We start from the raw sequence: 57,671 nt of genomic DNA, 5'->3' as shown, positions 1-57,671 counted from the left end.
TAAATGGTTCTATTCAGAAAAAGCCTGTTATTCACTGTGTTCTCATTATTTTTTAGAAAAAAATAAATAAATAGAGCTATGACTGAGATAAAAGCGTTTGTTTACGTAAGAGATAGAAAGAGCGTGGGACAAAAATCACTTTGGATTTTTGCGCCACGCTCAAAAACTGATAAACGGCGGGAACAGAAGCAACTCCTCCTTATTTCTCGGAGTTAAACACTTCTGTCCCGACCTCGTTCTATCTCTATTAAATCAGCGGAACGTTGTTTAACGTTTTTCCGCAGTGATACCCACCGTTGCCCATGGATTATCTTTCGTATCAACTGCCCAAGTAAAGTCAACTACACGGTCGTTGACAGGCAAGACTTCATTTCTGTAAAGCGTTGGGATTACAAACGCTTCATCAATGGCATACTCTTGCCAATCGTAGAAGGCTTTTTTACGTTTTTCTTCATCAAATGATGCTTTTGAATCAATCGCATCAAGTAATTTAGTATTTTCTTCTGACTCAAAACGTGTATAGTTAAAGGCTGAGTTTGGACCATATAAGCCGGTTGGTGAAGGATCTGAACCTGTGCCCCACGCGCCTTGATAGATATCTACTTCTGGGTCATCATTTTTCAATTTATCATAGAAGGCTTGGAAATCAATTAAGCGTCCTGTTGTATACGTTACGTTTAAGCCAATTTCTTTCCATTGTTGGACATAGTAATCAGCAAGTGGTTGTGCAGTTTCGCCGCCTGACATTGAAGCAAACTTGATTTCTAGTGGTTTGCCTTCTTTGTCTTCGCGAATGCCATCGCCGTCTACGTCTTTATAACCAGCATCGTCTAATAATTTTTTCGCTTTGTCTAAATCAAGCGTATAGCCTTTCGCTTCGCTATCATGCAAGCTCTTGAAGACTGGTGGGATTAACGTTGTTGCCCCTGTTCGTAAGCCGTTGTAGAATTTTTGGCCGACTGCATCATTGTCAATTGCATAGCCCATGGCTTGACGTAAGCTTTTATCTGCCATTTTAGCTTTTGGATTGTATTTCACTGTATTGGTTTCTTTGTCAAACGTACCCATTTTAAAGCCAATATACGTGTAGGCTTGTTCGGGACGTCCTAAGATTTGATACCCTTCAGTATCTTTGTATGTTGGATACGTATCTGTTGGCATTGATAATGCAATATCGTATTGTTTCGCTTTCATCGCTTCTACAATGCTCGCAGAAGGAACAGATTTGAACACTAATTTATCTAATTTAGGTTTGCCACCGTAGTAATACTCATTTGGTAGGTATTCAACAGATTCACCTGTCACAATATTACTCATGTAGTATGGTCCAATAGTCACAGGGTTTTTACGAACTGCATCGCTTGACTCCATGTCTTTGACAGCAATTCCTTCAAAGGCATGTTTTGGTAAAACTGAACCCCAAACACCGCCACCTAATTGTTGCATTCCTGGGTGAACTTCTTTATAAGTGATTTTAACTTCTTTATCATTGACTTTTTCTATGCCAGAAATGGTTGGCGATTTACCAGCATGGTAGTCTTCCATACCAACAATATTCGTAAAGTTATCATCATAACGAATCCCTGTATAGTCTTTATGACCAATGACTTCATAAGAGAAAATCACGTCATCTGCCGTCACATCTTTACCGTCAGACCATTTCAAATTGTCACGTAATTTAATGGTTGCTGTATTGGCATCTTCATCTAATTTCAGATCCGCAGGACCCCCATCGACAATCTTAAAGTCTGCATCATTGTTAAATAATGGCTGTACCGTTGGAAGCATGTATTGTGCATCATAGTTGTCTTGATAAAATTCTTGCTGGAAAAGTCCTTGGAATTGTGTATCCATAACTACAGCGACATCTAATGTCCCGCCATCAATTGCTTTTTTATCATTTTTAACAGCGATTGGCATTTTTGAAATGTCTTCTGTTTCCGTTGCTTTATTGCCCCCGCCTTTATTGCCGCCACCACATGCAGCTAACCCGAATACTAACACAGAAGCTAACGTGATTGCACCTAAAATCCGTTTCTTGTTCATCTCTTTTCCTCCCTCATTTTTTGGCTAATTAGCCTAATCGTTGTCGTGCATCTGCTGAGCGCTTAAATGCTTGTCCAACATAGTTTATACTTAACATCAAGACTAAAATTAGAATTGATGCAGGTAACCAAACCCATTGTTTATTGACTAATACATCCCCACTGCTGGCGTAGCCAATTAAGGTTCCTAAACTTGGGACACTTTGTGGTAACCCGAAGCCTAAGAAAGTTAACGTTGTTTCGATCCCGATATTGGCCGCGAAATTAATCGTTAAGTTCGTAATAATTAATGAACTTAAATTCGGCATAATTTCTCGAAACATAATTTTAAAATCGCTTGTTCCCATTGTCTTAGAGGCACTAACGTAATCTCGGCGCCCTTCAGATAACGTTTTACTGCGGAACAACCGCGCTTTTCCAACCCAATAAAACGCACACATAATCCAAATAAAGGACCAGATACTATATTTAGGAATCACGGAAACGAACACAATAATAATTAACATAATTGGCAAAATCATAATAAAATCCACGATACGCATCAAAATATTATCAATCATGCCTCCATAATAACCGGAAATAATCCCTAAACCGACCCCGATAATAGACGTAATAATCGTAATGGCAAAACCGATTAAAATCGAGTTCCTAGCCCCGATAATCAATTGTCCTAAAACATCACGACCCCCTTCATCGGCACCTAAAATGAACTTGGTGCCATTCATTGTAACGGTACCTGGTTCCGCATACTTATCTAAAATACTTACATGCATAACGGCACTTTGGTCTAACACTAACGAACCGATAAAAACGGCTAATAAGATAATGACCAAAAGGATTAAAGAAAACATCGCCATTTTTTCTTTGACGAATTCTCGCGCAATCATCCGAAAGCCCATTGGTGGAATACTTTCTTGTAAGACTTCTTCTCTTTTTTCTTCTGTCAATTCCATTTTTATCACCCTTTCTTCGTGTTTTTTCTACTGAATTCGAATTCTTGGATCAACAATACTCATTACAATATCAGAAATTAAGGTTCCGATAAGGGTTGCCAATCCCAAAATCAACACGAGAGCGGTAATAACGGAATAGTCACGTTGAATGATACTATCAATAAATAATTTTCCAATTCCTGGGAAAGCAAAAATCTTTTCAATAACGACTGATCCGGCAATCAAAGCAGTAATTTCATAACCTAATTGAGAGGCAATTGGTAATGCTGCATTTCTAAAAATGTGTCGATTAAAAATTTTATTCGTTGGCACTCCTTTTGAACGAGCAGTACGAACAAAGTCCATGTTTTTAACATCAATCACTTCACTGCGCAAATATTGAATAGTGACCGCTGTCCCTAGCAACGCTTGAGTGACCCCTGGTAAAATTAAATGCTTCAGTTTATCTAAATAATACGGCCACGTTCCCTCAGCCAAACCAACAGTCACGGTTCCACTCGTTGGGAACCAGTCTAAGCGATACCCAAAAATAAAGAGCATAATCAAGGCAAAGATGAATAATGGCACGGCAAAACTGAAGAAGTTGTAGATAACCACCATTTTGTCAAACCATGAATTTTGGTAACGGCCAGCAATTAAACCGAAAGGAATGGCGATTAAATACGTGATTATAACTGACACAGCGGCCAATGCAATCGTATTCCCCACCCGACCAGCAATGAGCGTGGACACAGGTAACTTAAAGATAAAACTATGCCCAAAATCTCCATGTAAGGCATTGCCAATCCAACGGAAATATTGTTCGTACCAAGGATCATTTAACCCGGCAGCTTCGCGCATGGCTTCAATCACTTTCGGGTCTTGGTTCGGATTAATCAATCCTGTAAACGGATCACCTGGCATCATTTTAGCCAACAGGAAAATCAAGACACTTAAAATAATCACTTGCGGAATCATCAATAACAAACGGCGTAAAATTGTTTTCCACATTATTCAGCACCTCCATTTTTTAACGCTACTTGGTGGGTTGGACTAATCGCATGTAAGTTATAAACCCGCCCATTTTCATCATAATAGTCTTTATGATTTTCCCGATACTCTTGCTCAACTCTTCTTCGTTCTTCTTTGTGAGCTTCTCGGTTCGCTACGTCAATTTTAGGAATTGCTGAAAGTAAGCGTTTGGTATAAATGTGTTGTGGATTAGTGTAAATATCTTGGCGTGTACCGATTTCTACAAAACGGCCTTTGTACATAATGGCAATGTTGTCACACATATGTTTAACTACGCCCAAATCATGGGAAATAAATAAGTAACTTAACCCATATTCCTGTTGAATGTTCTTCATAAAATTCAATACCTGTGCTTGCACAGATAAGTCCAGTGCTGAAACAGGTTCATCTGCAATAATTAATTTGGGGCTGGTAGCCACCGCTCGGGCGACGCCTAAACGTTGGCGTTGTCCACCAGAAAATTCATGAGGATATTTGTACAACGCATCTTCTGGCATCCCCACAATGTCCAACAAACTTTTGACTTTTTTCTTTTCTTCTTGGTCACTTAACCGTTCAAAATTTCGAATTGGTTCGGCGATAATATCTAGTACTCGTTTTTTAGGGTTTAAACTTGACATCGAATCTTGGAAAATCATTTGGACATCTTTGTTGTATCCAATCGCTTTTCGACTTCGCGGCTTGGTTACATCTTGTCCTTGATAAATAATTTCACCATTTGTAATTTTTTCTAAACCAATAATTGCTTTTCCTGTCGTTGATTTTCCAGAACCCGATTCACCAACTAACCCATACGTTTTACCTTGTTCAATCATGAAATCCACACCATCAACCGCCAAAACATGATCAGTGATTCGATTGAAGAAGCCGCTGCGAATTGGATAATGAACTTTTAAATCTTTAATTTGAATAATTTCTGTCATTACGCTTCCCCTTCCCCGTCTCTAAAATGAAAATGTTTATAACATGTACAACGAACATAATGATTCGGTGCAACTTCATGTAATGTTGGATTTTCTTCATGTTCCGATGCATCAATCCAAGGAATTCGTGGGGCAAACCGACAACCTTTTCTAGGTAATTTGGTTAACGAAGGAACAATCCCTTCAATCACATGAAGTTCTTCTTCATCAGAATTCTCTTGGGGAATGGACTGAAGTAAGGAACGTGTATATGGATGTTTCGGATGACTAAACAATTCTTCAGCAGTGGCTACTTCTACAAACTGACCCGCATACATAACCGCTACACGATCAGCCATTTCCGCAACTACACCTAAGTCATGGGTAATTAAAATAATGCCGCTCCCTGTTTCTTCTTGTAAATCTTTTAACAAATCGAGAATTTGTGCCTGAATGGTAACGTCTAAGGCCGTTGTTGGTTCATCTGCAATTAAAATCGGTGGTTTACACGCGATTGCAATGGCAATAATCACCCGTTGGCGCATGCCGCCAGACAATTCATGAGGATACTGTTTCCCGACACGCTCTGGGTTGGGAATTCCCACTTGATCTAACAGTTCAATGGCCCGTGCTTGTTTTTGTTGTGCGGTCATTTTGGTATGATACGTGAGACTTTCTTTAATTTGGTCTTCAATTCGCATGAGCGGATTCAGTGCAGACAACGGATCTTGGAAAATCATCCCAATATCGTTTCCTCTGACTTTGTTGTACAATGTTTCATTAAACGTAGTTAAGTTTAAATTGTTGTATAAAATTTCCCCAGTAATTTTGGTATGATTGGGATCATGTAAGCCCATAATCGTTGTTGCTAAGGTACTTTTTCCACAACCAGATTCTCCGACGATTGCTAGAATCTCATTTTTCTTCAATTCAAATGAAACATCATCGACGGCATTATAATAATCATCTTTGATTCTAAATGCTGTTTCTAATCCTGAAACCTCTAGTAATTGTTCATTTCCTTGCATCCATACGCACCCCTTACGTCCTTTCAAAAACATTATATAAATTAACTAATATTTAATGATAGCACTTTCTAATTTTTATCAATGTTAATTTACAGCTCATTGTTTTTTCATAATTTTATAGAATTATTCCATAAAAAGCAAGATAAAATAACTTTTTTCGCAGTTATTTTTTTACATGTATGATTTTTTTTACAAAAATATGTGTAAAAATAGCCTTATTGCTTAATAAAATAACCATTATGTACGCAAAAAAAGTCGATTAACAGGAATGTTAATCGACTTTGTCTTATTATTTTTTATGAATTACTCACAATATAATCTACAGCGGCACCAACTGTTTCAATTTTTTCTGCATCTTCATCTGAAATCTCTGTTCCAAATTCATCTTCAAGTTCTAAAACAAACTCCATTACGCTAATTGAGTCAGCGTTCAAATCATCTTTAATGTTTAATTGATCTGTTACTTGATCCGCTTCAATATCAAAGTGGTTTGAGATAATCTTCGCTACTTTTTGAAGTACTTCTTCACGAGTCAACTGTATTCACCTCCACTGCTTTTGAAAAAAGGTTCTTTCTTTTACTAAAACGCTAAGATACATTGTACTCACAATTTGGGTATTTGTCCATCTTTTTTTCATTTGAGTAACAAACTGATGTCAAGACAATTGCAAATTACTCTGCTTTGCCTTCATAATATTCCACTAATTGTGGGACAACTTGGGTTTCTAACATTGTATGAATTTGACGAATGGTGTAGCGGACGGCATCAGGACCCGTGGCCCCATGCGTTTTAATGACTGGCGCTTTTAAGCCAAATAAAACCGCTCCCCCATGTTTTGAGTAGTCCATTTCGTCTTTCATGCCACGCAACGCATTCTTTAATAATAAGGCGCCCATTTTTCCTTTGACACCTTCAGAAAGAATCGCTGTTTTCAGCAAGCTCATCATGTTCATAGCTGTGCCTTCGATGGATTTTAAAACGGCATTCCCTGTGAAGCCATCTGTCACCACCACGTCAGCTACGCCATTTAATAATTCTCGTGCTTCAACGTTTCCGACAAAATTAATCGTTTCATCTGCTGCTAACAATTCGAAGGCTTTTTTCGTTAATTCACTGCCCTTTGTTTCCTCAGTTCCGTTATTTAATAGACCGACACGAGGATTCTGAACGTTCCGAACTTTTTCAGCATAGAATGAACCTAAAACGGCATACTGAACCAAATGTTCTGGTTTATTGTCTGCATTGGCTCCTAAATCTAACATGTCAAACCCTTTGTCTGGTTCTCCCATGACAGGTAAAGTTGACATCAAACCGGGACGTTCCACATTTTTGATGCGGCCGACAATGAACAGACCCGCTGCTAATAGCGCTCCGGTGTTGCCTGCAGAAAAAATCGCATCGGCTTCCCCATTTTTAACTGCTTGCGCTGCTAAAACCATGGAGGCAGTTTTCTTACGACGGATTGCCTTCACTGGCTCATCGTCACTAGCAATTTTTTCATCGGTATGAATAATCGTAATGTTTTTTTCATCGGTGATGTATTTTTTTATTTCGGCTTCTTTTCCATATAATTGAAATTCAATGTCTGGGAAGTCTTGTTTGGCTAGCATAACCCCTTCAACAATTGCTTGTGGGGCGTTATCTCCACCCATTGCATCTACAGCAATTTTCATGAGTGATTCCCTCCTACTTTTTTGTTTCCTAACAAGTATAACATATTTTTTTCAAAGAAATACGCATTGGCTTTTACTTTCTGGCTTCAAAAATTACCTCTTCTAATCGAAAAATTGGGCCGCCTCATCTTGGGGTTTCACTCGATTGGCTAAGCCTTGATAAGCAGGATATTGCCACCATTCTTTCACTTGCCATAGGGCACTTGCTTCTTGGCGCGCAACTTCTAAAATGTTAAAGTCCGTCACGATATCTCCTACCGCAAATTGAGGCACCCCTGATTGCCGTGCACCGAACACTTCCCCAGGTCCGCGAAGTTCCAAATCACGCTCACTCAAGACAAAACCATTGGTGGTTTCTGTCATGATTTTCATACGCTCAACGCCCATTTCATTTTTCGGATTGGCCACTAAAATACAATAAGATGCACTGGAGCCACGCCCCACACGGCCCCGTAACTGATGTAACTGTGCTAACCCAAACCGGTCCGCATCCATAATTAACATCACCGTGGCATTTGGTACATTCACGCCAACTTCAATAACGGTGGTAGAAACCAATAATTGTAGCTGATTGTCTTTGAACTCCTGCATAATGTCATCTTTTTCTTGATTTTTCATTTTACCATGTAGTAATCCCACTTGATATCTTGGGGAATAAAAGCTTTGCATATGTTCAAAAATTTCTGTTGCGTTTTTCACATCTAAGGCTTCTGATTCTTCAATCAAGGGACAAATAATATAGGCTTGATGTCCTCGAGCCAGTTCTTTTTCCATCCATTCTAAAACAGTATCTAACTGCGGCGGCCGAATCCAACGTGTTTCGATTGGAATCCGTCCAGCTGGCATTTCATCAATGATTGATACATCCATTTCGCCATAGGCTGTAATTGCCAGCGTTCGAGGAATCGGAGTGGCCGTCATAAATAGAACATCTGGTTTTAAGCCTTTTTCTCTTAATATTTTTCTCTGATTCACACCAAAACGATGTTGCTCATCGGTGATTACCAAACCTAATTGATGGAAACTGACATCTTGTTGTATCAAAGCATGGGTCCCTACCACAATGTCAATCTCGCCATTGGCCAGTTCTTCGAGAATTAGACGACGTTCTTTCGTTTTGGTGGAACCTGTTAATAAGGCCGTTCGCACTTCTAATGGATCAAACAACTGCTGTAAGCTTTCCATGTGTTGCTGCGCTAAAATTTCAGTCGGAACCATCAACGCTCCTTGAAAGCCAGCGGTCATGGTGGCGTATAGCGCAATCGCAGCCACTACCGTTTTCCCACTCCCCACGTCACCTTGAAGCAATCGTTGCATATGCTTCGGACTTCGCAAGTCTCGACAAATTTCATTGGTCACTTTTTTTTGGGCGCCTGTCAATTCAAAAGGCAGTCCTTGGGTGAACGTTTTTAAGCGATCCACGTCATATTGAATAGCTAAACCATTTTTTTCCGCTTTTTCTTGTTTCTTCAATCCTTGCATTTTAAGTTGGAAAAGGAAAAACTCTTCAAAGACTACTCGCCGTTTGGCTTGATGGCTTTCTTCTGGATTACTGGGAAAATGCATCGCCCACATTGCTTCTTTTCTAGGCATCAAGCGGTACTTTTCTAATAAATCATTCGGTAAAATCTCTTCAACCAGTGAACCATACTCTTCAAAAGCAGTGCGGATTAACTGAACCAACGTGCTTTGGCGGACTTTTTTATTCACATGATAAATGGGGGCGAAATCTTCATTGTCTCCTTTAGAAGCTAAGATTTTCATGCCATTTAATGATTTTCTCTTGGCGTCCCATTTGCCATAAACAGCAATTTCTTCGGAAAGAACTACTTTGTCTTTTAAAAAAGGTTGATTGAAGAAGGAAACATTAATGACCGCATGTTCTTGCATCATTCGAAACGTTAACCGGCTCTTCTTATAACCGTACCGACTAACGACTGCTTCCGAAACCACTAGCCCTTTTAGCGTAACTTTTTCCTGATCCTGAATCTCGCTTAAATCCTTTTCTTGGATATCATCGTAGCGGAAGGGATAATACGTCAATAAGTCTTCAATTGTAGCAATCCCCAGTTCTTGTAAATTTTCAGCACGTTTTGGGCCAACACCGGGCAATACGCTGACTAAATCTGTGATGTCCATAAAATCCCCTCCTCATTAATATACGCAAAAAAATGGATCATTCATTAAATAGGCTGGTTCATTAGCCCTAACTAATGAACCAGCCTATTCGTTTTTATTTTTTCATCACGAAAACCTATTCTGCTGAGAATAAGTATGGATATACAGGTTGTCCACCTTCATGAAGTTCTGTTTCTAGTTCATCGTTTTCAGAAACTAAAATAGCGATTAGCTTTTCAGCTTCTTCAACAGAACCATCTTCGCCGACAATAATTGTCACGATTTCAGTGTCTTCATCAATCATGCGGTTCAACGTGTCTAATGATGCATTAAAACGATCTGCTTCAGAAACGACGATTTTACCATCAATCATTCCTAAGAAGTCATCTTTTTTAATTTCAACGTCATCAATGGTTGTGTCACGAACAGCTGTGGTTACTTGACCACTCACAACGCTGTCTAACATTTCCGTCATACTTGCTTTGTTTTCTTCTAATGATTGTTGATCATTGAAAGCTAACATTGCTGTCATTCCTTGAGAAATGGTTTTAGATGGAACAACCGCTACTGGTACATCGGCAACTTCTGCTGCTTGATCAGCCGCCATAAAGATGTTTTTATTGTTTGGTAAAATAATGACTTGCTCTGCATTCACTTCTTTGACTGCTTTTAAAATATCTTCCGTACTTGGGTTCATTGTTTGGCCACCACTAATAATGTAGCTTGCACCTAAACTTCGGAATAATTCTTGAACGCCTTCACCGGCTGCAATAGCAATCACAGCAAACGGTACGCGAACTTTTTCAGTCAACGCTTCTTGCTGAGCATCGCGTTCAACTAACGTTTCATGTTGTAAACGCATATTGTCTACTTTTATTTTTACTAACGAACCAAATTTTTGGCCGTAGTTCATCACTTCACCTGGATGCTCAGTGTGTACGTGAACTTTGATAATTTCGTCATCGTTAACGACTAATAGAGAATCGCCTAGTTCATTTAAGTAGTTTCTGAATGTTTCATAATCAAAAGCGCTGTCCACGGTTGGGCCTTCGCCGATACGAACCATAATTTCTGTACAATAGCCAAATTTAATGTCTTCTGTCGCAACGTGACCACTAACACCACGATGATGTTCAGCATTAACCATTTCGTCCATTTCGGCAGGACTTGGTTCATACGTTTCAGTTGGTAAAAATTCACCACTAAGCGCTTCTAAAAATCCTTCATAGATAAATAGTAGTCCTTGACCCCCACTATCTACAACGCCGACTTCTTTTAGGACAGGTAATAAATCAGGTGTTTTCGCTAAAGCACGTTTAGCACCTGCTACAACAGCTGTCATAACTTCGATACAGTCATCTGTTTCTTTCGCTTTACGTTCACCAGAACGCGCCGCTTCACGAGAAACAGTTAAGATTGTTCCTTCAACGGGTTTCATCACTGCTTTATACGCTGTTTCTACACCATGTGTAAAGGCAGCGGCCAAGTCTTTGGCATTTAATGTTGTAACCTCAGGAATTTGTTTTGAGAAGCCGCGGAATAATTGAGATAAAATAACCCCAGAATTTCCACGAGCACCCATTAATAACCCTTTGGATAACGCACCTGCTAATTCTCCTACTTTTTCAGAGCGAGAATCGGCCACAGCCTTTGCACCACTGGTCATTGATAAGTTCATATTTGTTCCTGTATCACCATCGGGTACAGGGAAAACGTTTAATGAGTTGACATATTCTGCATTTGTGTGCAGACGAGTCGCACCTGCCTGGACCATTTCCTGGAACTGACCTGCGCTGATTTCTGTTACATTCACCTAAAAAATCCTCCTTCAGATTTACCGCTAACGGCAACACACGACTTCCTTGTGCAATTGCATCGTTGACAGTACACTACCTCTAATCCGGTAATACACGAACTCCTTGAACAAAAACGTTAACTGAATTCGCAGTGACACCTAATAATGTTTCAAGATTATATTTTACTTTTTCTTGGACGTTACGAGAAACTTCAGAAATTTTTGTACCATAACTAACAATCGTGTAGACATCCACTGCGATTCCGTTGTCTTCTTGACGAACAACGACACCACGTGAGTAATTCTCACGACGTAAAATATCGTTTAAGTTATCTTTAATTTGATTTTTGCTTGCCATTCCGACAATTCCGTAAATATCTGTCGCAGCTCCGCCAACTACTGTAGCGATCACATCATTGGTAATCTCAATGGTACCTGCGGGTGTTTGAATTTTTACAGCCATTGATGAAAGCCTCCTTATAAGAGCACATTCGCCCTATTTTCTTCCATAACATTTTATCATATCCAGCCTTTAATTAAAAGGAAGTTCGTCAGATATTTTCATTCTTCCACTTCTAAGTGAACATTCTAGCAAGATTTCAATTTACTCTTTTTGATTGCTAAAGTCAAATCATAGAAAAAAATCTTCTTGCAAATCAGTGCCTAATATGATAAATTAAGTTAGTATGAGCTGAATATTATCGCTCCAAGATCAAGGCAAAGGAGGAAACTTAAAATGGCAAAAGTATGTTACTTCACTGGTCGTAAGACTTCAAGTGGTAATAACCGTTCACATGCGATGAACTCAACAAAACGCACTGTGAAACCTAACTTACAAAAAGTTCGCGTATTAATCGATGGTAAACCTAAAAAAGTTTGGGTGTCAACTCGTGCTTTGAAATCTGGTAAAATCGAACGTGTTTAATAAACTTAAATAAGCAAAGCTGGACGTTCGTTGTTCGGCTTTTTTTATTGCATAAAAAAAGAGGCTGGACCTTCATCGCATTGATGAAGGTCCAACCTCTTTTTACTTGTCTTTACTTTGAATAACCGCAATCATCCCTGCATCGAAGGAAAAAGCAGCGGCTTCTTCGATAAATTCATTACTTGCATACGATGTTGGGTAAGGAACATCTTGATTGGTTAATAAATATTTACTGCGTCGTAGCGTCAAGTTTTCTACAGGCGTCAAACAGCAGTAGGCCAGATATTCTTTATCTGGCTCTTTTGGTACGATATACGAACCAGGGGCGTAATACTGGATGCTATTTTGACGATCGCATAGACGGATTTGGCGAAGTACGCCTTGAAATCGTGGTTCAAAGGGTAACCAAAGATTGGCTAATAAGTGGTCAATTCTGTCCCCTGTCGCACCGATAATCGTCATCTCTGCTTGTGGAAATCGTTGTAAAGCTTCTTGAAGCGCTAATTGTGTATCTGTATCATCTTTTTCAGCAGGTGCTTGGATGAGTGTTTCGGCAGTTTCTTGGACAAAATGGTATTCTTCTCGTGATAATGAATCAAAATCGCCCACCGCTAATTGTAACGGTAAATCGGCCTCTAATAAATGGAGACAGCCGCGATCAATACCTACGAAATAATCATACGTAGCTGGTTCAATGGTTGGCCAATCACTTGGATTGCCCCCAGCTACCAGTAAGACACGACTCATTTGTCTAGCACTGCTCTCAGTGCATCGATTCGTTCTTGAGGATTTTCAGCATTATAAATGTAGGAGCCTGCAACGAACACTTCCGCACCAGCTTCTTTGCAGCGTGCGGCAGTTTCAGGAACAATCCCGCCATCGACTTCAATTTCATAGGTGTATCCTTTTGTTTCTTTCCATTCTTTTAATTGAGCAATTTTTTCTAGTGAGTTTTCAATAAATGATTGTCCGCCAAAGCCTGGATTGACAGTCATTACCAAGACTTGATCTGCCAAATCTAATACATTTTCGATCATCGAAAGTGGTGTCCCAGGATTGATGGTTACGCCAGCTTTCACACCCGCATTTTTAATCATTTGTAAGACACGATGAATATGGGGTGTTGCTTCTTGATGGACAGTAATAATATCCGCACCGGCTTCCGCAAAGGCATTGATATAGTTTTCAGGTTGTACAATCATCAAATGAACATCCAATGGTAGTTTTGTCACTGGACGAATCGCTGAAACGATATTCGGTCCTAAGGTAATGTTGGGCACAAATTGACCGTCCATGACATCAACATGAATATAATCTGCTCCTAATTCTTCTACTAAACGGATATCTCTTTCTAAATTGGCAAAATCGGCACTTAAAATGGATGGTGCTAGTTTCATTTGGCTCGCTCCCTTTATATTTGCTATGATTTTTTCTTATAAACAGGTCGTCGATTCTCGATTTCCATTAAAAACTGTAAATAATTTTCGTAACGACTCGTCGCAATGGTTCCCGCTTCCACTTGACGTTTCACTTCACAACCAGGTTCTTTGTGGTGCATACATTCACGAAACTTACAGTGAGAGGCCGCGGCAACAAATTCAGGAAATTGCTTTGGTAATTCCACTGCTTCCATCTCCAAGAAATCGATGGCACTAAATCCTGGTGTATCAGCGACCAAACCGTCGTATAACGGAATCAATTCCACGTGACGGGTCGTATGTTTGCCCCGTCCTAAAGATTGGGAAATTTCCGCAGTTGCTAGTTGTAATTCTGGTGAAATTTGATTCAACAATGTTGATTTTCCAGCGCCTGATTGTCCCATAAAAACAGTCAACCGTTCTGGGAAAAAGCGTTCTAATTCTTTGGTGGCTTCTACGTCTTCCGAAGCGATTACCGCATAACCTAACGCTTCATAAATCTGTTTAATTTCAGTGACTTCTTGACGTTGCGGCTCATCTAATAGATCAACTTTCGTTAAATAAATAACTGGTTCTATATCCTTATACTCTAAGCTGACTAAGTAACGATCCAACAAATTAAACGAAAAATTTGGCGAAACCATACTCATGACAACCACACCTAGATCCACATTTGCAACAGGCGGGCGCACTAATTCATTTCGTCTTGGTAAAATTTCCAACACATAACCATCTGTTAAATTATCGCTTTCAAAAAGCACTTCATCTCCCACGAGTGGCGTAATTTTTCGATTACGAAAATTCCCTCGCGCTCTTGTTTGATATGTTTCTCCATCTGCGTATACATAATAAAAACCGCTTAACGCTTTTCTGATTTGACCTTTCAGATAAACCACTCCTAACTACTTTCGAATATACAGGATAGTGGCAGAGAAATCAAGGGAGCCTCTCGATTCTATTAATTAAAAAGAGCCTAGGACATAAGTCGAAATGACTTACCTTCCTAGACCTAAATCTTAAGATAAATGGCGAGACAGGAGCAGCTTCTTCTTATTGCTGAGAAACACTATTTGAAAAGCAAATAGATGTTAAACAGTACCTACTTGGTTCTTGAAGCTAAACACTCCTGTCCCAACCTCTTGTCTTAATTACTCGTACTACTTTCACTAGTGGTGCTTTTTGAATCATTTGCTTTTGAATAATAAACTGTAACAGAGTCGCCTTTTTTGACTTTGCTGCCAGCGGATGGGCTAGTTCGTTCAACGACTTGGCCATCGCCAGAGCCAGATAATCCTTGTTCATTGATTTTAAGGCCAGCGTTATTGATGCTGTCTTCTGCAGCTTTTGGCGAATAACCTGAAATATCAGGAACAGTTACTGAGTCACTGCCTTTGCTGACATGTAAAGTAATCGTGTCATTTTTCGGATCAACAGCGGTACCAGAAGCTGGTTCTTGACTAATCACGGTATCTTTTTCAACCTTGTCGCTTTCTTCGTCCACTCGTTTAATTTGAGATTCTGGGATACCTAAAGCAATTAAGCGACTTACCGCATTATCGTAAGAAATTCCGCTATAATCAGAAAGTGTCACTTTGTCGCTACCTTTACTTACATATAATGTCACTTGACCATTTTTAGGTGTCACGGTGCCCCCTGGTGCGGGGTCTTGCGTAATGACTAAACCTGGTTCTACCGTATCGCTTGCTTGGTCGACACGCGTAATTTGAGATTCAGAAATGCCTAACTGTGCCAGTGCATTTACTGCATTTGTGTAAGAATAACCGGCGTAACTAGGCAAAGTAACCGCTTCTGGTCCTTCACTGACCGTTAAAGTGACGTTGTCTTTTTTCGGATCAACTTTTTTACCTGCAGCTGGTTTTTGTTTAATAATGTTATCTGTAGACACAGAATCACTGTATTCTTTTTTCGTTGTAATTTGGTCTTCTGAAAACCCTAGTTTTTTCAAGGCTTCGACAGCAGATTCATACGATTCCTTTGTATAATCGGCCATCTCAATTTTTTCTGTTCCAGAGCTGATATATAAAGTAACAGATCGGCCTTTTTTCACAGATGATTTTGCTTCGGGGTCTGTTTTGACCACCTTGCCTTCTTCAATCTTATCATCGGGAATTTTTTTGGTTTCACTATCGACTTTCAGCCCGGCACTTTGTAGCGCTTGTGAAGCGTCCGCTTTCGTTTCATTTGTAACATCAGGAACTTCAACGTCTTTACCGCCCGACATTGCAAAGGCTAAGCCACCTATTGCTAAAGCAATTAATGCCGCAATTGCTAAGCCAATCCACAATTTTTTGCGGTTTTTCTTCGGTGGTTGTTCAGCTAAAATGTCATCTGCGATATCTTCTGGGACTTCGACAGGCGTTGTCTCTTCCGGTTCAGCGATGTCTTCGGGAATCGGAGTTAATACTTTCGTTTCTCCTAATAAAGCCGTTGGTTCCCACGCAGGTTCGTTTAAACGACTGGCTGACAAGGACGTGTATAAGTCTTCTGCCATCTCATTCGCTGTTTTGTAGCGATCGCTTGGGTCTTTTGCGGTTGCGTGACGAACCACATTTTCCAATGATTGAGGAATCCCTGGATCAAACATTTTGACAGAAGGAATTTCTTCTTGGAAATGTTTTAAGGCAATCGTTACGGCTGATTCACCATCAAAAGGTACATTCCCTGTTAGCATTTCATAGAGAATAATTCCCACAGCGTAAATATCTGATTGGTTGGTCGCCATGCTTCCGCGCGCTTGTTCTGGCGATAAGTAATGCACCGAACCTAACATTGTGTTCGTTTGCGTAATTGACGTTTCTGACAAGGCAATCGCAATCCCAAAGTCAGTAATTTTGACTGTGCCGTGTTCGTCAATCAGAATGTTTTGCGGTTTTAAATCCCGGTGAATAATTCTATGTTCATGTGCCATTGCGACAGCAGATAAAATTTGTTGCGTAATGTCCACAACTGTGGAATAAGGAATTGGGAAATGCGTTTGGATGTACCGTTTTAAGTCCATTCCTTTCACATATTCCATGACTAAATATTGTAGTCCATCTTCTTCGCCTACATCGTACACACTGACGATATTCGGGTGAACCAGCTCAGTTGCGGCTAGTGCTTCACGCTGAAAACGTCGGATGGCGGCTTGATCGTTTTGGAAGTCAAAGCGCAAGACTTTTACTGCAACGTCTCGGTCTAAAATTAAATCGTGTGCTAAATAGACGTTGGCCATGCCGCCGCTTCCGATGCTGCCAATAATGTGATATCGACCATTCAGCTTCTTGCCGATTTCTATCATTGGTTTTCCTCCTTCTGTTCGTCAAAGTGTATCACTAACACGGTAATGTTATCTAAACCACCTGCTTCATTTGCTTGGGCAACGAGTTGGCTTAATTTGGATTCTAAGGGATCTGACGTCTCTAAAATTTCTAAAATTTTTGTCTCAGGAACCATATTGGTTAAACCGTCCGAACATAACAGTAAATAGTCATTAGGCAGCCATTCATGATTGGTTACATCGACTTCGACAGTGCCAGGCATTCCCAAAGAACGTGTTAGGACATTTTTTCGTGGATGATTTGCAGCCATCTCACGAGTAATCTCCCCTGATTTTACTAGTTCATTCACTAAAGAATGATCTTCTGTTAATTGTAACATGTGTTGGTCACGAACTAAATAAGCACGACTGTCCCCCACATTTGCTAAGACAAATGAATCCGGTAAAAGGATGGCACCAACCACGGTTGTCCCCATTCCTAAATACTCTGGTTTCGATTGTCCGCGTTCATAAATTTTTTCATTTTCCTTTTGAATTGCTTGAATTAACCACTGTGCAGATTTTTCAGCTGAGTCGACAGACGCATTGGACCAACTCTCACCTAAATTATTGACTGCCATTTGGCTAGCGACATCACCTGCTTGGTGACCACCCATGCCATCTGCTAAAACAGCAAAGGTTATGTGTTGTTGGTTCTCAAAAACGTTGGCATAATCTTGGTTCGTATTTCTTTTGCGACCGACATCTGATTGAACGTTGATTTCCAAATTATTTCACCTCATTTGAACTAACTTTCCGCATACAGCAAATAAAGAAGCCATCTGTCATGTATTGATGGGGATACAGAACCAGTTCTTGCTCTTTTACTACTGCTTGGACATTTTCATTTGCAACAATTTCAATTTTTTCAAATTCAGGGTGTTTGGCTAAAAAGGCTGCCACTACTTCCTGATTTTCTTCTGGCGTAATAGTACAAGTGCTATAGACCATTATACCCCATTGTTTTAGTGTTGGGGCAACACTTTCTAAGATTTCTAACTGAATTTTAGGTAAATTTTGAAAATCATTGGCCGTTTTATGGTATTTAATGTCTGGTTTACGGCGCATTAGCCCTAAGCCTGAACATGGTGCATCAACTAAAATCCGATCAAAGGTTTCTGCGGGAAATTCTTCGGCCACTTGTCGCGCATCAAGCTTTTCTGCTTGGACGACATCCGCCACATGGAGGCGTTGCGCATTTTCATTAATTAGCTTAATTTTGTGCGCATGAATATCTAAAGAGGTCACACGACCACCTGCTTCAGCCTCTAAAAAAGTTGCGATATGAGTCGTTTTGCCACCAGGAGCCGCACAAGCATCCAAGACACGATGATGCGGTTCAATTTGCATCGCTGGAGCCACGAGCATAGAGCTTTCATCTTGAATGGTTAAACAACCGTTAATAAACAGTTCACTGCCAGCTAAGTAGCCTTTTTCAGCGACAACACCATAAGGGGAAAGTTGACTTTCCTTCGCGGCAATCCCTGTTTCTTGTAATTCTTCCAGCGCTTCTTCTCGTGAAATAAACCGTGTGTTTACTCGGCCACTCGCATGGCTTTTTTCAAATAATGATAAACCTAACTGCCGTGTTTCTTCTTCGCCTAATTGGGCAAGTAATTTTTCTGTTAACCAACGTGGCATGCTAATTTCCGTGGCTAAACGATCAACTGGATCGCTAATTGCGGCCAAACTAGGTGCTCCATTTCGTTGGAACGCCCGCAGCACGCCATTCACGAATTTACCAATCCCAGGATTGCCACGACGTTTGCCAATTTCAACCGCTTCATTAATGACTGCATGATCGGGCACTTTATCTAAATAAAGTAATTGATATAACGATAAAATCAATAAATTTTTCACCCAATTATCGACTCTTTGCGGTTTCTTAACAAATGGTGTTAAGTAGTATTCCAACAATAATTTGCGACTAATTGTGCCGTAGACAAGTTCTGTAAACAAGCGGCCATCTTTCTCGCTTAGTTCTGATTTTGTCATCATTTCATTAAGTAAAAGATTGGAGTACGCCCCACCTTTATCCACACGTTCGATGGTTTCTAAAGCAACGTATCGAACAGAACGTTTTAATTTCTTGGGGATTTTTTCAGCCATTTTTGTTAGTCCACCTTATCTTTTTCTGCGACATTTTGACCGACGCCATTTAAAAATTCTTGAATCGTTAATTGACCTTTACCTGCTGGTTGCAGGCGATCAATTTGAAGGACTGTCCCTTCACCACAAGCAATCCATAGCGCTTTTTTACTACGCTGGATAATCGTTCCTGGGGCGCTGGTTGTTGTTTCAGTCAGTGGTGTCACTGCCCAAATTTTCCAGTTGGTCCCTTGATAGGTTGTGAACGCTGTTGGCCAAGGACGCATACCACGCACTTGGTTATCAATTGCCTCAGCAGTTTTTTGCCAGTCAATTCGTTCTTGTTCCCGGGTAATATTTGGTGAAAAAGTAGCCTCTTCTTCCACTTGTGGAATAGGCGTGATTTCGCCAGCAATTAGCTTGGGTAACGTTTCTAATAAAAGTTCTTTTCCTAGAATGCTTAATTTTTCAAACATGGTGCCTACATCGTCTTGTTTCGTAATCGGAATTGCACGTTGCGCTAAAATCGCGCCAGCATCCATTTTTTTCACCATTTCCATAATCGTGACGCCTGTTTCTTTTTCTCCTTCAATAATCGAGTAATGTACAGGTGCGCCGCCACGATATTTTGGTAAAAGTGAGGCATGGACATTAATCGCACCTAGTTTGGGCGCTTTTAAAATTTTCTCTGGTAAAAATTGTCCAAAGGCTGCTGTCACAATTAAATCTGGTGCTAAGTCAATCACTTTTTCCATTTCAGGAGAACCTGAAATTTTCTCTGGTTGTAAGACTAATAAGTTATGTTTTAAAGCTGCTTCTTTGACAGGCGTTGGGGTAATCACTTTTTTTCGGCCAACTGGTCGATCTGGTTGCGTGACAACCGCTTGAACGTCATAGCCTGCCTCGATTAAACTTTCTAAAATCGGAACAGAAAAGGCTGGTGTGCCCATAAATACAATTTTAGTCATCAAAATGTTCCTCCATATACGCTTCTAAATCTTCTGGTGCAATTTTCTCAATCATTTTGTCGATAAATAACTCGCCGTTCAAATGATCAATTTCGTGTTGAAAAGCTCGAGCTAAATAGCCGTAAGCCGTAACTTCCATTTCTTCACCTTCACGGTCAAAATAACGGACAGTCACTTCATCTGCTCGTTCAACGGTTCCATATGTTTCTGGAATACTTAAACAGCCTTCCACATCAATACTGGTTCCTTTTTTTTCAATAATCACAGGATTAATTAGTTCAAAACGACCAGATTCTTCATCGATTTCAATCACTGCCATTTGCAAATTTTTCCCAATTTGCGGGGCTGCTAAGCCAATCCCATCATGGGCCAGCATTGTTTCATACATATCCTCTAGTAACTGCACAATTTCATCGGTAATAATCGTCACAGGTTGAGCCTTCATTTTTAAGTGTTCGTTCGGGTGAATCACAACTGGATAGCGCATAAGTGCTCCTTTCAAAGCTGTATTTTTTAAATAAAATTCATGGGTTCTGCATCAATGGAAAGCTTTAAACCACGAGCCGTTGCTCGTTGTGTATCGGTCAAAATTTCTTTCAATAATGGTCGAAGCATTGGTTCTTGTTTATACTTGATAATCACTTGATAAAAGTAACGATTGTTGACACGCATGATTGCGTTGGGCGTTGGTCCCAACAAAATAGCTTGCGGCGATAAGCCTTGTTTTAATTTCGTCGCAATTTGAAACATTTGTTTCGCTGCTTCATTCTCTTCAGGATGGCTGGCCGTAATTTGGACCGTAAAATAGTACGGTGGATAATCCCCACGATGACGAATATACATTTCTTTTGTATAAAAATCTTCATAATCTTGGGCTTTTGCCAATTGTATCGCATAATGCTCGGGGTTAAAAGATTGAATGATGACTTCCCCCGGTTTTTCAGCGCGACCAGCGCGACCGCTGACCTGTGTCAATAACTGGAAGGTCCGTTCACTAGAACGAAAATCGGGTAAATTCAAGGCGGTATCAGCATTTAAGACACCGACTAACGTCACATTTGGAAAGTCCAGTCCTTTGGCAATCATTTGTGTGCCTAATAAGATATCCGCTTGTCCTTCACCAAATGTTCGCAAAATCTTTTCATGCGCACCTTTGCGACGGGTCGTATCAACATCCATTCGGAGAATACGACTTTCTGGTAATAACGTTTGTAATTCTTCTTCTACTTTTTGTGTGCCTGTTCCGTAGTAGCGAATTTTATCTTGGCCACAGTTAGGACAGCGATAAGGAATCCGTTCTTCATGCCCACAATAATGACATTTCATTGTTTTACTATCCATATGCAAAGTTAAGGAAATATCACAATTCGGACACGGCAACACATAGCCACAATCGCGACACATCACAAATGACGAATAGCCACGGCGATTAAGTAGGAGAACACTTTGTTCGTTTTTCTCTAAGCGTTCTTGGAGTTTTTCTTGCAACGACATGGAAAAAGAAGAGACATTGCCATTTTCTACTTCTTGCCGCATATCCACTACATCAATCGTAGGCAAGGTTGCCGCTTGATTGGCACGCTGTGTTAATCGTAACCGCTGATAAACATTTTTTTGTGCGCGAGCGCGTGATTCCAAGGACGGCGTGGCACTGCCTAAAACAACAGGGCAATGATGGTACTCCGAACGCCAAATCGCTAAATCTCTCGCGTGGTAGCGCGGGGTTTCTTCTTGTTTATAACTTGCCTCGTGTTCTTCATCAACAATGATCACGCCGATGTTTTCGATTGGCGCAAAAATGGCTGAACGCGCGCCAACCACCACTTCCGCTTCTCCTCGTTCAATCTTCCGCCACTCATCGTATTTTTCACCTTGCGATAAGCCACTGTGCATTACAGCAACATGTTCGCCAAAGCGACTTTTAAAGCGTTGCACCATTTGCGGAGTTAAAGAAATTTCAGGGACAAGCATAATGGCTGTTTTGCCTTGGTTAAGAACTTCTGCAATGACCTGTAGATAAACTTCTGTTTTCCCACTTCCTGTAATACCTTCCAATAAGTAGGTTTGGCTTTGCTGTTCTTGGACAGATTGTAAGATTGTTTCCACAGCCACCTGTTGTTCTGCATTCAAAGATAACGCAGTCGTTTTTTCAAACGTCTGATTAGCAAACGGATCACGATACGCTTCTTTTTCAATGAACGTTAACCAGCCGTTTTTGGCCGCTTCATTTAAAAGCGCGGTACTGAAACCTAATTCTTTCATTTCCTTCACAGCGGTGATTTTTTCAGTGCCCAAGCGTTGTAAATAGTAAAGAAGTTGCTCTTTCTTCTTAGCTCCCTTGCGTAAACCCAAACGAATTTCCTCTAGTTGTTCAAATTCCTTAGCGGCTTGAATGAAGCGGACCATTTTTACTTTATTTCTCGTCGTAACTTCGTAGCGAATATCGACTTTTTGCTGTTTACGCAACGCCATTAGTTGAGGCAAAAGCCCACGTTCTTGCGCTTGGTCCCACGAAATTTCCTCTAAACCATAAAATAACTGATCTTGTAATTCTTCAGAAAGCTCATCCGTTAAATAAATATATTTTTGGTAATCGGCACGCATTACGCTAGGCAACATGGTTTGCAAACAAGTGATTTTAAAAGCAAACGTTTTTTCCTTCATATAATCAGCTAAAGCCAACATTTCTGTATTTAAGACAGGTTTTAAATCCAACACCGCCACTAGTTCTTTCAACTGAACATTGGTTTCGTCAAGAACCGTTGCAGCCATTGGTTCAATGGCTAGAACAAACCCTTGAACATGCCGATTACCGTTACCAAAAGGCACTTCTACACGCATGCCGACAGCCAATTGCTCATTTAAATTTTCAGGAACTAAATAAGTGAATGGTTGATCGGTTTGCATCGTTGGTACATCCACAATAACTTTGGCTACTTTTTGCATGGTGCGTCCTCCTTTTTATGTAAATTCTCTTTGCCTATTGTACTAAAGATTGACTGATTTGTCTTGTGTGTCTCGTTGTTGTTAAGCTTAGTTAATTTCCCCTTAAAATATAAAAAGCTAGCTTTCCTAAACAAATGATCTAAGAAAGTAGCTTTTAGTAATCCTCTTAAAATACTTTGAAACTTACACTGCTAACTAGTGTTAGCACTCTACATTTTTTTATGGTATAATCATTTTGAAAGAGAGATGTTGGTCCATCTCTCTAACTGTAGAATCATGACAGTAACTTAGTTTTTACTTAATTAAAAAGAAATAACCAGTTAACCGTTCAAAGTTTATGACTGGTTATTTCTTTTTGTCTTTTTTTAGCAAAGTGACAACCAAACTAATCAACGCAATGGTATATAAACCAAAGTCGAAAATTAGTCCGATTACATCTAATGCGGACAAATACGGCTTTCCCCTTTCATAGATTTCAGTACTTATGCTCATAAGCACCACCACCTTCCAGAAGTAGCCACCGTCATAACTTATCTACAAAAACAGTATACCACAAAAGTCATCCCACAACATTTGCAATCACAAAAAAACAAGCCTTTACTTGAAGAAAGCTTCAATCATAGACTTGTTTTTCATTCAATTAATTTTTTTCGTCACGTAAACGGTTTTCTAATTCTTTTTGTTCTTGTTCACGTTGGCGTTTGCGTTCTTCACGTTCAATGCGTAGACGTTCGCGTTTTTCTTCAGGATTTGGATCACTGATCACTGTTCCTGCTTCGATTTCTTCTAACGCACGACCTACACTTTTTACAGAATCAAAGGATTCAACGGTTGGTTGAACGCCTTCATCTAATTCATGCGCACGTTTGCTTGCTAAAATAACCAAAGAATATTTTGAAGGGACTTCTTTTAATAATGAGTCAATTGACGGTTTTAACATCATAAGGCTACATCTCCTCTAACATTTTAATATATTTTCCAATTACACGGTCAACACGGAAGTGCTCACTCGCGATAATGTCTTTAATTCGTTGCACGGCTAAAGGAACTTCATCATTCACTACCGCATAATCATACAGCGCCATCATTTCGATTTCTTCTCTGGCCACAGCCATTCGTTCTTCAATCACAGACATTTCGTCTGTTCCGCGGCCAATAATTCTTGATTTTAATTCCGCTAAATCGGGGGGTGTCAAAAAGATAAATACGCCATCAGGCACTTTGTCTTTGACTTGTTTAGCCCCTTGGACTTCGATTTCTAAAAAGACGTCTTTGCCTTCATCTAGCGTCTGGTTAACATACGTTAATGGTGTCCCATAATAGTTACCAACATATTCCGCATATTCCAACATTTCTCCAGCTTCAATCATCGCTTCAAATTCTTCTCTTGAACGGAAATAGTAATCTACTCCATCCACTTCGCCTTCTCGCTGTTTCCGAGTGGTCATTGAGATTGAATATTGAAAATCATTTTCTTCACTGTCGAAAATAGCCTTTCTTACAGTCCCTTTCCCCACTCCTGAAGGACCTGACAATACGATTAATAACCCGCGCTCTGACATAACGACTTCCTTTCAAAACATAATTTCACAGTATTAGTTCTATTTTGCACTTTTTTTCTGCAATTTTCAAGACTTTCTTGGAGATTCACTGAAAAAATAACATTTCTTCTTTAATTTGGCTTTCATAACTTGTTCTTTTTTTAAACAAATTACCTAGAATTCCTATACAGGCAGCCATTTTTTAAGTAAAATGAAGTGATGACTCCTTTAGGATGAAAAAACGTGAATAAGAAAGGACTGAGAAACATCGCACGAATTAAACCATTTACATTGTTTCTGCTAGGCTTAGTCGTCAGTTGTGGGGCCTTTTTTGCCCAACCTACTGTGACTCACGCAGAAGAAGATATTACCGCGATTGCTAAAAAAATGGGGACGACCCTGAAAGAGGATGGCATTCCCAAAGCAGCCATCGTTGTTGATGCTGATTCTGGAGAAATTCTCTGGTCGCAGCAACCAGATTTAGCGTGGAATCCTGCCAGTATTGCCAAAGTGATGACCATGTACTTGGCCTTTGAAGCAATGGAGCAAGGAAAATTTACAATGGATACCACTGTGACTGCTACGCAAAAAGATGTCGATATTTCTAAAATATATGCCATTAGTAATAACAAAATTACGTTAGGTGTTGCTTATCCAGTCCGTGAACTATTAAAAATGATTGCTGTCCCCTCTTCTAATGTGGCGACTCTCATGTTGGCAAATTTAATTTCAGGGGACCAGCCTACTGACTTTGTTCATTTAATGAATCAAAAAGCGGCTGAATTAGGGATGACAAATACTACCTATTACAACTGCAGTGGGGCGCAAGCAAGTGCCTTTAACGGCCTGTATCAAATGCAAGGAATTGACCCAAATGGCGATAACGTCTCTACAGCTAGAGATTTAGCTTCACTAACTTATCATTTTCTGAAAAATTATCCAGAAATTTTAGAAATCACCAATAAACCAGTGGTGAAAACAATGGTCGGCACGCCTTACGAGGAAACGTTTGAAGCATACAATTATTCTTTACCAGGCGCTAAGTATGGTTATCAAGGCGTGGATGGTTTAAAAACAGGCTCTAGTCCAACAGGCGGCTTTAACTATATTGCGACTGTCAAACAAGGAGATTTCCGTTTAATTGAAGTCATTTTAGGCGTTGGTAATTGGCAAAACCAAGATGGTGAATACGAACGGCATGTGGCTGGGAATGCTTTGCTGGACTATGCCTATACGACATACGAACGCAAAAAACTTTTAGACAAAGGACCACAAACCATTGATCACAAAAAAGTCACTTTGGCTAACGATTTATACGGTGTCGTTCCCAAAGGCAGTCAGCCTACTTTTAAATTAGTAGCAGGGCAGGTGCAAGTCGACACGCCCTTGACATTATTAAATAGTACGGTTCAAGCGCCAAAAGTGGCTTACCAAGAAGTTAAGCCAAAACAAACAACAGCGGAAGCTGCGGAAGAATCAAACGAACATTCTGGGGACACCACCGTTGCAGAACCGAATCATTTTATTCCCAAATCGATTGCCACAAGTGTTTTAGTCCTTTTCGGGCTGATTTTCTCAGTAATTACCCGTCAGCTTCAAAAACGTTTAGAACGTCAGAAAAAACACGGCAAAGAAAGCAGTAAAACTGCATCCATGCGGACAATCTTTTTAAGTGCCGCAGTTCTTTCTTTCCTATGCGCCGTTGGCTTGTTTCTTTTATTCTAATTAAAAAAAATACCACCAAGCGTGAAATGCTTGGTGGCATTTTTTATAAGCCCATATTAGAAAGCGTATTGACCACGTTCATCAATTCATCGCGACGACGAACTTGTTTGTCGACAGGGCCGTCAACTTCTTTCACGTCAATGCGAACAACAAAATGACGATTCAAAGTAACAAACGTGTCTTCGTTAATTTGGATATTTAATTCTGTTTCAGAATAGCTTGCACAAGCATCTTGCCAGACGTCAAATGGTTCTCTGTCTGAAGCGACTTCTGTTTTTACCACAGAACGACCACTTAATTCTTGAAAGGTTACATCATAAAATTTAGTCATTGCTTTCACCTCTGTCATTTATTCGTTACTTCTATATTATAGCGTTTTCTGGAAAAACACGAAACCATTTTCTCTATTCGACATTTTGAATTTGTTCACGAATCTTTTCTAAGGTTGTTTTCATTTGAACGACACTATTTTTTATTTCAATTGGACTTGATTTCGAACCAATCGTATTGACTTCACGGTTCATTTCTTGAATTAAGAAATCTAGTTCTCGGCCCACTGGTTCTGTTTCGTCAAGCAACTGATGCAACTTATCAATATGGATATCCAAACGATCTAATTCTTCATGAATATCGCCTTTTTCCAATAAAATGGCCATTTCTGTTAATAAGCGTGTTTCATCCACTTGGCTACCTAACCATTCGTTTAATTTCGCTTCAAAACGTTGACGGTATTCTTGTTCAAAAACGCCCACAAACGCTTGCAGTTCTTGAATTGATTGGGTCAACACTGCTACATAGTCAAGCAGGACTTGTTTAATTTGCGTTCCTTCTTGCACACGGCTTTGGTCAAGACTAGCGATGGCTGCTTCAAATGCTTGAACAAGAAATGGTTCAAATGTCTGATCAACGATTTCTGCTTCCACTATTTCGACAAAATCATTTTGCTTTAATAAATGGTTGACCGTGTCCCCTGCATCAAACGTTGCTTCCGGATAGTTTTCCTTTAAATGTTGATCTACCGAAGTTAATAATTGATCAATTAAGTCCCACTGCACGCGTACTTCTTTTTGATTGTTGCCGATTTTTTGGAGATTTACATAGACTTCCACACGTCCACGTTTTAACGTGCGTTTGATTACTTGCCGAATCACCAGTTCATAGGCATTCAGTTCCTTTGGCATACGCAATAGAATATCTAAAAACCGCTGGTTGACACTTTTGACTTCAACATCCAATTGATAATTTTCATTTTGAATGGTCTTTTTTCCAAATCCAGTCATACTTTTCATTGACAGGGTGCTCCTTTTACATGGATTTAATTGTTTTGCTTAATTCAGCAAATTCTTCGTTAGTTAAGGTGATGCCTTTACCCATTTTTTCGTGATCAGGGGCCCACTCACGCAAATCAAATTTTGGTGGACGACCATTCCAACTAATTAAATTCAATTCTTTACGCCAGCCACGAGCATTCTCAGATAACACAGCGACTTCTTCTAAAATTTCATATGAAAATTCTTCTTTCATAACATTCACTCCTTGTTAGTATTCCTTAGGTTATTGTACCATCTTTTCCTCGACACTTAAAATACACATCTCTTTTCTATCACCCTGTCTATATAAACATACGCAACTTTTTCAAAAAATCAGTAAAAAAAGCGACGACTGCTCGTTTCAATAGTGTCAGTCACCGCTTCTCTGTCTATTCTTTTTCTGTATAAAGATCCACCACTTCAAAACTTTGGCAAACTAACAGCATGTCGGGATAAAATTGTAGCTGATAGGGGGCCAGTTCTTCTTTAAAGAACCGCGCATGCTCTTCATACCAATAATCCAATGTCAAATCTCCTTCACCTTCCGCTTGTGCAAAAGATTCTGAGACCTTGTTCATGGGCATAATTTCAACTTTGGTTGTTCGAATAATAGCCAGCGGTTGAGACTGACCATCTAAAATTATGTCGTATTGACCAGCTTTAGGGAGTTGTTCTTCTTCCATCTTATAAATATCTAAAGAAGAACATGTCGCTGTCTTACGACCAGAAACAACCAATTGACCCAAACGGTTACCCATCTCAGAAGAGCCATCACCAAACATCCACACATCGGGCATCAACATATCTAATTCATGTTTATCTAAAAAGTTTTGCCAGAACACTTCTACATTTTTTAACATCCTTTGCTCTCCTTTTTATTTTTACTTCACGCAACCTTCTTTCACTAATTATACATAACTGATTGCTTTTCTCCTATACTATTTTTACAAAATGAAAACTAAAATAATGACAGTAGTATTTGGACAGAAAAAAAAGAGGACTAAGTAACAAAACTTAGCCCATCTTTTTATTTTGCTTGTCGTTCTTTGATTTTCGTGAGTAAAGATTGAACATGCTGGCGTGCCGAAGCTTCATCTTCTTGAAGCATCTTTTCCGATAAAATAAAGGATCCGCCCACTGCTAATACTTCTTCTGCTTCCACATACTCTATAAAGTTTGTTTCATCAATCCCACCAGTTGGTAAAAATTGAACATCATAAAACGGACCGCTTAAACTTTTAATGGCTTTTAACCCGCCGTAAATATCGGCTGGGAAAAATTTAACCACTCGTAAGCCATACGCCAGCGCTCGCTGAATCTCCCCAGGCGTAGCTGTTCCTGGAAAAATAGGCACCTCATTTGCCAGACAAAAATCAATGACTTCTGGAACAATCGCTGGGGAAACAATGAACTGTGCACCGCTCGCTACTGCCTCTTGGGCTTCTTTCAAGGTTCGAACAGTTCCTGCGCCTACTATTAAATTTCCTGAAGCAGCAAGTTGTTTGATGGCAGGCAAGGCCAGCTGACTCCGAAAAGTGACTTCAATAAACGGTAATTCGTTTTCTACTAAGACTGATTCTACTTGTGGCAAATAGCGTAAATCTGTTGCAGTGTATAGTGGTAAAAGTTTACATGTCGCTAATTGTTGATACAGTTGATTTTTTTCAACTTTTGTTTCCATTCTGTCACTTCCTATTTTGTTTGGCTTTGGTTGCTTCGTACAGTCCTTGAATATAGGTCAACCCCATTGCTCGATCATATAAACCATAACCAGGCATCGCTTTTTCATCCCAAATTGCCCGCCCATGGTCAGGGCGAATAACGCCTTCATACCCTACGTCTACCAGTGCTTGCATTAATTCCGCCATATCTAACGAACCAGCGACACTAGGATGCGCCGTTTCTTCAAAACGATGCTCACCTAAATACTTCACATTGCGGAAATGAACAAAATTAATTCTGTGACCTATTTCACGAATCATAGTAGGCAAATCATTCGTCGGATCCGCACCAAGGGAACCTGTACAAAATGTAATCCCATTTGCTGGTGAGTCCACTAAGGAAAGGATTCGTTTCAAATCCGCTAAATTTTTAGTGATTCTTGGCAAACCAAAAATTTCCCAAGGTGGATCATCGGGGTGAATCCCCATTTTGATATTTTCTTCTTCACAGACAGGAATCACACGTTCTAAAAAGTAGCGCAAATTTTCGACCAAATCTTCTTCTGTTACGCCGGCATACATAGCTTTCAATTCTTGAAATTGTTGCAAACGCTCCTCTTCCCAACCTGGTAACCGGAATCCTTTTGACTGACTGTGAATTAATTGATACATGTCTTCTGGCTGCATGTGCTCTACCACAGCTTGATCAAATAACAACGATAAGCTGCCATCTTCATTCTCATACGCCAAGTCCGTTTTAGCCCAACCAAAAATAGGTTTGAAACTGTAGCACACTAAGGAAATTCCGCATTTCCCCAAGTTACGTAACGTTTGGCGATAATTATCAATATAGTGGTCTCGTTGATCCGTTCCCGCTTTAATGGCATCATGAATAGCGACACTTTCAATTCCTAAAAGTGCTAATCCTTCTTGTTCCACCGATTGTTTAAGTGCCTGAATTTCGGCTACTGTCCAAACATCACCTGGTAGTTTATTTAACAAGGTACCGACAACGCCAGTAATTCCTGGAATCTGTCGAATGTGTTTTAACGGAATGGCATCGCCTGCCGCTCCGTACCATCTAAATCCCCATTTCATTGCTTTCACCCTTTACTACATTCTTAAAAATCATCGTCCTCATCCTCTTCATCCTCAAAGGAAGTCATAGAAATATCCCATGCTTGCACACTTTCTTTGCCTTGCGCAACAATCGCTTGCGCCGCTTCAGCAATCGGTGTGCCCAATAATTGATGGTTTATCGCTTCTAAGACCATTGGTAGGTTGGTACCACTCACCACAAAGATTTTCTTTTGTAGTGCTGGTTCGAGTTCGTTAATCACCAAAACTGCCTGATTGTAAGGACTCGCACTTAATAAGTCAACCATGACCAACACGCCATCCCCTTGTTGGACGTTCTCAATCGCTGTTTTAATTTGCCCGCCTAGTGCTTGGACATCGTCTCCACTATTTAGATTAACGGTTTCGATATTTTCGGTTGCGCCCATAATCACGGTAGCTGCGTCTTTCGCACCGTCACTTAGTGCACCGTGTGTAGCAATCACAATCCCTAACATAAAAGTTCCTCCTTCAATTCAGTGGCTTGAGTCATTATTTCAAACAGTCATGCAATGACTCAAGCGACTGACCTTTTTTATAAATTAAATTTGCCTAAAACCTCTTTTAAACTAGTTTTTGGTGCAGAAGGCGTTGCTTGGAAATAAATATCTTCTACGCCATACACCTCATGTAGCTCTTTTAATTTTTCGGCATCTTCTTTGTTTAAATAAACTGATTTGGTTACTAATAAATCTTTTTCTGGATTCTTCTGTGCAATACCGCCGATGTTTAACTCCTTCATAGGGACTCCGTGTTTTACTAAGTCATAAATTACAGAGACGGTTTTAGCGATTAAAATACAGTTGTACTCTTTGAATTGGTATTCATCCCAATAAAATTTAGCTTTTTCCGGCGTAATGACAATGGTTTTTTGTCCTGTCCGACTGCCTGCACTTTTGTATAAATCACGCATAAATTTATCCTTTGCCACCACTTCATCGACAACGAAAATGGAATTAACGCCACTTTTTTGGGACAAGGTCACCATCACTTGTCCATGAATTAATCGTTCATCTACTCTTGCTAAATTTACTACGCCCATCTGATTCACGTCCTTTTCTTTTTATAAAATACCGACTGTTGCTAAGACAATTAAAATACCTGTTAACCACAATAATGCTTGCGTAACTTTCAAGCCTTTTTTCGTATAGAACCAATACACGCCCATTACGACAGCTAGCGGCAAGAGTCCTGGGACAATCTGATCAAGGATATCTTGGACCACAAACTCACGGCCAGAAAGTTTAAATTGAAGGGTTGAAGAAACTTTGACATAATTACCAGCTAAAATCCCCATCATGAACAACCCTAAAACAGATAACATTTCAATGGCTTTTTGAATCCCAGCACTTTGCATTAAGCCTGTAGCATTCCGCCCCATTTTGAATGATTGTCTCGCAAAGAACACACCTAGCAGTACTTGATAAAGGGCAAACGCGACAAAGGGGAAAATCGCACCTAATGCGCTACCTTGTTGCGCCCACGGCACCGCAATCGCAATAAAAATATATTGAACCGTACCTGAGTCAATCGCATCACCAATCCCCGCTAACGCGCCCATCAAGCCAGCTTTGGTGTTATACATTAAATCATCTTGCATCATGATTTCGCGGCCTTCATGTTCTTCTTTGGCCCGCTCTTGTTCCATGGAAGCCATCAACCCAGTAATGACCCCGCCGCCCCAGCTTAATTGCGTATTGAAAAACAGCAGTTGACGCATATAAGCGGCTTTTAATTGTTCATCGTCTTTATATAATTTCTTTAAAAGTGGCATCATTGCGTACAATAACGAAGGCGCCAAGTAACGTTCAAAGGAATGGGGAATTTCATTGGCAAAATGCCAACGGAGATAGGCTTTTGTAACATCTTTATTGGTAATTTCTTCTGGTGCTAAATTCGTTGTTTTCGGCACGACTTTTTCTGTTGTTTCCGTCATTTCAGTTCCTCCTTTTTCTTTTAAAACCCGTCATCGTAATCGTCATCATCATCAAAATCAGTGGTGGCACTGGCGGAACCAGCACTTTCTGCTACAGGTTTGCCTTTTTGGACTTGCACAAAAATTAACGCAATAATTACGCCAAAGATGGCATACGTTACCATGGTAATTTCCAATGACTTAAAGACGATACTCATGAAGTATGCAAGGAAAAAGAAAACCAAGAAATCTTTTCGACCAATGACATAGACCGTTGTCGCAATCCCAATTGCGGCTAAACCACCACCGACTACTTCTAACACGTGAATCACAACGGTTCCTTCTAATGCTTTAATAATATCGGCAATGACTGGTGCCCCTAGATAAAGAGCAAAAAAGACTAATGGAACGAATAAAATAAATGAGGCAATCGTTGGATACCAGATAATTGAGCGGGCAATTTTTTTAGAATTTAGTTCAGCCACCGCACGATCGGTATACTTCCCTAAAAACGTGTTAATAAAGAAACGGAATTGATATAAATAACTTCCTAAAAGACCGACAGGAACCGCTACGGCGATAGCCGCTTCCGGCTTCAAATTCCCTAGCAACGCAACTGGCACAGCAATCGCTGCCGCAATTGATGGTTCTGCTGGCATAGAGCCACCTGGTGAAAAAACACCCATGTAAATCATTTGTAATGCTGCGGTGACGATCATCGCTTTCGGGACATCGCCCATCACTAAACCTGCTACTAACCCTGTCATTAAGGGCGAGAAACGCAACGTTAACGTTGCTCCTCCTCCAAGCCATCTGGACATAATTGCTGCCACCCAAAGCGCCATTATCAAACTTTGTAAAACACTTAACGTTTCCATAGTTCCTCCTTCTTATCCTTGGTTTTGGATATACTTTTCTAGCTCTTCAATCCCTTGACGTAAACGTTCTTCCGAAATCTCAATAGGAATTAAATGAACCTTTTCTTTTGAATCAATAAATTGAACCATTGCATCGAGTACTGCTTCTTCTTCTGGGTAAAGGCCCATTTGTCGTAACGACATGGGTAAGTTTAGCTCTTGATAAAAGGGGATTAATGCGTCTATGATGGCCCACCTTTTTTCCAATGCTAATTGATAGAAGATGCCGTAAGCTACTTTTTCGCCATGTAAATAGTCATGACTTTTTGGTAAAAATTTACTCATAGCATCATGCATGGCGTGTGCTGCTGCATTGCGGGCGTATTTGTCGCCGAAGCCGCCGACTAATCCAGAAACAGCGAAAACAATTTCTGAAAGATGGACAAATTCAGGCGTGAGTTTGCCCTCGTCCATCGCTGCTAAGGCTGTTTTTGAGTCCCGCATAATCGCTTCTTGCGAAAGCTTGGCGGTCGCTCCCGCTAATTGCAAAAAGGGTTCCCCTTGCAAATGGGCTTGGCGTAAAATGGTCTCTGATTCATACCATTTCGCTAACGTATCAGCTAAACCAGCGACAAAATAATCACGGGGCGCATCCAGAAGCAACTTAGGATCAGTGATTAAAAACGCAGCTTGGCGAAAGAAATGTTCCGTTTTGCCTTCGGCCGCGCCATTTTCTTGATACATCACAGCTAACGGTGTCCACGGCGCACAGTTACTAGCCAAAGTAGGGACTAAGCCAAAATTCAGATTGTTTAAATGGGCGCTGTAGCCCACTAAATCGGCTAACTTACCGCCGCCGACTCCCAGAAGAAAGTCAATCTGGTGTTCCTTTATTTGCTGTGAAATTTGTTCGGCGCCAAAATAACTACATTCTCCTGTGTAAGTGTGATAGAAGAATTGATACTCTGAATCTGCCAAGAAGGGCAAAAATGGCTGAGCTTTTTCAAAGGATACGGTGCCATGCACCACCAAAATTCGTTGGGCGTGATATTCCTTGAAAAGTGACGGCACCGAAGCTAAGGCGCCTTCGTGGTAACGATAAAATTGCGGTCCAACTTTCACTTTTAAATCAGTTAACATGCTCCTCCTCCTTCTTAACTAACGTAACGACTGACTTCTTGCACTGCCCGTTGAGGTAAAATACCTTGCACCACGTCTTCCACATCTTGCACGCATTTTTCTCCCATCGCTTGCAGGCATTCCATGGTATAAGCGGAGGTGTGCGGCGTCATTACTACATTTTCAAACGCAAGATAAGGATGATTTTTCCGACCTGGTTCCTCTTCTAAAACATCTGTCCCAAGCCCAGCAATTTTGCCCGATTGCAAACCGGCAATCATGGCTTCTTCATCAATCAAGGCGCCTCGTGCGCTATTGGAAAGATAGACGCCGTCTTTCATCTTGGCAATTTCCGCCGAGCCAATCATGTGATAACTTTCTTCAGTTAAATTGGCACATAAACAAATGATGTCTGCTGAAGCTAGCAACGTATCTAAGTCTACTTTTTTGGCTCCATAACTTTGCAGATAAGTGGCGGATTTATAGGGATCATACGCTAACACGTCACAGCGAAATCCGTTTCGTAACGTCTCCACGACACAACTTCCTGTGTTCCCAACACCAATGACACCCACAGTTTTGTTAAATAACGTCCGACCGACAAAATTCGCTCGTTTTTCCCATTGATCTGCTTTAACGCTGGCATCTGCAGCCACGGTTTGCCGTAAAACAGCTAGTAAATTTGTGACATTGTTTTCCGCCACGGCATCTCGTTCTACTAAAGCTGGGATGATGGAAACAATTGTGTCATGCTGTTTTGCAGCGTCTAAATCGATGTTGTTATACCCAATGCCGTGGCGAGAAATCAGCAACAATTCATCTTTATGTTCAAAAAATTCTTTCGTGAAAAATGGCGTCACGCTAGCAATAATAATCGTATATCCTTGTAAACGTTCCGCTAACACTTTGCCACCAATTTCACTGTCGACTGTAAAATGCTTCACGGTGCCTATCTTTTCTAAGCGCGTTAAGTGTTCAGGAAAAATTTGACCAAAACTACTGGAATTCACTATGGCAATTTTTTGTTTTTTTAACATGACTAAACTCCTTTACTGACTTTTTACGACTTCATGCCCGCCAAATCCTTGTCGCAAAGAAGCGACCACTTTGTTTGAAAAATGATTTGCTAGCATACTTTCATTTCGAGTAAATAAGGACAACGCCGTAGTTGGGACGGGCATCTCCAAACGCAATGCTTCTTCAATCATCCATTTGGCTTCGCCATTTGCTGCCACTTTCCCTTCTAGATTGGCTAACGTAGGATTTTCCGCAAAAACCTCTTTCGCTAAGCCCATCAAGCGAGCTTCAATAATCGAGCCGTGATTCCACACATCGGCTACTTTCTCCAACGCAAAATCATATTCGGCAGCTTCTAATAAATTGAATCCTTCGCCCATGGCTTGCATCATGACGTACTCAATCCCGTTATGCACCATTTTCAAATAGTGACCAGCTCCTGATTTCCCAGCATAAAGATACCCTTGTTCACAAGCTAAATCTTCAAAAAATGGGGTTAACACTTTGACAGCTTCAGGCGCACCGCCAACCATTAAACACGCTCCTTCCCGCGCTCCTTTGATGCCACCAGAAGTACCACAATCAATAAAATAAATTCCTTTTTCCTTGGCAAGTTGAGCATTCGCGACACTATCATGAAAATTTGAATTGCCACTATCCACAATGATATCCTCTGGTGCTAATTGCTCTACCAATTCTGCCACTAATTGATTGGTAATCTGACCAGCGGGGGTACTTAAAAAAATCACCCTCCTTTTGTTAAGCGCTTTCAACAGTTCCGGCAACGAATCTACAACGGAAAGCCCCTGCTCTCTAGCAGTCGCTCTTGCTTCCTTTGTTACATCAAAGCCAATAATGGGCCAGCCTTGTTCGTGAACATTTAATGCCATGTTCAAACCCATTTTCCCAAGTCCAATAAAGCCAATGTCCATTTTTCTTTCACCTGCCTCTTTTGATACTTCAATCATAAAGGATAAAAAAAATAATGTAAACGATTACACTAATTAAAAAATATTTTTTATTTTTTAGCAAAAATCTTGCCTACTCAAAAGGTAAAACGTTTTTATTTTTAAGGAGCTTTCATACAAAAAACACAAGTAAATCTCTTGGTATCACGTTCTTTTTACTGGCTACTTTCTTTAGTTGAGAGAAGTCTTTTCAAGACCCCTTCATTTTTCAGAAAAAAGATTATTTATTTTTTTTGGCTTTTTTTTAAAGAATTTCTTTTTTGTGGAGAAAAAGAGAAATTGTATTTGTCCTCTTTTTCCACTATAATCAGTCTATACCAACAATGAAAAGGCATTCATTCTATTTTTAAAAAAATAAGATTGGAGGAACGTGTTAATGAAAAACCACTATTTGGATCAACGGATTCGGATTAAAAAACCGAATTTGAGCCTCACAGAAAAGAAAATTTCCGATTACTTTGTTCATTCTGAATCATTATTGACACAAATGACGTTAGAAAGTCTGGCCAACGAAATTGGCGTCTCCCAATCTTCCGTGTATCAATTTGTAAAAAAGATTGGCTATTCTGGGTTCCAAGAATTTAAAATTGATATCGCCAGAAATTCTAATTATCAGCCGACTTTTCAAAACGTCAATAGCGTGAATGGCGCCAATGATATTTCACCAGATGATGATAGTATTACCATTGCTAAAAAAGTCTTACAAGCCAATATTTATTCCCTCAGTAACGCCACACAGTTCTTAACAAAGGAGCTGTTAGATAACGTGTTGGCTTTGATGTACTCTGCCAAAACGCTTCACTTTTTTGGGCAAGGCGGCTCCTCGATTGTGGCTTTTGATAGTTTCCATAAATTCATTCGGACCAACTATCGATGCAACTACATTTTTGATTACCACATGCAGTTAAGCTTTGTCACAAAATTAACCAGTGAAGATTGCGTGTTTATTTTTTCCCATTCAGGCAAAACAAAAGAATCAATCAACCTAGCACGACAAGTAAAAAAAACCAACGCAAAAATGATTACGTTAACCGGTAACAGCGGTTCAGAGTTGGCAGGCTTGTCCGACGAAGCAATTATTGTCGTCACCGAAGAAGGCTTGTTTCGTGCGGAATCCTTGGCTTCACGGATTAGTTACTTAACGGTAATGGATATTTTATATACAAATACGATGTATCACAATTTTGATCAAAATGCCGATTCCTTGAAAAAAATCCGTGATAACATTAGCACGACTAAGACCGATCCGCATTATTTGTCGTAAAGATCTGAATGGTGCTTATTTTTGTAATATCGGTCCTCGCAAATTGGCTTTATACCGTGACTCTACATTTTATGAAGCAAGTGAACTATCATGGAGGTATTTCAAAAGCGACCAATTTTTTGGTCGCTTTTTATCTTGTGGGTAAAAATAAGTTAGAAAAAAGAACTTGGGGGTTATGTCCAAGTTCTTTCTAAATCTTAAGACAATTAGTTAATGCACGTGTTGTCTTAGCTTCATTTTAAATTTGCTTATTTCGTTCATTCCGTTACTTTAAATTGTTCGGACACATATTTAGCGTAAGTTTTATGTTTACTTACTAGCTCATCATGTTTTCCTGAACCAGTTACTTTCCCTTTTTCAACAAAGTAAATGCTATCCGCATCAACAATTGTCGACAATCTATGGGCAATAACCAATGTCGTTCGGCCCTCCATTAAATTGGACAATGCCTCTTGAACCTTCATCTCAGATTCTGAATCTAGGCTAGCAGTAGCTTCATCTAACATTAGAATCTTGGGATTCCGCAAGAATGCACGAGCAATTGCAATACGCTGTCTTTGTCCTCCAGAAATTTTAACGCCACGTTCACCGACTTCCGTATTCAATTTATCTGGCATTTCTTCTACAAATTTTCGCGCATATGCTAGTTCCAAGACATCCCATAGTTGTTCATCTGAGAAGTTTTCTTCTAATCCATACGTTAGATTATCTCTGATTGTCCCTGCCATAATCGCAGAATCCTGTGATACAAAGCCGATTTGACGACGATAATCTGATAATTTGATATCTTTTATGTCAATATCTCCAAATTTAATTTGTCCTTCTGTAGGTTCATAAAACCTTTCAATTAAACTAAAAATCGTCGATTTCCCGCCACCTGATGGGCCAGCAAAAGCAATTACTTGGTTTGGCTGAGCAGTAAAAGAAATGTCTGTTAAGATAGGTTCCTCTGGTGCATCTTCATAAGAAAATTTTACATTTTTAACTGATAAAGTCTTTTCCGATAAATCAATATCTTGTCCACTTTCAAAGTCTTCAGGTTCTCTAGATAACAATTCTTGCACTCGTCGTGTTGATCCTGCTGCTTTAGCTACTTCAGAAAATAACGTCGCAATGATTGGCATGGCACCAATAAGATTAAATAGATACATTAAGAAACTCATCAATGTTCCGATTGTCATCACACCAATGGCAATTCGATGCATCCCATATGCTAATAGCCCAAATACCATACTCATAAAGACCATCATCATAATTGGTTGCATAGATGCATCAAATATTGCTTCTTTTTTCCCTACATTAAATAACCGATCCACTTCATTTGCAGCACGAACCTGCGCCTGAGATTCAGCATTAGAAGTTTTGACTAAACGAATTTCACTCAACGTTTCAGTAGCAAGTCCATTAAATTGACTCATAGCATCTTGGCGAATGTGACTAACTTTTGAACCAAATGCCATTACTGGAATCATACAAAGGATTACAACAGGAACAGCAATTACCATAGCAAGCGACATATGCCAATCCATTTTAATCATCATATATACCGTACCAATAACTGTAATCACACTGGCAACTGTTTGAGGAAAAGTAACGGCTAACAATTGCTTAACTTGATTAGTATCATTTACGACCCGGCTGGATATTTCACCCGCTTTAACAGAGTCAAAATAAGAAACTTTTAGAATAGTTAATTTATTCCATAAGCGTTTACGCATATTTTGGATGACATTTTCACCAAAAATACCTAAAATTGTCCCTCCTAATGCAGAAACGAGTGCTGAAAATATAAATAATCCAACAACTTTACCTAATAAACTATAATCTACTCCCTTTTGAAAATTATTGACTAAACTTGAAGCAAGTTTTGGAACGTACACTTGGATACTAGAAGAAATCACAAGAAATATCATCCCAATGCCAAGCAGTAAATAGTTAGGCTCTGTCATCTTGATTAAGCCTAAAAATTCTTTAAACGAAAATTTTGTTTTATCTGCTCGGATAGAATCATGACTATTTTTGCCGCCTCCACCTACTGCCATTATCTTCTCCGACCTCTCTTCCATCCTTCAAAGCCACCGTATTCACCATTGAATTCACCAAATCTACCAAAGCCATCATGTCCCATCATCTGTTCTCTAGCTCTACCATATCTAGCTGATATTTTTCTGAAATGTTCCCAATTTTTATCGTCGCCAAAAATTGTTTCAATTTTATCTAAAAATTCTTCACTAGAAATATTCTTTTCTATACGTTCTAAATAATTATTTAAAGACTCTAGTTCCTCCTCTGAAAAGCCCTTAAACATTTCTTCATTAAATCCATTAGAAATATTTCCTTGAGTACTTAAACTTTCTCGTCCCTTATCGGTCAATACAACGAATGTGACCCGAGCATCTGATTCATTTTTGACTCGTTTAACTGCTTTAACAGACTCTAATTTTTTTATGATTTGTGTCACACTAGAAGGTTTTATATCTAAATATTCAGCGATTCTTCCAGCTGTTACATTTTCTTCAGAAGCAAGCAATTTTAACGTTTCAAAAGTGTTATCTGGTTTCTCCTCTATGCTAGAAGCAAAGATTAAGTAAGGTTGTTGAGCAATTTTTAATAGTTTATTTAAAATATCTGTTTTTTTCATAATTTCCTCCAAAAAATTTATTTAGTTTATATATAAGCTAACGAACTAAATAGTAATCTATTTAGTTTACTTTGTCAACAACAAACTAATTATTTATATGTAGATATAACCAAAATGAAAAATAGCATACAGAAATTGCCGATTTGTTTTATCGATTCATCTGTTCCTCTACTTAAAAATCTATTTGCCGATTCAATCATGAATACTAAAAAACGCTTGGCACAAGCCAAGCGTTTTGATTCTCTCTTTACATCGAACCTTTAAAAACATCTTTATTCTTAGCAAAATAATCAACACCAGAGTAAATGGTGAAAATCAAGCAGGCATATAGCATGATTTGATCTAGTGGTAGATGGAGTGCTGAAAATGGAATGTTGTTAATGAACAGTAAAATAATTGCAACCATTTGGGTAGCTGTTTTTACTTTTCCCGGCCAAGCTGCTGCCATTACTTCGCCATGTTCGACTAATAACAACCGTAAACCAGTTACTGCCAATTCACGACAAACAATAATTGCTACAATCCAAGCGGGTACTTTGCCTTGACCAACTAAGACGATAAAGGCGGTCATCACTAGCATTTTGTCCGCTAATGGGTCCGCAAATTTTCCGAAGTTCGTCACCAAGCCTTGCGCACGGGCAATTTTGCCATCCAACCAGTCTGTAAAACTAGCAACTGCAAAAATAATCGCGCCCACTAATTGGGTAACGGCTAACGTTGTGTCGCCAAAACTAATCGTTCCCCAGTCCATCGGCACCGACACAATAATAATAAAAATCGGAATCATAAATATTCTTAAAACTGTTAATTTATTTGGTAAATTCACTTCAATTGCCCCTTCCTTCTCCTATTCTATTTTACGTTATCTTGCTGGCAGTGTCACGAAAAAAAGAAAAGAATCTGGAATAATTGCCGTTTGACAGTTTATCCAGATTCTTCTTACACCATTTCTAACGATACGTAATCCCTAATGTAACATCCTTACGAATTAAAACTGGCGTTTTTTCCAGTGTTAAATCGGCGCCATCGACTTGAATGGCGACGTTATTTGAGGCGCCTAGAATCAGTGTTGCATTGGCGGCATTCGCAGGTAAAGCTGTTGTTTGGGTCTCTCCTGCTTGCAGGGTGTGTTGGTACGTATAGTTGCCATCGACCATCACGCCAATCCAGCAAGAGCCTTCAGTCCCTTTAAAGGTAATGTTGATTGGACTATTCGCATCTTTAACCGTTGCAGTTACTTGATTATTGGCATCACTCACCACAGCCACAGCTGTTTTCTTCTCTGGTTCGCTTGAAGAAGACGGCGGTGTACTACTTTGTGTGCTACTTTCTGGGGCTTGACTTGATTCTTTGGGTTTTTCCACACTGGCACTAGTTGCCGGTGTTTGAATAATCGGTTCGGCTTTTTGATCTTGCCACATAATATACAGCACCACGACCGCAATGGCTAAACCAATTAACGAAAAGGCAATGGCTGGTAAGTTCCGCAGTAACCAACTGGATTGCTTTTCTTCGTCATGCAATTGCTTACGTGATCCTTCAAGCTCTTCATACACTGGCTTGGGTTCTTCGACAATTGCTGGTTCTTTGCCATCATAGATATCTACCAATTGATTGCCATCTAAGCCGACCGCACTTGCATATTGGCGGATAAACGCCCGCACATAAAAGGTGCCTGGTAAGGACTCAAAATCGTTTTGTTCAATAATTTCTAAATATCTTTTTTGAATTTTTGTCATTTGTTGCAGTTCATCAATTGAGATGTTCTTCTGCAATCTTGCTTCTTTTAGTGTTTCTCCAATATTTATGCTGGCCACTCGTCCATCTTCTCCAGTCTATTTTGTTAATTTATCGATTGTCTCATCAGTCTTTTTCAATTGCCAAGGAAAACATTCCCGTCCTTTAAGAATACCACAAAAGAAGCCAACTGAGGATAACAAAATTGAAAGATTTCAAAGATTTTTCTTTTTCTTAAACAGTTGGTTTATTGCTCGGTTTCTCCTTTAGGATACATGTAGAAACGGCTCAATCCTTCTTCACGAATCAAGGTCTCTGCTACTTGGCGGACGTCGGCTAATTGAATGCTTTCAATGACTTCAATCTTATCAAACAGCGTGGTTTCCCCAAACAATGATTGTGAAAATTGGTTGGCGATATACTCTAAAGAGTTTAAGGATTGGAAATATTTACCAATCATTTTTTTCTTCAATAAGGACAAATTTTCTTCCGTTAATTCTGGACTTGTTGTGGCAGATAATAAAATAGCTTCAATTCGTTCTGCTAAGACTTCTGGTTGCTCACTATCGCCGCCAATATCCGCAAAATGGAAACTGCGATCTAAATTAAAGTCATAACTAAAACTATCATCTAACAAGCCTTCATCATAAAGAGCCAAATAGTTTTGAGAGGTATTACCAAACAATAATTGTAACAACAAGTTCACGGTGACTTGATATTTCATTAAGTCACGACCCGTTGTTGGCACTTCATCTAAGCCTTTCAAGCCAACAAGCACTTTTGCCCGTGTGACTGCCATTTCAATGGCGCTCTCTTTGACAATGTCAGCAGCTGTTTCTTCAGGAAAATGCCGACGAATAGGTTGGGCGGCAGGAAACTCTTTCGCCGCTTGATTTTCACGAATGAACGCCATTAACGCTTCGGGGTCCATTTTCCCTACCACGAACAAGGTCATATTACTTGGATGATAAAACGTATTGTAACATGTATACAAATCCTCTGCGGTAATCTCCGCAATACTTGCCACTGTGCCGGCTATATCAATATGCAATGGATGTTTCGGATAAAGGTTACCTAAAATACCAAAGAACAAGCGCCAGTTAGGATCATCTAAATACATTTGAATTTCTTGTCCGATGATGCCTTTTTCTTTTTCGACCGTTTCCTTCGTGAAATACGGCGATTGCACAAAATCAAGCAACGTTTCTAGATTTTGTGTCACTTGATCCGTCGTTGAAAACAAATAACTCGTTTTCGTAAAACTGGTAAAGGCATTCGCTGAAGCCCCTTGTTGCCCAAATTTTTGGAAGACATCGCCATCTTCTTTTTCAAACATTTTATGTTCTAAAAAGTGGGCGATTCCGTCAGGCACTTCAATCATTTCCTCTTGACCAATTGGCACGAACGTATTGTCAATTGAACCATAATCAATCGTAAACAAGCCATACGTTTTTTGGAAATCATTTTTCGGTAATAGGTAAACCTTTAAACCATTTTCCAGTGTTTCTGTATACAATGTTTCTTTAATTTGTGCATAGTCTTTTTTAATCATTTTCCGTGTCTCCTTCCAAAAAGAAGATTGCTTGAAGTTCCAAGCGCTTGGCTATTTCTTGGATTTCTGGAATAGTCACGGCATTAATCCGCGCAATCCATTCCTCCGCCGTCAGCATCGTCTGTGGCATTAATTCGTTCAAGTATTCTTTTTCCAGCCACGCGCCTGCATTATCTAACGCTAAGATATACTGATTTTTTAGCATTGCTTTCGTTTGTTCAATTTCTAATTCGCTAATCTTACCTAAGCGAATATTTTCCAATTCTGTCGAAATCAAACGCAAGACCTGATTCCGATTTTTGCCATCGATCCCTGTTTGAACCGTCATGAAGCCACGGAAAGTGTCGATACTACTAGAAGCATAATACGCTAAATGCTCTTTTTCACGGACATTCATAAATAATTTAGAATGCGGGAAACCGCCAAAAATCCCATTAAACACTTGCAACGCAAAATAATAGCTATCGCCATAATAAATATCCGTGTTGTAAGCCAAGTTTAATTTCGATTGGGCTAACACCTCACGCTCGGTCCGCTCTTCAATCACGTTGCGAATTGGTTGATTGTAGAAAATCGCGGCTTTGCCTTCTTCACGAGGCGTAAACGGTAATTGCTTGAATAATGGCACTAACTCCGCCTCATTGACATCACCTAAAACAAAAATATCCACTTGATCTTCCGCCAGCATTTTTTGATAATATGCCGCTAATGACGCCGCTGTTTCCTCAGCTAACGCCGCAACAGTCCCGAAACTAGGGATTTTTTGATCCTCCGATTGATTAAAATAGACACTTTGAAGCACCAAAGAGGCATAGGTTTGCTTATCCTCCACAATACTTTCCAAGTACGCTTTCAAGTTCTCTTTTTCCCGTTGGAAGGTTTCCGCCTCAAATTGGCCCGCTTGAATATTGGGGGCAAAAATAATTTCCTTCAAAAAGTCCACCGCTTCGGCGAGAACCTGACTATCCTGTAAATAATGATCATTGACAATGTTCATAGAAATATTAAACCAATGTTGATTGCCTTTTTTGGAAACGCCAATCCCAAAGCTGGCGCCGTAAAGTTCCGCCAAACGCTCACTTAACTTGACTTGATTCGGGTAATTCAAGCTGTTGGTTTCCATCAAACTGGACAACAGCGTTCTTTTTGTAATGGTTTCATGATTTAATCGTGTATTAAAGCGGACTAAAAGACGCACCGTTTTATATTTTTCTGTAGGAATGACGTGTAAATTCACGCCTTTAACTAATTGAACAGACATTGCCGCATCGCTCCTTCATTTGCTTCATCTTACCTAAAGAATGCTGTGAAATATATGTATCGCGTAAATTCTAAAGCATTTTTTAATGTTTTTTCCAATAGCTCCATTATAACACAGCTTCAGGTGCTTTCTGAATGATAAGAGTTTTTCAGTTCAAATTTTCAAGAAGATTCGGTATACTGTTTTTAAAGTGAGGAGGGAAAAAAGAATGATTAAAGAATTTAAAGAGTTTATCATGCGCGGGAGTGTCTTAGACCTAGCCGTTGGTGTTGTCATTGGTAGTGCGTTTACAGCGATTGTGACACAAGTGGTGGAAGGCTTGATTACCCCGTTAATTAGTCTGATTTTTGTCTTGACGACTGGGAAAAAGAGTGCCGACGATGCATTGGGAGCCCTTGTCTATAAAGTCGAAGGCGTTGAATTCAATATTGGTAGCGTGATTAGTGCACTTATTACATTTTTAATTACGGCCTTCGTCCTCTTCTTAATTGTCAAAGCGGCCAACAAAATGAAAAACCGCGGCAAAAAAGAAGAAGCGGCAGAAGAAGAAGTGGTACCAACGAGCGAAGATTACTTAAAAGAAATTCGCGACTTGCTAGCGGCGCAAACACCGCCTGCTGAAACTGTCAAAACAGACAGCACTTTCACAGAGAAATAAGCAAAAAGTCATCCTAAGGGGATGACTTTTTTGTTTGGACTTACACAGATGGTCCTGCGACGAGGTTCCATGTGATACTGCCTGTGTAGGCCCCTGCTTTAATATTGTTGGCTGGTGTTGTGATGTTTAAAGCTGTATTAAACAGTGAAAATTGCCATAATCCTTGGCCTTGACCAGCTGCTGCGTTAGCCATTAATTGGGCTTCCCCGCCTAAATCAAGGGTCCAATTTTGCGGAGCAGCCAGTTGTGGTCTGACTTCTGGCGCAGAGACTGCTGTCGTCAGAGCTACATAACTATTGCTTGTTGCCTCGTATTCCAAATCAAGTTGAGTAATCAGCGCCACTTTAATGTTGCCTTGTAAGCTTTCAGTGCCTAATTTTAGGCCATTAGATTGGGCCGTTAAATGCCAACCTTCTTTGCCGCCGCGTACGTCACCAACACCAATCATTTCTGTATGGCCGTTGATGGCTTCTGGGTCTCTTTGGTTAAGAATTGGTTTCGTTAAATCATCAGAAATTGATAATTTCCCAAAATTAAATTCGCGAGGAATAAACAGTAAATCGAAGTTACTGTTTGAGCCATTCGGGTCTGGATCAACGGTATTGGCATCGCCGTTGCCGTCTGGCAACGTGCCGCCTTCAAATTCTGCTGTGACTGGTGTATTCCCTGTCGTAGTCGCCTGTACCGAAAGTGGTGCTAAACTTGCGCCAACAACTGCGCTACCAACTAATAAACTTGTCATCATTTTCTTTTTCATTTGTGTTCTTCTCCTTTACGATTGAATGATTATTAGAGGGCAGACCAGCAGCAGTTACCAGCTGATGGTCCGTCCTCTGTTTTTCGTTGCTTGTGCTTAGATTGATGGTCCCGCGACGAGGTTCCATGTGATGTTGCCTGTGTAGGCGCCTTTTTTCAGTTGTTGCATTGGAGTTGTGACGTTTAATGTCATATCATCAAAACGCCCTGCCCAAGTACCTTGACCTTTTCCAACAGTAGCATTCATTAATAAAGTAGCACCACCACCAATTTTTATGCTTGTTCCACTGAAATCAGGCGCCGTTGGGTCATTAGCAATATTTATTCCATTTTGGACAATTGCGGCTACATAATATCCTTTTTCAGTTTCAGGAGTGAGATATTGTGCATAACTAGCAGTTAAAGCTATGTCGATAGTCCCAGCTAATTGCTCTGTGCCGTTAGTCAATCCAGCTATTTCACTGGTCACATGCCAACCTTCTTTCGTTCCTCGTAAGTCCCCTACCATAACACTTCTAAAGCGTTCATTAGTAGGCAACTTGATAGCAGATAAATCTTCGCCAATTTTTGTCAAAGGAAAGTTCAATCCTTTCGGAACTGCCAATAAATCAAAATCTGTATTAGATGTACCAGGATCTGGATCTACAGTACCAATTTCATCACCTTGGTCTGGCAACACCCCTCCACCAAACTCTACCTGCACTGGCGTATTCCCTGTCGTAGTCGCCTGTGCCGAAAGAGGTGCTAAACTTGCGCCGACCACTGCGCTACCAACTAATAAACTTGCCATCATTTTCTTTTTCATCATAATATGTACATCTCCTTTTACTGTATGAATTTCCAGAGCGCGCGGTTCTTTTTTCTGCGCTTCCGAAGCTATAGCCTTATTATACAAGAATCTGCCCTCTTCGTAATTTTAAATATTTAACAGCCATTCGTAAAAATTGATGATTCCTTTAAAACCAAGCGTTCCTCTTGATTTCAAGCTTTAATTTCAGCACTTTTTGATATTTATAAATGTTATTTAATGATTTTTTCGTCAAATTCGTTTAAAAAACAAGGAAAAAACGTCAAAAAGTAAGAGTTAGACCTCTACTTTTTGACGTTTTCTCCTAAAATCTTATACATTTACCGGCGGTTCTTGCGAAAAAACCGTCAATTTCCATTTAATGACAGCCGTTTTTATATTTGTTCATCACTAAGACTTACAATTTACGGCGACGAGCGAATTCCACAAACTTAAATTTGTTTAAGCGGTGACGAGATTCCGTATAGCCAAAACAGCGGGTATCTTCCAAGTTCATGATACTGCGGACCACGACGACATGATTGCCTTCGACTTCACCAATCAGCTGCTTGTCCATCTCTGTGAGCGGTTCCACGGTAATCTCTTTCTGGGCATAACTAATCGCCAAGCCAAGGTCGTTTTCCAGATAATCGAAAATCGAATCTTCGGCACGGTGCTTCGGCAGTTCAGGGACAATCTCTTTAATCAAGTAATCAATATCTAAAATATCGACTTCCCCTTCAATCTCCCGTTGCCGAACTAAGCGCCACACAGGGGCCCCTTCCGTCCAGCCAGTCAACTGAGCCAAGTTGCGCTCCACAGGAATTTCTTCTAAGGAAACCACATGAGTATGACTTTCAATATGCTGCGTTTGTTGTAACTCCTTGTAACTGGTCACCCCTGAAATAGGAAAATTAAACTTTTTAAAGTTGAGCACAATCGAGCCTTTGCCTTGTTTTTTCTGAATGTAGCCAGCGTTAATCAGTAAATTCAAGGCTTTCCGAATTGTTTCACGGGAAACATTGTAAGTTTCCACTAATTGATTTTCACTAGGTAATAAATCGCCTGGCTGATAGTCGCCTTGGACAATTTGTTGTTCTAATTCTAAAAATATGTCATGAAACTTGTTCATGCCGATCCTCCTCTACCAACAATTTCTTTTCTAAAAGCATAGCATATTCCCTCCGAAAAACCTAGAGCTGGTCAGAAAAATCCCCCGCACTTTCTGCCTTGCTTACGCCACAAACTCCCCCAGCCAAACCACTGATTGACCGCCTTTTTTTCGGACCCAGCGCAGTCTGTTGCTGCCCCCTTCTGGAAAAGTTTTCCCAAGAATCTAGGGAAAATCCTTGTAATTCTGATTCGTTCATACTATACTGTAGTCAAACACAACATGTCTATACAAGTTTACAAGGAGGCGCCAAACATGACCATTTTAGAATTAACATTCGCAACGAACCAACTAACGACGACTTTTTTTAACCATAAATTGGAACCGCTTCACCAAAAAACATTCCCTTTTGAAGCCTTGACTATCGAAGAAACGGTTCCTGAACTGTGCCAATTGATTGTGGCAGAGGCTGCGCCGATTCTGGGGGGGATTGTGGCTGATTTCCCAGCGGATTTCTTTTCGCCAGAGGAAACGTTGGCGCTGGTTCCGCAAGCGGTGATTCAAGCATTCGCGGAACAGTTGAACACGCCACTTTTAACGGCAGCCGAACAAGCGGCGGCACCGAATCTGCTGGCAGCATTTGAAGAAAAACGGCAGTATCTGGCTTGGCATTTAGATTATTATGGCTACGTACCTGGGAAAAATGAATATGCGGTGGAGTCCCTGTTAACTGTCGGCAATGGCTTTTTAGGCTTGCGCGGCACGACACCTGAGATGACGATTTCTGATGATCATTATCCAGCGACCTATATTGCGGGGCTTTATAATACAGCGGCTTCGGAAGTTGCGGGTCAAGTAGTGGAAAATGAAGATTTCGTCAATGCTCCTGACAACCAACACATCGCTTTAAAAATTGGCAATGCCACCGACTGGTTAACGATTTCTCCAGACACGCTACAACAATTACATCGTCAATTGAACTTGAAAACGGGATTGTTTGTCGCAGAAATGATTTTGAAAGATGCGGACAATCAGCAAATTAAATTAACGACGAAAAAAATCGCCAATATGGCACAGCCGAATGACTATCATCTGCAATATACGTTTGAGCCGTTAAACTTTTCAGCCCCAATTACTTTGAAAACCGTCACGGATGGCAGTGTCTACAACTATAACGTGGTGCGGTATCGCAACTTAACAGCGAAACATTTTCAGGTGACAGCATTAAGCGCGCAGGAAAACAAAACCGTGATTGAGGTTTGTACCAATCAATCCAACTTGAGCGTCCGAGAAACGGCCTTGATAACCGGTGATTTTTTTGAAAAAGAAGCCATTATGATTCAAGAAGAAGCGGAAAAAATCGCCCAAGTGGTGACCGTGATGGCGCACCAAGGAACGCGCTATACGCTAGAAAAACAAGTCTTTGTGCAAGCCAGCCACGCCGAACAAAGTTGGCAGGTACCGTTTACGCCGAAGGACTCTTTTGCGGCCGCCGCTCAGGAAAGCGCCCGCGCTTGGCAAACTCTTTGGCAACAAGCCAACATTACTGTGACAGGCGATTTGATGTCTCAAAAACTTTTACGGATTCACAGTTATCACTTGCTGGCTTCGGCTTCGCCTTTTAGTAACCAAGCCCAAGCATTAGACGTCTCGATTACCGCCCGAGGCTTGCATGGTGAAGCGTATCGTGGACATATTTTCTGGGATGAAATTTTTATTTTACCTTTTTATATTCAACATTATCCTGACACAGCGAAACAATTGTTGCTGTATCGTTACCACCGATTAGAGAAAGCGAAGGAGAATGCGGCGGCCAGCCAGTATCGTGGCGCAATGTATCCGTGGCAATCAGGGCGTGATGGGCGTGAAACCACGCAAAAACTTCACTTAAATCCGTTGAATGGACATTGGGGCGAGGATCATAGTATTCTGCAACGGCATGTGTCCCTAGCGATTGCTTACAATGCTTGGTTGTATTGGCATAGTACACAGGATCATGAATTTATGAAACAATATGGCGGCGAAATGTTGTTAGAAATCGCTCAATTTTGGAACAGCGCTGCGACGTTAGATGACGCAACAGGACGGTTCTTTATTGATAAAGTGATGGGACCTGATGAGTTTCACGAGGGCTATCCAGACCAAGCGGAAAGCGGCTTGAAAAACAACGCCTATACGAATTTGATGGTGGTTTGGCTATTCGAAGAATTAACCAACATTTTGGCACTTTTCTCTGAGGAAGAACAGGCACAACTTTTTGCCAAAACTCAGACCTCTTCGGCTGATCTAGCCCGCATGCAGCAAATTCAAAATTCACTGGAAATTGAAGTTAATTCTGACGGTATTATTGCGCAATATGAAGGGTATTTCGGCTTAAAAGAGATTGACTGGGCGGCGATGAAAGAGAAATACGGCAATATTTACCGCATGGATCGAATTTTAAAAGCCGAAGGGGAATCCCCCGATGATTACAAAGTGGCGAAACAAGCCGACACGTTAATGTTGTTCTACAACTTAGACAAAACTCGGGTGGATCAAATTTTAGAAGATTTAGGGTATCAATTGCCTGCGGATTATTTGGAAAAAAATCTTTTGTATTATCTAAAACGGACGTCTCATGGTTCGACTTTGTCACGAATTGTTCATGCCCAATTGGCAGAAATGGCGCAATTCCATGAGCTATCTTGGCAACTTTATCAAGAAGCGTTGTATTCCGATTATCGTGACATTCAAGGTGGCACGACCGCTGAAGGGATTCATACAGGGGTCATGGCTGCGACGATTCACGTTACTTTAGCGACGTATGCAGGCGTTGACACGCGCCAGAAAGAGTTATCAATTTGTCCAAACTTACCTGAACATTGGCAAGCGCTGGCCTTCCAGTTTATTCATCAAGGCGTGACCTATCAATTTTCATTAACACAAACCAGTGTCACGATTACAGCAGATAAAGACACACAATTATTGGTTCAGGGCGCGTTGATTCCGTTAACCGCCGAACGACCAAAAGAAGTACATTATCAATAAAGGAGCGAACCACAATGACGATTGGATTTATTTTTGATTTGGATGGTGTCATTACAGACACCGCCAAATTTCATTATCAAGCTTGGAAAGCGTTGGCCGATTCGCTAGGTATCCCCATTGACGAAACCTTCAACGAAACATTAAAAGGCATTAGTCGGATGGATTCCTTGGACCGCATTTTAGCCCATGGCCACCGTGAAAATGCGTTTACTCCAGCAGAAAAAGAAGCCTTAGCTCAGCAAAAAAATGACCACTACGTTCAATTATTAGAACATTTAACAACAGAAGATGTTTTACCTGGTGTCGTGCCATTGCTACAGCAAGCCCAAGCACGTCACATTCCCTGTGCCGTGGCTTCGGCTTCAAAAAACGCACCCCTGATTTTGGAAAAATTAGGCGTGCGTGCGTACTTCGCCACAATTGTCGATCCCGACTCGTTAAGCAAAGGCAAACCTGATCCTGAAATCTTTTTAGCCGCCGCTAACAGTATTGGCGTGCTACCGCAAAACGCCATTGGCTTTGAGGATGCACAATCAGGCATTGACGGCTTGAAAGCCGCGGGCATCTATGCCGTCGGCTTGTCGGCCAGCCAACCCTTAATCGGAGCCGACATGCAAGTCTCTGAAATGACTGAACTAAGCGTTGATGCACTGCTCAATCGCTAAAGAAGGACACGAACCTTTAGCAGCAGGCACCTCTTTTCATCTACATTGTATCTATGCTAGAATGTAGATGAAAAGAGAGAGATGCGTCAACATACCTCTCTAGTGTAGAGCCGTTTGAGACGGTGACCGATTTTGTTACAAAAAATAACCGTACTCGATCAAAGTTGACGGTTATTTTTTCTTGTCATTTTTAACAGCTTTTATAATTTCACGGATTAACGCTAAATTTATTCGTGCTTTTCGGGAAAATGTGCTATAATGAAAATGAAAAGAGAGATATGCGTCAACATACCTCTCTGATGTAGAACCGTTTAAGACGGTGACCGATTTTGTTACAAAAAATAACCGTACTCGATCAAAGTAAACGGTTATTTTTTATTGTCATTTTTAAGCAATTTCACAATCAGCGCAATCAAAGCAATGGTAAACATACCAAACCCTAGGATCGTCTGAATTGTTTCATATGCTGACAACAGGCCTCTCCTTTCTGTAAATTTTGGAAGTACGCTCATACGCACCACCTCACCGAAAGAGGAAAGTCTCTGCTCCTACGCTTCTCACTTTGTTGCGATGCTCGTCGCAAAGCGCATGTTCCTTTGCGCTTGCCTCCGCCTTAACTTCTCTACACTTATCGTATATCATGAATGCCTAATAAATATTCAGGTTACAATATTTTTTTAGATAAAATGATTTAGAGAAAAAACCGCCCACATCAGAAAAATGATGTGGGCGGTTTTTTGTAATTATTTATTTTTTGTTTCAAATAACGGACTAACTGGTTTGTTTTCGTGGATACGTTTAATCGCATCTCCGATTAATTCACCAACGCTGACTTCGTCAATTTTTGCAATTTTACGATCATCAGATAGGTAAATAGAGTCTGTTACAACTAAGCGTTCAATTGCTGAATCTTCAATACGTTGTAAGGCTGGTCCTGATAAAACGGGATGTGTACAAGAAGCGTAAACGTCTTTTGCTCCGGCTTCTTTCAATGCGTTTGCAGCAAGAGAAATTGTCCCCGCTGTGTCAATCATGTCATCAATTAAGACACATGTTTTGCCTTCCACATGACCAATGATATTCATTACTTCTGCTACGTTCGCTTTTGGACGACGTTTGTCAATGATCGCAATTGGTGCTTTTAAGAATTCTGCCAATTTACGCGCACGCGTTACACCACCATGGTCAGGGGAAACAACAACGACGTCATCGCCTTGAATGCCGTGTTCGATGAAGTAATCGGCAATTAATGGTGCACCCATCAAATGATCCACTGGAATATCAAAGAATCCTTGAATTTGGACCGCATGTAAGTCCAATGTCAACATTCTTGTTGCACCAGCTTTTTCAATCATGTTTGCAACAAGTTTAGCAGTGATTGGTTCCCGGGCACGTGCTTTACGGTCTTGACGTGCATACCCATAATAAGGCATAACCACGTTAATTGTTTTAGCACTCGCACGTTTTAACGCATCAATCATGATTAATAGTTCCATTAAGTTATCGTTAACAGGGCTACTTGTTGATTGAATGACGTAAACATGTGCACCACGAATACTTTCTTCAATATTCACTTGAATTTCGCCATCACTAAATTGTGTTACAGAGCACTTTCCTAGCTCCACACCCACAGCATCCGCAATTTTTTCTGCTAAGGGACGATTAGAGTTCAAAGAAAAGATTTTCAATCTTGGATCAAAATAATGTTTCGACATTAGAACCTCCACTTTCTATTTCAGCCAATTCGTTAAAACTGAACAATACTTTCCTTCTAAAATAATAGTAGTCCTAGCCAAATAAATCAAGAGATTTTCTGTATTTCATACAAGATATTCATCAAAAGTCGCTTTCTTCTAACTATTTTATCGTATTTGTCTAAAAAATGAGGATTATTTGAATAAAGAAAGGTACTCGCCATAGCCTTCTTTTTCTAAATCTGCCACTGGCACAAATCTCAAAGCTGCCGCATTAATGCAATAACGTAAGCCGCCTTCTTGGAGTGGGCCATCAGTGAAAACATGCCCTAAATGTGAATCCGCTTCTTGACTGCGAACTTCTACTCGGTGCATGCCGTGACTAAAATCAGCTTTTTCTTTGACGCCACGTTTTTCAATTGGTTTGGTAAAGGATGGCCAGCCGCAACCAGCATCGTATTTGTCCAAGGAGCTAAACAACGGCTCGCCACTAACAATGTCTACATAGATTCCGTCTTGGTAAAAGTCATCATATTCTCCTGAAAAAGGGCGTTCTGTTGCGTTTTCTTGTGTGACGGCATATTGAAGATCCGTCAAGGTTTGTTTTAATTCTTCTTCTGTTGGTTTTGTCATTCTGTCCACTCCTTTTCTTCTGTTCAATTTATTGGGTTCAATGATACCACGTTTGCCAAACAGGCACCTAATAGTTTGCATAGTAAAAGACAGTCCTTTCTCTTTTTAACGAATGAAAAGGACTGTCTTTTATTAGTTGAATTCTTTTAGTAGTCGGGCTACTTTGGCAATTGGTAAGCCCATAATGGCGTAATAATCGCCGGCGATTGCTTCAATTAGTAATGCTCCTTGTCCTTGGATACCATAAGCGCCTGCTTTGTCGGCATATTCTGCGGTATCTAAGTAAGCATGGATTTCCGTGTCTGTCAGTGGATAAAACGTCACGGTTGAATGAACTGTCGCGGAGCGCTCTTTTTCCCCTTGTTTCAACGTCACACTTGTATACACGTCATGTGTTTTGCCACTTAGGAGGCGCAACATGCGATAACCGTCTTCCCGAGAAGTGGGTTTGCCGAGGATTTCTCCCGCCAATGCCACAATTGTATCGCAGCCAATGACTAGTGCTTCGGGGGATTGCTCTGCTATAGCCGCTGCTTTTTGGGCAGCCATTTGCGCCACATATTCTGCTGGTAAGCCGTCTTTACCAACAGTTTCATCGATATCGGCTGGTGCAATCGTAAAAGTTGGGACCACACGCTTTAATAACTCCTGACGGCGAGGAGATTGGGATGCTAAAATAATTTGCATAAAATGATGACGCCTCGTTTCTTTTTAATGGGGGTCTTGAATGCGTTTAAACATTCGTTCCATATCTGAATTCGTAAAATGAATCAGCACCGGACGTCCATGCGGACAATTAAACGGATTTTCGCACAAGGCTAAATCTTTTAATAGCACGCGTGCTTGTTGCTCATTGAGGTAATGATTGGCTTTGATGGATCGCTTACAGCTCATCATAATGGCAGTTGCTTCACGGAATTTTTTCACGCTGACCGAGCCAGTTGTTAGCAACATGTCAATCATCTCGCGAACAATGCTTTCCTCTTCGCCTGCAGGATACCAAGTTGGGTGCGCCCGCACAATGAAACTATTTTGTCCAAAGTCTTCCAAATGGATGCCGACTTCTGCAAGGGTTTCTTTCTGCTCTTTAATTTTCAAGGCATCACTATTTGGATAATCAATAACGATTGGTACCAATAATTCTTGTAAATCATCACTGACTTCGCCAATTTTTTCACGGAAGTACTCGTATTTAATTCGTTCTTGGGCAGCGTGTTGGTCGATAATAAACAGGCCATCTTTGCTTTGTGCGAATAAATAAGTTCCGTGCATTTGACCGAAGTATTCTAACTCAGGAAAACGTTCTGTCGGTCGTTCTTCTTCCAACTTATTCAGGGCTTGTTTCAGTTCTCTTTGACTCGCAGCGCTATTGGCATCGAATTCCGGGTGAAGTTTCATTTCTTCTTGGAAAACCTCGTCAGCAGCCTCTGATGAACGCAGAGAAGGTTCTGAATCAGATACTTTAGTTACTTTCGTTTCTTTGGCTATTATCTGTTGCTCATTACTAGATGTTTCCCAATGATTTGCGGAATCAACAGCTGCCGAAGAGGTTTCGTAAGCTGACGTTTCTTCCGCTACACTCGTTGATTCTGGCACTGGCGGCGCAAATGGGTCGTCCATTGGGTCCACTGCTCTTTCTGTCTGGTTGACAGTTTCAGGGGCGCTTGAGACTGGTGTTTCGTCTGTCGCATGTTCCGCATAGAAGCGACCCGTTGCGGGATTATAGCTTAAGCTGCCCGGTCGTTGTTTTACCGCAGGTTGTTCAGTCGATAAAGGAATTTCCATTTGTTCGGCTTTAGGTTCTGGCGGTAGTTTCTTTTTAAAACGCAAATTGTCTGCCGCATTGGGAATCAACTGTTCTTGGCTCAACACTTCTTGAATCGCCTGTTCAATTAATGCCATTAAATCTTTTTCTTTACTTAAACGAACTTCTTGCTTAGTAGGATGGACATTGACATCGACTAACAGCGGATCCATTTCAATTTCTAACACAGCAATTGGAAAACGCCCCACCATTAGTTTCGAACCATAGCCGGCTACAATTGCTTTATTTAACGCGAAATTTTTAATATAACGACCATTGATAATCGTTGATAAATAGTTGCGGCTGGCCCGTGTGACTTCTGGCAATGAAACATACCCTGTCAAAGTAAAATCAAGGTCTTTTCCTTCAATTTTCAACATTTTCTTTGCGGTACTAATGCCATAAATCCCGGCAATCGTTTGTTTTAAATCACCATTGCCTGTTGTACTCATCATTTTGTGGCCGTCATGAACTAAGCGAAAAGCGACTTTAGGGTGGCTTAACGCCAGACGATTGACAATGTCACCAATATTGGCCAATTCCGTTTGGATCGTTTTGACGTATTTCAAACGAGCGGGCGTATTATAAAATAAATTAGAAACGGTCATTTTTGTGCCTTTACGGAGGGCTGCTGGTCGGTTTTCTTCGACCTTGCCCCCTTTTAGAATCACATAGCTGCCTTCTTCTTCCTCAGCTGTGGCAGTTTCGACAATCATTTCAGAAACTGAGGCAATACTTGGTAAGGCTTCGCCTCGGAACCCCAAGCTGCGAATTCGGAACAAATCATCTCTTGTATGAATTTTGCTTGTGGCATGGCGTTTGAAGGCATTCAGTACATCTTCTTTGGCAATTCCTTCACCATTATCAATAATTTGAATGGTTTTCAAGCCAGCTTCTTCAATAAAAATATCAATTTGGGTGCTTCCTGCATCCAGTGCATTTTCCACCAATTCTTTGACGACAGAAGCGGGACGTTCAACAACTTCACCAGCAGCAATCTGGTTGGCTAGTTGTTCGGATAGTTCTTGAATTTTCCCCATTTCACGACCTCCTAACCGGTTCGGTTCCTAATTAGATACGTTTTTGCAATTGATGAAGCATGTTTAACGCATCTAGTGGTGTCATTTCTAATAGATTCATTTTCTTCAATGTGTCAATGACACTTAATTCTTCTGTTGAAACTTCTTTAAATAATGAAAGTTGCTCGGTTTCTTCATGTACTTCTGAAACTTCTTCATGATGAACTGAAATTGGAATCGTTGTTTCTTCCGCTTCTAAAACGGATAAAATGGTGGCTGCTCGTTCTAAAAGCGGGCTTGGTAAACCAGCGATTTTAGCAACATGTATCCCATAGCTCTTATCAGCAGGTCCTTCCATCATTTTATGAAGAAAGACCACTTCGCCATCTTTTTCGACAGCGCCCACGTGAATATTCTTCAAGCCTTTTAAGGTTTCATCTAGAACAGTTAGTTCATGATAATGTGTAGAGAATAGCGTTTTGGCTTGTACTTCACGATGGATATATTCAATGATGGCTTGCGCTAGCGCCATCCCATCATAGGTTGCCGTGCCGCGTCCTAATTCATCAAATAAAATTAGGCTGTTAGGCGTGGCGTGTCGCAGTGCTTGGTTAGCCTCCATCATTTCTACCATAAAGGTACT

Annotated in this window: 56 protein-coding genes (1 of these 56 cut by a window edge); 6 read left to right on the top strand and 50 right to left on the bottom strand. The window is 40.4% G+C overall.

The genetic code is table 11. From position 1 onward, the window contains the following. Positions 1-267: 267 nt before the first annotated feature. From opp2A to AB1I62_RS15100, 10 genes are all read right to left on the bottom strand, one after another. Positions 268-2,046, bottom strand: coding sequence for an oligopeptide ABC transporter substrate-binding protein Opp2A (opp2A, locus tag AB1I62_RS15145; RefSeq protein ID WP_367019395.1), 1,779 nt, complete (start codon positions 2,044-2,046; stop codon positions 268-270). Positions 2,047-2,074: 28 nt separating this feature from the next. Further along, positions 2,075-2,998, bottom strand: a complete 924-nt coding sequence (opp2C, locus tag AB1I62_RS15140; RefSeq protein WP_002365358.1) for an oligopeptide ABC transporter permease Opp2C — start codon at positions 2,996-2,998, stop codon at positions 2,075-2,077. 27 nt (positions 2,999-3,025) lie between these two features. Then, positions 3,026-3,988, bottom strand: a complete 963-nt coding sequence (gene opp2B, locus AB1I62_RS15135) for an oligopeptide ABC transporter permease Opp2B (protein WP_002354943.1) — start codon at positions 3,986-3,988, stop codon at positions 3,026-3,028. Further along, a complete protein-coding gene (gene opp2F / locus AB1I62_RS15130) occupies positions 3,988-4,932 on the bottom strand; it encodes an oligopeptide ABC transporter ATP-binding protein Opp2F (protein WP_002354942.1) in 945 nt (314 codons plus the stop codon). The genes opp2B and opp2F overlap by 1 nt, the downstream gene beginning before the upstream one ends. Then, positions 4,932-5,972, bottom strand: a complete 1,041-nt coding sequence (opp2D, locus tag AB1I62_RS15125; protein WP_002367425.1) for an oligopeptide ABC transporter ATP-binding protein Opp2D — start codon at positions 5,970-5,972, stop codon at positions 4,932-4,934. Before opp2D ends, opp2F begins: the two co-directional genes overlap by 1 nt. A 263-nt stretch (positions 5,973-6,235) precedes the next feature. After that, entirely contained in the window at positions 6,236-6,475 is a 240-nt protein-coding gene (gene acpP, locus AB1I62_RS15120; protein WP_002354939.1) for an acyl carrier protein, read from the bottom strand. A gap of 136 nt (positions 6,476-6,611) precedes the next feature. Beyond that, on the bottom strand, positions 6,612-7,613 hold the full coding sequence (plsX, locus tag AB1I62_RS15115) for a phosphate acyltransferase PlsX (RefSeq protein WP_002354938.1): 1,002 nt from the start codon (positions 7,611-7,613) through the stop codon (positions 6,612-6,614). Between the two features lie 102 nt (positions 7,614-7,715). Then, the gene (gene recG / locus AB1I62_RS15110) at positions 7,716-9,752 is read right to left on the bottom strand and encodes an ATP-dependent DNA helicase RecG (protein ID WP_002359051.1); all 2,037 of its coding nucleotides are present in this window, start codon (positions 9,750-9,752) and stop codon (positions 7,716-7,718) included. 115 nt (positions 9,753-9,867) lie between these two features. Then, a complete protein-coding gene (locus tag AB1I62_RS15105; RefSeq protein ID WP_002354936.1) occupies positions 9,868-11,544 on the bottom strand; it encodes a DAK2 domain-containing protein in 1,677 nt (558 codons plus the stop codon). An 82-nt stretch (positions 11,545-11,626) separates the two neighbouring features. After that, entirely contained in the window at positions 11,627-11,989 is a 363-nt protein-coding gene (locus tag AB1I62_RS15100; protein ID WP_002354933.1) for an Asp23/Gls24 family envelope stress response protein, read from the bottom strand. Between the two features lie 273 nt (positions 11,990-12,262). Between AB1I62_RS15100 and rpmB the strand changes: the two genes are divergently transcribed. Next, on the top strand, positions 12,263-12,451 hold the full coding sequence (gene rpmB, locus AB1I62_RS15095) for a 50S ribosomal protein L28 (protein WP_002354928.1): 189 nt from the start codon (positions 12,263-12,265) through the stop codon (positions 12,449-12,451). Positions 12,452-12,553: 102 nt separating this feature from the next. Here the strand turns inward: rpmB and AB1I62_RS15090 are convergent, their stop codons facing one another. The 12 genes from AB1I62_RS15090 to gmk form a co-directional block, all read right to left on the bottom strand. Next, a complete protein-coding gene (locus AB1I62_RS15090; RefSeq protein ID WP_367019392.1) occupies positions 12,554-13,198 on the bottom strand; it encodes a thiamine diphosphokinase in 645 nt (214 codons plus the stop codon). Further along, positions 13,195-13,848, bottom strand: a complete 654-nt coding sequence (gene rpe, locus AB1I62_RS15085; RefSeq protein ID WP_010825550.1) for a ribulose-phosphate 3-epimerase — start codon at positions 13,846-13,848, stop codon at positions 13,195-13,197. The genes AB1I62_RS15090 and rpe overlap by 4 nt, the downstream gene beginning before the upstream one ends. Positions 13,849-13,871: 23 nt before the next feature. After that, positions 13,872-14,765: a ribosome small subunit-dependent GTPase A gene (gene rsgA, locus AB1I62_RS15080; RefSeq protein WP_367019391.1), complete on the bottom strand. Its 894-nt coding sequence runs from the start codon at positions 14,763-14,765 to the stop codon at positions 13,872-13,874. A gap of 248 nt (positions 14,766-15,013) precedes the next feature. Beyond that, entirely contained in the window at positions 15,014-17,170 is a 2,157-nt protein-coding gene (gene ireK / locus AB1I62_RS15075; RefSeq protein ID WP_048736973.1) for a serine/threonine protein kinase IreK, read from the bottom strand. Further along, complete coding sequence (locus tag AB1I62_RS15070; RefSeq protein ID WP_002354922.1) at positions 17,167-17,916, bottom strand: Stp1/IreP family PP2C-type Ser/Thr phosphatase; 750 nt, start codon at positions 17,914-17,916, stop codon at positions 17,167-17,169. Before AB1I62_RS15070 ends, ireK begins: the two co-directional genes overlap by 4 nt. 1 nt (position 17,917) lies before the next feature. After that, positions 17,918-19,297 (bottom strand): 16S rRNA (cytosine(967)-C(5))-methyltransferase RsmB, encoded by a 1,380-nt coding sequence (rsmB, locus tag AB1I62_RS15065; protein WP_002368447.1) that lies wholly within the window; start codon positions 19,295-19,297, stop codon positions 17,918-17,920. Between the two features lie 5 nt (positions 19,298-19,302). Continuing rightward, entirely contained in the window at positions 19,303-20,244 is a 942-nt protein-coding gene (gene fmt, locus AB1I62_RS15060) for a methionyl-tRNA formyltransferase (RefSeq protein ID WP_002368448.1), read from the bottom strand. Continuing rightward, positions 20,237-20,731 (bottom strand): peptide deformylase, encoded by a 495-nt coding sequence (def, locus tag AB1I62_RS15055; RefSeq protein ID WP_002371656.1) that lies wholly within the window; start codon positions 20,729-20,731, stop codon positions 20,237-20,239. Before def ends, fmt begins: the two co-directional genes overlap by 8 nt. A gap of 26 nt (positions 20,732-20,757) precedes the next feature. Next, on the bottom strand, positions 20,758-23,190 hold the full coding sequence (priA, locus tag AB1I62_RS15050) for a primosomal protein N' (protein ID WP_104859293.1): 2,433 nt from the start codon (positions 23,188-23,190) through the stop codon (positions 20,758-20,760). Positions 23,191-23,535: 345 nt separating this feature from the next. Then, positions 23,536-23,682: a putative holin-like toxin gene (locus AB1I62_RS15045; protein ID WP_002383235.1), complete on the bottom strand. Its 147-nt coding sequence runs from the start codon at positions 23,680-23,682 to the stop codon at positions 23,536-23,538. A 148-nt stretch (positions 23,683-23,830) separates the two neighbouring features. Continuing rightward, entirely contained in the window at positions 23,831-24,133 is a 303-nt protein-coding gene (rpoZ, locus tag AB1I62_RS15040; RefSeq protein ID WP_002354916.1) for a DNA-directed RNA polymerase subunit omega, read from the bottom strand. A gap of 4 nt (positions 24,134-24,137) precedes the next feature. Continuing rightward, positions 24,138-24,752, bottom strand: coding sequence for a guanylate kinase (gene gmk, locus AB1I62_RS15035; RefSeq protein ID WP_002354915.1), 615 nt, complete (start codon positions 24,750-24,752; stop codon positions 24,138-24,140). A 222-nt stretch (positions 24,753-24,974) separates the two neighbouring features. Here gmk and AB1I62_RS15030 point away from each other — a divergent pair, with 222 nt between their 5' ends. Beyond that, on the top strand, positions 24,975-26,456 hold the full coding sequence (locus AB1I62_RS15030; protein ID WP_002398168.1) for a DUF1958 domain-containing protein: 1,482 nt from the start codon (positions 24,975-24,977) through the stop codon (positions 26,454-26,456). A gap of 43 nt (positions 26,457-26,499) precedes the next feature. Here the strand turns inward: AB1I62_RS15030 and AB1I62_RS15025 are convergent, their stop codons facing one another. The 13 genes from AB1I62_RS15025 to gnd form a co-directional block, all read right to left on the bottom strand. Then, a complete protein-coding gene (locus AB1I62_RS15025; protein WP_002383233.1) occupies positions 26,500-26,805 on the bottom strand; it encodes a hypothetical protein in 306 nt (101 codons plus the stop codon). 55 nt (positions 26,806-26,860) lie between these two features. Further along, positions 26,861-27,745 (bottom strand): YicC/YloC family endoribonuclease, encoded by an 885-nt coding sequence (locus AB1I62_RS15020; protein WP_002398169.1) that lies wholly within the window; start codon positions 27,743-27,745, stop codon positions 26,861-26,863. A gap of 16 nt (positions 27,746-27,761) precedes the next feature. Beyond that, positions 27,762-27,980, bottom strand: coding sequence for a YdbC family protein (locus AB1I62_RS15015; protein WP_002381076.1), 219 nt, complete (start codon positions 27,978-27,980; stop codon positions 27,762-27,764). A 175-nt stretch (positions 27,981-28,155) separates the two neighbouring features. Then, entirely contained in the window at positions 28,156-28,626 is a 471-nt protein-coding gene (locus tag AB1I62_RS15010) for an ASCH domain-containing protein (RefSeq protein WP_002354908.1), read from the bottom strand. Positions 28,627-28,793: 167 nt separating this feature from the next. Next, a complete protein-coding gene (locus AB1I62_RS15005) occupies positions 28,794-29,447 on the bottom strand; it encodes a bifunctional 4-hydroxy-2-oxoglutarate aldolase/2-dehydro-3-deoxy-phosphogluconate aldolase (RefSeq protein ID WP_010778000.1) in 654 nt (217 codons plus the stop codon). A gap of 4 nt (positions 29,448-29,451) precedes the next feature. Further along, on the bottom strand, positions 29,452-30,525 hold the full coding sequence (gene uxuA / locus AB1I62_RS15000; RefSeq protein WP_010778001.1) for a mannonate dehydratase: 1,074 nt from the start codon (positions 30,523-30,525) through the stop codon (positions 29,452-29,454). 23 nt (positions 30,526-30,548) lie between these two features. Continuing rightward, positions 30,549-31,001 carry a PTS sugar transporter subunit IIA gene (locus tag AB1I62_RS14995; RefSeq protein WP_002354905.1) on the bottom strand — a complete coding sequence of 151 codons (453 nt, stop codon included), beginning with the start codon at positions 30,999-31,001 and terminating at the stop codon, positions 30,549-30,551. Between the two features lie 77 nt (positions 31,002-31,078). Beyond that, positions 31,079-31,585, bottom strand: a complete 507-nt coding sequence (locus AB1I62_RS14990; RefSeq protein ID WP_002354904.1) for a PTS sugar transporter subunit IIB — start codon at positions 31,583-31,585, stop codon at positions 31,079-31,081. A 21-nt stretch (positions 31,586-31,606) separates the two neighbouring features. Then, on the bottom strand, positions 31,607-32,479 hold the full coding sequence (locus AB1I62_RS14985) for a PTS system mannose/fructose/sorbose family transporter subunit IID (protein ID WP_002354903.1): 873 nt from the start codon (positions 32,477-32,479) through the stop codon (positions 31,607-31,609). A gap of 20 nt (positions 32,480-32,499) precedes the next feature. Beyond that, positions 32,500-33,336 carry a PTS sugar transporter subunit IIC gene (locus AB1I62_RS14980; protein ID WP_002354902.1) on the bottom strand — a complete coding sequence of 279 codons (837 nt, stop codon included), beginning with the start codon at positions 33,334-33,336 and terminating at the stop codon, positions 32,500-32,502. Positions 33,337-33,348: 12 nt separating this feature from the next. Further along, positions 33,349-34,455 carry an iron-containing alcohol dehydrogenase family protein gene (locus AB1I62_RS14975; RefSeq protein ID WP_010778002.1) on the bottom strand — a complete coding sequence of 369 codons (1,107 nt, stop codon included), beginning with the start codon at positions 34,453-34,455 and terminating at the stop codon, positions 33,349-33,351. Between the two features lie 14 nt (positions 34,456-34,469). Further along, positions 34,470-35,471 (bottom strand): D-isomer specific 2-hydroxyacid dehydrogenase family protein, encoded by a 1,002-nt coding sequence (locus tag AB1I62_RS14970; RefSeq protein WP_010778003.1) that lies wholly within the window; start codon positions 35,469-35,471, stop codon positions 34,470-34,472. 12 nt (positions 35,472-35,483) lie between these two features. Beyond that, positions 35,484-36,419 (bottom strand): phosphogluconate dehydrogenase (NAD(+)-dependent, decarboxylating), encoded by a 936-nt coding sequence (gene gnd, locus AB1I62_RS14965; protein ID WP_226062306.1) that lies wholly within the window; start codon positions 36,417-36,419, stop codon positions 35,484-35,486. A gap of 376 nt (positions 36,420-36,795) precedes the next feature. Here gnd and AB1I62_RS14960 point away from each other — a divergent pair, with 376 nt between their 5' ends. Continuing rightward, the gene (locus AB1I62_RS14960) at positions 36,796-37,683 is read left to right on the top strand and encodes a MurR/RpiR family transcriptional regulator (protein ID WP_367019389.1); all 888 of its coding nucleotides are present in this window, start codon (positions 36,796-36,798) and stop codon (positions 37,681-37,683) included. 257 nt (positions 37,684-37,940) lie between these two features. Here AB1I62_RS14960 and AB1I62_RS14955 read toward each other — a convergent pair whose 3' ends face one another. The 6 genes from AB1I62_RS14955 to AB1I62_RS14930 all read right to left on the bottom strand — a co-directional run bounded on the left by AB1I62_RS14955 (position 37,941) and on the right by AB1I62_RS14930 (position 44,874). Further along, the gene (locus AB1I62_RS14955) at positions 37,941-39,725 is read right to left on the bottom strand and encodes an ABC transporter ATP-binding protein (protein ID WP_077932656.1); all 1,785 of its coding nucleotides are present in this window, start codon (positions 39,723-39,725) and stop codon (positions 37,941-37,943) included. After that, complete coding sequence (locus tag AB1I62_RS14950) at positions 39,725-40,324, bottom strand: MarR family winged helix-turn-helix transcriptional regulator (RefSeq protein WP_002359022.1); 600 nt, start codon at positions 40,322-40,324, stop codon at positions 39,725-39,727. Before AB1I62_RS14950 ends, AB1I62_RS14955 begins: the two co-directional genes overlap by 1 nt. 247 nt (positions 40,325-40,571) lie before the next feature. Beyond that, entirely contained in the window at positions 40,572-41,150 is a 579-nt protein-coding gene (pgsA, locus tag AB1I62_RS14945) for a CDP-diacylglycerol--glycerol-3-phosphate 3-phosphatidyltransferase (protein WP_002365382.1), read from the bottom strand. 124 nt (positions 41,151-41,274) lie between these two features. Beyond that, positions 41,275-42,141, bottom strand: coding sequence for a RodZ domain-containing protein (locus AB1I62_RS14940; protein WP_367019388.1), 867 nt, complete (start codon positions 42,139-42,141; stop codon positions 41,275-41,277). Between the two features lie 167 nt (positions 42,142-42,308). Then, positions 42,309-43,613 (bottom strand): pitrilysin family protein, encoded by a 1,305-nt coding sequence (locus AB1I62_RS14935; protein ID WP_048737426.1) that lies wholly within the window; start codon positions 43,611-43,613, stop codon positions 42,309-42,311. Further along, positions 43,606-44,874 (bottom strand): pitrilysin family protein, encoded by a 1,269-nt coding sequence (locus tag AB1I62_RS14930; RefSeq protein ID WP_048737424.1) that lies wholly within the window; start codon positions 44,872-44,874, stop codon positions 43,606-43,608. Before AB1I62_RS14930 ends, AB1I62_RS14935 begins: the two co-directional genes overlap by 8 nt. A 208-nt stretch (positions 44,875-45,082) precedes the next feature. Here AB1I62_RS14930 and mscL point away from each other — a divergent pair, with 208 nt between their 5' ends. Then, positions 45,083-45,532, top strand: a complete 450-nt coding sequence (gene mscL / locus AB1I62_RS14925; protein ID WP_002354883.1) for a large conductance mechanosensitive channel protein MscL — start codon at positions 45,083-45,085, stop codon at positions 45,530-45,532. Positions 45,533-45,572: 40 nt separating this feature from the next. Here the strand turns inward: mscL and AB1I62_RS14920 are convergent, their stop codons facing one another. From AB1I62_RS14920 to treR, 3 genes are all read right to left on the bottom strand, one after another. Continuing rightward, on the bottom strand, positions 45,573-46,289 hold the full coding sequence (locus AB1I62_RS14920; RefSeq protein WP_048737421.1) for a WxL domain-containing protein: 717 nt from the start codon (positions 46,287-46,289) through the stop codon (positions 45,573-45,575). Positions 46,290-46,385: 96 nt separating this feature from the next. Continuing rightward, on the bottom strand, positions 46,386-47,093 hold the full coding sequence (locus tag AB1I62_RS14915) for a WxL domain-containing protein (RefSeq protein WP_025186757.1): 708 nt from the start codon (positions 47,091-47,093) through the stop codon (positions 46,386-46,388). 400 nt (positions 47,094-47,493) lie between these two features. Then, positions 47,494-48,207 carry a trehalose operon repressor gene (gene treR / locus AB1I62_RS14910; protein WP_002354877.1) on the bottom strand — a complete coding sequence of 238 codons (714 nt, stop codon included), beginning with the start codon at positions 48,205-48,207 and terminating at the stop codon, positions 47,494-47,496. 261 nt (positions 48,208-48,468) lie between these two features. Between treR and AB1I62_RS14905 the strand changes: the two genes are divergently transcribed. Both AB1I62_RS14905 and pgmB read left to right on the top strand, forming a co-directional pair. Next, complete coding sequence (locus tag AB1I62_RS14905) at positions 48,469-51,213, top strand: glycosyl hydrolase family 65 protein (RefSeq protein ID WP_367019386.1); 2,745 nt, start codon at positions 48,469-48,471, stop codon at positions 51,211-51,213. 14 nt (positions 51,214-51,227) lie between these two features. Next, the gene (pgmB, locus tag AB1I62_RS14900) at positions 51,228-51,878 is read left to right on the top strand and encodes a beta-phosphoglucomutase (RefSeq protein WP_002368467.1); all 651 of its coding nucleotides are present in this window, start codon (positions 51,228-51,230) and stop codon (positions 51,876-51,878) included. 368 nt (positions 51,879-52,246) lie between these two features. On the opposite strand, the gene pepG1 is transcribed toward pgmB, so the two are convergent. The 6 genes from pepG1 to mutS form a co-directional block, all read right to left on the bottom strand. Continuing rightward, positions 52,247-52,390, bottom strand: a complete 144-nt coding sequence (gene pepG1 / locus AB1I62_RS14895; protein ID WP_002392696.1) for a type I toxin-antitoxin system toxin PepG1 — start codon at positions 52,388-52,390, stop codon at positions 52,247-52,249. Between the two features lie 231 nt (positions 52,391-52,621). Continuing rightward, positions 52,622-53,593, bottom strand: a complete 972-nt coding sequence (locus tag AB1I62_RS14890) for a ribose-phosphate diphosphokinase (protein WP_002381060.1) — start codon at positions 53,591-53,593, stop codon at positions 52,622-52,624. Positions 53,594-53,767: 174 nt separating this feature from the next. Beyond that, a complete protein-coding gene (msrB, locus tag AB1I62_RS14885; RefSeq protein ID WP_002354871.1) occupies positions 53,768-54,205 on the bottom strand; it encodes a peptide-methionine (R)-S-oxide reductase MsrB in 438 nt (145 codons plus the stop codon). Between the two features lie 132 nt (positions 54,206-54,337). After that, positions 54,338-54,892 carry a nucleoside triphosphate pyrophosphatase gene (locus tag AB1I62_RS14880; protein WP_002354869.1) on the bottom strand — a complete coding sequence of 185 codons (555 nt, stop codon included), beginning with the start codon at positions 54,890-54,892 and terminating at the stop codon, positions 54,338-54,340. A gap of 24 nt (positions 54,893-54,916) precedes the next feature. Beyond that, on the bottom strand, positions 54,917-57,049 hold the full coding sequence (mutL, locus tag AB1I62_RS14875) for a DNA mismatch repair endonuclease MutL (protein WP_002368469.1): 2,133 nt from the start codon (positions 57,047-57,049) through the stop codon (positions 54,917-54,919). A 31-nt stretch (positions 57,050-57,080) separates the two neighbouring features. Further along, on the bottom strand, positions 57,081-57,671 hold the end of the coding sequence (gene mutS / locus AB1I62_RS14870; protein ID WP_048737569.1) for a DNA mismatch repair protein MutS. Its footprint extends 1,986 nt past the window's final position; the window shows 591 of its 2,577 coding nt (coding positions 1,987-2,577); its start codon lies beyond the right edge, outside the window — the gene reads right to left on this strand; its stop codon occupies positions 57,081-57,083.

The organism is Enterococcus sp. AN402, from assembly GCF_040719405.1.
Taxonomy (GTDB): domain Bacteria; phylum Bacillota; class Bacilli; order Lactobacillales; family Enterococcaceae; genus Enterococcus; species Enterococcus faecalis.
Note: the sequence above shows the minus strand (reverse complement) of the source record. Positions and strands in the feature narration are given on the sequence as shown.

Coding starts and splice junctions, on each gene's coding strand:
- opp2A (WP_367019395.1), bottom strand. CDS start 2,046: ATGAACAAGAAACGGATTTTAGGTGCAATCACGTTAGCTTCTGTGTTA.
- opp2C (WP_002365358.1), bottom strand. CDS start 2,998: ATGGAATTGACAGAAGAAAAAAGAGAAGAAGTCTTACAAGAAAGTATT.
- opp2B (WP_002354943.1), bottom strand. CDS start 3,988: ATGTGGAAAACAATTTTACGCCGTTTGTTATTGATGATTCCGCAAGTG.
- opp2F (WP_002354942.1), bottom strand. CDS start 4,932: ATGACAGAAATTATTCAAATTAAAGATTTAAAAGTTCATTATCCAATT.
- opp2D (WP_002367425.1), bottom strand. CDS start 5,972: ATGTTTTTGAAAGGACGTAAGGGGTGCGTATGGATGCAAGGAAATGAA.
- plsX (WP_002354938.1), bottom strand. CDS start 7,613: ATGAAAATTGCTGTAGATGCAATGGGTGGAGATAACGCCCCACAAGCA.
- recG (WP_002359051.1), bottom strand. CDS start 9,752: ATGGACATCACAGATTTAGTCAGCGTATTGCCCGGTGTTGGCCCAAAA.
- AB1I62_RS15100 (WP_002354933.1), bottom strand. CDS start 11,989: ATGGCTGTAAAAATTCAAACACCCGCAGGTACCATTGAGATTACCAAT.
- rpmB (WP_002354928.1), top strand. CDS start 12,263: ATGGCAAAAGTATGTTACTTCACTGGTCGTAAGACTTCAAGTGGTAAT.
- AB1I62_RS15090 (WP_367019392.1), bottom strand. CDS start 13,198: ATGAGTCGTGTCTTACTGGTAGCTGGGGGCAATCCAAGTGATTGGCCA.
- rpe (WP_010825550.1), bottom strand. CDS start 13,848: ATGAAACTAGCACCATCCATTTTAAGTGCCGATTTTGCCAATTTAGAA.
- ireK (WP_048736973.1), bottom strand. CDS start 17,170: ATGATAGAAATCGGCAAGAAGCTGAATGGTCGATATCACATTATTGGC.
- rsmB (WP_002368447.1), bottom strand. CDS start 19,297: ATGGCTGAAAAAATCCCCAAGAAATTAAAACGTTCTGTTCGATACGTT.
- fmt (WP_002368448.1), bottom strand. CDS start 20,244: ATGACTAAAATTGTATTTATGGGCACACCAGCCTTTTCTGTTCCGATT.
- def (WP_002371656.1), bottom strand. CDS start 20,731: ATGCGCTATCCAGTTGTGATTCACCCGAACGAACACTTAAAAATGAAG.
- priA (WP_104859293.1), bottom strand. CDS start 23,190: ATGCAAAAAGTAGCCAAAGTTATTGTGGATGTACCAACGATGCAAACC.
- AB1I62_RS15045 (WP_002383235.1), bottom strand. CDS start 23,682: ATGAGCATAAGTACTGAAATCTATGAAAGGGGAAAGCCGTATTTGTCC.
- rpoZ (WP_002354916.1), bottom strand. CDS start 24,133: ATGATGTTAAAACCGTCAATTGACTCATTATTAAAAGAAGTCCCTTCA.
- gmk (WP_002354915.1), bottom strand. CDS start 24,752: ATGTCAGAGCGCGGGTTATTAATCGTATTGTCAGGTCCTTCAGGAGTG.
- AB1I62_RS15025 (WP_002383233.1), bottom strand. CDS start 26,805: ATGACAGAGGTGAAAGCAATGACTAAATTTTATGATGTAACCTTTCAA.
- AB1I62_RS15020 (WP_002398169.1), bottom strand. CDS start 27,745: ATGAAAAGTATGACTGGATTTGGAAAAAAGACCATTCAAAATGAAAAT.
- AB1I62_RS15015 (WP_002381076.1), bottom strand. CDS start 27,980: ATGAAAGAAGAATTTTCATATGAAATTTTAGAAGAAGTCGCTGTGTTA.
- AB1I62_RS15010 (WP_002354908.1), bottom strand. CDS start 28,626: ATGTTAAAAAATGTAGAAGTGTTCTGGCAAAACTTTTTAGATAAACAT.
- AB1I62_RS15005 (WP_010778000.1), bottom strand. CDS start 29,447: ATGGAAACAAAAGTTGAAAAAAATCAACTGTATCAACAATTAGCGACA.
- uxuA (WP_010778001.1), bottom strand. CDS start 30,525: ATGAAATGGGGATTTAGATGGTACGGAGCGGCAGGCGATGCCATTCCG.
- AB1I62_RS14995 (WP_002354905.1), bottom strand. CDS start 31,001: ATGTTAGGGATTGTGATTGCTACACACGGTGCACTAAGTGACGGTGCG.
- AB1I62_RS14990 (WP_002354904.1), bottom strand. CDS start 31,585: ATGGGCGTAGTAAATTTAGCAAGAGTAGATGAACGATTAATTCATGGA.
- AB1I62_RS14985 (WP_002354903.1), bottom strand. CDS start 32,479: ATGACGGAAACAACAGAAAAAGTCGTGCCGAAAACAACGAATTTAGCA.
- AB1I62_RS14980 (WP_002354902.1), bottom strand. CDS start 33,336: ATGGAAACGTTAAGTGTTTTACAAAGTTTGATAATGGCGCTTTGGGTG.
- AB1I62_RS14975 (WP_010778002.1), bottom strand. CDS start 34,455: ATGTTAACTGATTTAAAAGTGAAAGTTGGACCGCAATTTTATCGTTAC.
- AB1I62_RS14970 (WP_010778003.1), bottom strand. CDS start 35,471: ATGTTAAAAAAACAAAAAATTGCCATAGTGAATTCCAGTAGTTTTGGT.
- gnd (WP_226062306.1), bottom strand. CDS start 36,419: ATGATTGAAGTATCAAAAGAGGCAGGTGAAAGAAAAATGGACATTGGC.
- AB1I62_RS14960 (WP_367019389.1), top strand. CDS start 36,796: ATGAAAAACCACTATTTGGATCAACGGATTCGGATTAAAAAACCGAAT.
- AB1I62_RS14955 (WP_077932656.1), bottom strand. CDS start 39,725: ATGGCAGTAGGTGGAGGCGGCAAAAATAGTCATGATTCTATCCGAGCA.
- AB1I62_RS14950 (WP_002359022.1), bottom strand. CDS start 40,324: ATGAAAAAAACAGATATTTTAAATAAACTATTAAAAATTGCTCAACAA.
- AB1I62_RS14935 (WP_048737426.1), bottom strand. CDS start 43,613: ATGATTAAAAAAGACTATGCACAAATTAAAGAAACATTGTATACAGAA.
- AB1I62_RS14930 (WP_048737424.1), bottom strand. CDS start 44,874: ATGTCTGTTCAATTAGTTAAAGGCGTGAATTTACACGTCATTCCTACA.
- mscL (WP_002354883.1), top strand. CDS start 45,083: ATGATTAAAGAATTTAAAGAGTTTATCATGCGCGGGAGTGTCTTAGAC.
- AB1I62_RS14920 (WP_048737421.1), bottom strand. CDS start 46,289: ATGAAAAAGAAAATGATGACAAGTTTATTAGTTGGTAGCGCAGTTGTT.
- AB1I62_RS14915 (WP_025186757.1), bottom strand. CDS start 47,093: ATGAAAAAGAAAATGATGGCAAGTTTATTAGTTGGTAGCGCAGTGGTC.
- treR (WP_002354877.1), bottom strand. CDS start 48,207: ATGAACAAGTTTCATGACATATTTTTAGAATTAGAACAACAAATTGTC.
- AB1I62_RS14905 (WP_367019386.1), top strand. CDS start 48,469: ATGTCTATACAAGTTTACAAGGAGGCGCCAAACATGACCATTTTAGAA.
- pgmB (WP_002368467.1), top strand. CDS start 51,228: ATGACGATTGGATTTATTTTTGATTTGGATGGTGTCATTACAGACACC.
- pepG1 (WP_002392696.1), bottom strand. CDS start 52,390: ATGAGCGTACTTCCAAAATTTACAGAAAGGAGAGGCCTGTTGTCAGCA.
- AB1I62_RS14890 (WP_002381060.1), bottom strand. CDS start 53,593: ATGTCGAAACATTATTTTGATCCAAGATTGAAAATCTTTTCTTTGAAC.
- msrB (WP_002354871.1), bottom strand. CDS start 54,205: ATGACAAAACCAACAGAAGAAGAATTAAAACAAACCTTGACGGATCTT.
- AB1I62_RS14880 (WP_002354869.1), bottom strand. CDS start 54,892: ATGCAAATTATTTTAGCATCCCAATCTCCTCGCCGTCAGGAGTTATTA.
- mutL (WP_002368469.1), bottom strand. CDS start 57,049: ATGGGGAAAATTCAAGAACTATCCGAACAACTAGCCAACCAGATTGCT.